Annotated in this window: 26 protein-coding genes (2 of these 26 cut by a window edge); 11 read left to right on the top strand and 15 right to left on the bottom strand. The window is 52.4% G+C overall.

Annotated features, from left to right (window positions below; translation table 11 throughout):
• Nucleotides 1-298, top strand: partial view of a YraN family protein gene (locus tag IPQ00_07645; GenBank protein ID MBL0240430.1) — the 3' portion only. 191 nt of this gene lie to the left of the window's left edge; only the last 298 of its 489 coding nucleotides appear in the window; its start codon lies beyond the left edge, outside the window; it ends in the stop codon at nucleotides 296-298.
• A 54-nt stretch (nucleotides 299-352) separates the two neighbouring features.
• Nucleotides 353-745, top strand: a complete 393-nt coding sequence (locus IPQ00_07650) for a hypothetical protein (protein ID MBL0240431.1) — start codon at nucleotides 353-355, stop codon at nucleotides 743-745.
• 69 nt (nucleotides 746-814) lie between these two features.
• Here IPQ00_07650 and IPQ00_07655 read toward each other — a convergent pair whose 3' ends face one another.
• The 8 genes from IPQ00_07655 to IPQ00_07690 form a co-directional block, all read right to left on the bottom strand.
• The gene (locus tag IPQ00_07655; GenBank protein ID MBL0240432.1) at nucleotides 815-3,154 is read right to left on the bottom strand and encodes a TonB-dependent receptor; all 2,340 of its coding nucleotides are present in this window, start codon (nucleotides 3,152-3,154) and stop codon (nucleotides 815-817) included.
• Nucleotides 3,155-3,419: 265 nt separating this feature from the next.
• Nucleotides 3,420-4,322 (bottom strand): ChaN family lipoprotein, encoded by a 903-nt coding sequence (locus IPQ00_07660; GenBank protein ID MBL0240433.1) that lies wholly within the window; start codon nucleotides 4,320-4,322, stop codon nucleotides 3,420-3,422.
• Between the two features lie 30 nt (nucleotides 4,323-4,352).
• Nucleotides 4,353-5,309 (bottom strand): hypothetical protein, encoded by a 957-nt coding sequence (locus tag IPQ00_07665; protein MBL0240434.1) that lies wholly within the window; start codon nucleotides 5,307-5,309, stop codon nucleotides 4,353-4,355.
• Between the two features lie 148 nt (nucleotides 5,310-5,457).
• Nucleotides 5,458-10,923: a carboxypeptidase regulatory-like domain-containing protein gene (locus IPQ00_07670; protein MBL0240435.1), complete on the bottom strand. Its 5,466-nt coding sequence runs from the start codon at nucleotides 10,921-10,923 to the stop codon at nucleotides 5,458-5,460.
• Nucleotides 10,924-11,710: 787 nt separating this feature from the next.
• Nucleotides 11,711-23,956, bottom strand: a complete 12,246-nt coding sequence (locus tag IPQ00_07675) for a hypothetical protein (protein MBL0240436.1) — start codon at nucleotides 23,954-23,956, stop codon at nucleotides 11,711-11,713.
• Between the two features lie 374 nt (nucleotides 23,957-24,330).
• Nucleotides 24,331-24,732, bottom strand: coding sequence for an ATP synthase F1 subunit epsilon (gene atpC, locus IPQ00_07680; GenBank protein MBL0240437.1), 402 nt, complete (start codon nucleotides 24,730-24,732; stop codon nucleotides 24,331-24,333).
• Between the two features lie 79 nt (nucleotides 24,733-24,811).
• Nucleotides 24,812-26,323 (bottom strand): F0F1 ATP synthase subunit beta, encoded by a 1,512-nt coding sequence (gene atpD / locus IPQ00_07685; GenBank protein MBL0240438.1) that lies wholly within the window; start codon nucleotides 26,321-26,323, stop codon nucleotides 24,812-24,814.
• A gap of 365 nt (nucleotides 26,324-26,688) precedes the next feature.
• The gene (locus tag IPQ00_07690; protein ID MBL0240439.1) at nucleotides 26,689-27,138 is read right to left on the bottom strand and encodes a hypothetical protein; all 450 of its coding nucleotides are present in this window, start codon (nucleotides 27,136-27,138) and stop codon (nucleotides 26,689-26,691) included.
• A 341-nt stretch (nucleotides 27,139-27,479) separates the two neighbouring features.
• Between IPQ00_07690 and IPQ00_07695 the strand changes: the two genes are divergently transcribed.
• Nucleotides 27,480-28,439: a PhoH family protein gene (locus IPQ00_07695; GenBank protein ID MBL0240440.1), complete on the top strand. Its 960-nt coding sequence runs from the start codon at nucleotides 27,480-27,482 to the stop codon at nucleotides 28,437-28,439.
• A 6-nt stretch (nucleotides 28,440-28,445) separates the two neighbouring features.
• Entirely contained in the window at nucleotides 28,446-28,874 is a 429-nt protein-coding gene (gene ybeY / locus IPQ00_07700) for an rRNA maturation RNase YbeY (protein MBL0240441.1), read from the top strand.
• Between the two features lie 62 nt (nucleotides 28,875-28,936).
• Here the strand turns inward: ybeY and IPQ00_07705 are convergent, their stop codons facing one another.
• Complete coding sequence (locus IPQ00_07705) at nucleotides 28,937-38,611, bottom strand: PD40 domain-containing protein (GenBank protein MBL0240442.1); 9,675 nt, start codon at nucleotides 38,609-38,611, stop codon at nucleotides 28,937-28,939.
• A 292-nt stretch (nucleotides 38,612-38,903) separates the two neighbouring features.
• Here IPQ00_07705 and IPQ00_07710 point away from each other — a divergent pair, with 292 nt between their 5' ends.
• The 7 genes from IPQ00_07710 (at nucleotide 38,904) to IPQ00_07740 (ending at nucleotide 46,769) form a co-directional block, all read left to right on the top strand.
• Nucleotides 38,904-39,461, top strand: coding sequence for a sigma-70 family RNA polymerase sigma factor (locus IPQ00_07710; protein MBL0240443.1), 558 nt, complete (start codon nucleotides 38,904-38,906; stop codon nucleotides 39,459-39,461).
• 15 nt (nucleotides 39,462-39,476) lie between these two features.
• Nucleotides 39,477-41,945, top strand: coding sequence for a serine/threonine protein kinase (locus tag IPQ00_07715; protein ID MBL0240444.1), 2,469 nt, complete (start codon nucleotides 39,477-39,479; stop codon nucleotides 41,943-41,945).
• Nucleotides 41,946-42,004: 59 nt separating this feature from the next.
• On the top strand, nucleotides 42,005-43,516 hold the full coding sequence (gene zwf / locus IPQ00_07720; GenBank protein ID MBL0240445.1) for a glucose-6-phosphate dehydrogenase: 1,512 nt from the start codon (nucleotides 42,005-42,007) through the stop codon (nucleotides 43,514-43,516).
• A 63-nt stretch (nucleotides 43,517-43,579) separates the two neighbouring features.
• A complete protein-coding gene (locus IPQ00_07725) occupies nucleotides 43,580-44,512 on the top strand; it encodes a DUF21 domain-containing protein (protein MBL0240446.1) in 933 nt (310 codons plus the stop codon).
• Nucleotides 44,479-44,895, top strand: a complete 417-nt coding sequence (locus tag IPQ00_07730; GenBank protein ID MBL0240447.1) for a hypothetical protein — start codon at nucleotides 44,479-44,481, stop codon at nucleotides 44,893-44,895. Before IPQ00_07725 ends, IPQ00_07730 begins: the two co-directional genes overlap by 34 nt.
• Nucleotides 44,896-45,137: 242 nt before the next feature.
• Nucleotides 45,138-46,268 carry a deoxyhypusine synthase gene (locus tag IPQ00_07735; GenBank protein MBL0240448.1) on the top strand — a complete coding sequence of 377 codons (1,131 nt, stop codon included), beginning with the start codon at nucleotides 45,138-45,140 and terminating at the stop codon, nucleotides 46,266-46,268.
• Entirely contained in the window at nucleotides 46,269-46,769 is a 501-nt protein-coding gene (locus IPQ00_07740; protein MBL0240449.1) for a hypothetical protein, read from the top strand.
• 46 nt (nucleotides 46,770-46,815) lie between these two features.
• Here the strand turns inward: IPQ00_07740 and argH are convergent, their stop codons facing one another.
• From argH to mutL, 6 genes are all read right to left on the bottom strand, one after another.
• On the bottom strand, nucleotides 46,816-48,294 hold the full coding sequence (argH, locus tag IPQ00_07745; GenBank protein ID MBL0240450.1) for an argininosuccinate lyase: 1,479 nt from the start codon (nucleotides 48,292-48,294) through the stop codon (nucleotides 46,816-46,818).
• 86 nt (nucleotides 48,295-48,380) lie between these two features.
• Nucleotides 48,381-51,023, bottom strand: a complete 2,643-nt coding sequence (locus IPQ00_07750) for a PIG-L family deacetylase (protein MBL0240451.1) — start codon at nucleotides 51,021-51,023, stop codon at nucleotides 48,381-48,383.
• A complete protein-coding gene (locus tag IPQ00_07755; GenBank protein ID MBL0240452.1) occupies nucleotides 51,013-52,692 on the bottom strand; it encodes a sodium:solute symporter in 1,680 nt (559 codons plus the stop codon). Before IPQ00_07755 ends, IPQ00_07750 begins: the two co-directional genes overlap by 11 nt.
• Before the next feature lie 213 nt (nucleotides 52,693-52,905).
• Nucleotides 52,906-55,848 (bottom strand): TonB-dependent receptor, encoded by a 2,943-nt coding sequence (locus IPQ00_07760; GenBank protein ID MBL0240453.1) that lies wholly within the window; start codon nucleotides 55,846-55,848, stop codon nucleotides 52,906-52,908.
• A gap of 215 nt (nucleotides 55,849-56,063) precedes the next feature.
• Nucleotides 56,064-57,263 (bottom strand): ROK family transcriptional regulator, encoded by a 1,200-nt coding sequence (locus IPQ00_07765; GenBank protein MBL0240454.1) that lies wholly within the window; start codon nucleotides 57,261-57,263, stop codon nucleotides 56,064-56,066.
• Nucleotides 57,264-57,410: 147 nt separating this feature from the next.
• On the bottom strand, nucleotides 57,411-57,671 hold the 3' portion of the coding sequence (gene mutL, locus IPQ00_07770) for a DNA mismatch repair endonuclease MutL (protein MBL0240455.1). The gene runs 1,695 nt beyond the window's last position; the window shows 261 of its 1,956 coding nt (coding positions 1,696-1,956); the start codon falls outside the window, past its right edge — the gene reads right to left on this strand; it ends in the stop codon at nucleotides 57,411-57,413.

The following is a 57,671-nucleotide window of genomic DNA, read 5'->3' on the forward strand; positions in this document are numbered from 1 at the left end:
TATTATCGCACTTGACGGTGATACGATCTGCTTCGTCGAAGTCAAAACGCGTCGGTCCGACGACTTTGCACCGATAATAGCGGCAGTTGATATTCGCAAACAGCGTCAAATTACGAGAACGGCACGAATGTATCGCCGAATCTTTGACCTTCGGGAAATTGCATTTAGATTCGACGTTGTTACGATATTGATACCAAAAGATTCCGAACCGATCACCAAGATCATCCGTTCATATTGGACGGAAAATAAATTTCGGAAGCAACGGTGGCAACACGACCATTGGCACGATAGCGTGTGAAACCATCATCAAGATTCTTACGTATGAGTTTGGGGAAATAAATCAATTAAAACTATGAGAAGAAACCTAACTGCACTTTCGATACTATTGGCATTTTCACTTTTCTCCGCATATGCGGTGATTGCAACTGATCTATCTGAGGATTCGATCATCTCGGGCAAATGGTCGCTAACAGCCGATGCAGGCGGCCAATCGATCCAGATATTGGTCGACCTCAAGCAAACCGGTTCGGATTTCACAGGGACTACCTCTTCAGATATGGGAGGCGGAATGATAGACGGGGGCAAAGTTACCGGTAAGACTTTCACCGGGATGTTACACGCAGACATCCAGGGGAACACCGTAGACTTTAAGATCGATGGCGTCGTCGATGGTGACAAAATGACCGGGACGTTTACTAATCCTTCGTTTGGCTCGATTCCCTTTGCCGCAACCAAAGAGAAATAGCCTAGAGAATTACAAACGAAAAACGCCCAACCAAATTCGTTGGGCGTTTTTCTGTCTTTAGGGCAGCTATTATTTATCCCGACTCAGATTTAATCTAACCCCAACTCTAAACATTCTGCCTGCATCCGGGCGGATGATCGGCAGTGGCATTCCTGTCGTATCAAAGCGTCCGACATTTGCATCTTGATTGCCAAAAACGTTTTCGACGGTTCCATAGATCTCGACACCCTTTTTAACGGATTTAGATGCAAAGATATCAACCAGTTGGAAAGCAGGCGATAAGATCTCGCCTTGAACGACCCGATTTGACTGCGAAGACGCCTTCCAATTTGAATAGAAACTAGCTCTGATATTCGCCCGAAAGCCTAAGTCCTCGTTATCGTATCCTAGCCGAACAAAACCTTGATGCTTGAATCTTTCAGGCAGATACGATCCGGTCGATTTGTCTCGAGCATCCAGATATGTGTATGCCGAGGCAACCGAAAAGCGGGCAGGCAATTTGAAATCCGCATTCGCCTCGATACCCTGAGTGTAGATCTTCGTAATATTATTATAGACGATCAGCAATCGATACGGCCTGATCGGGTATTCGGCCGGATTTAGGCCAATCGATGAGATATAGGCATACGCTTGCGAAAGGCTCAAGGTGCCGGGCGAAGCGAACGGAAGCACGAATCCAACCGTCAGCGGATCGATCATATTTACAACATCGTTTCGAAACAGATTCAGGCCAAATCTGTAGTTCTTTTTCGTACTGGCATATTCGGCACCGATCTGCCACGAACCCGAGTGTTCGGGCCTGAGATTGGGATTACCGAATACCTGATAGAAATTGGTCGGATTATAGAATTTGTAATATAGCTGACCAAGGTCCGGCGCTCGAAAACCGCGTCCCCACGACGCTCGTACGGCGAGGCGGTCCGTAGCCCTGATACTCAGGCCAATTTTAGGTGACACGGCAGAACCAAAGACTGAATGTTTGTCGTATCGTGCTCCAACTGTGACCGTGATCCAGTTTGCCAAGCTGATCTTGTCCTGTCCCCAAAACGTACTGGTATCAGCTCGCTGTCCACCGGTTCCGGACAGGCGATTTATACCCCGATAGCGGTCGGTGGACCACTCGCCGCCGGCCTGCATAATCTGACGCTCACCCCAGATCTGCAAGATCGACGCATCTACTCGGCCGAATCGCTGAAAGAGATTATCGTCCGGAAATGTCTGTCCATTTGCAAATGATGTCTGGCTATACTCATCATATCGCGAAAAATATCCGCGGGCCTGTATCACCGTCTTTACTGTCGGTGCCCAGTTGGCGGAAAGGCCGTAATTCTGGGTGATATCGCGGGTATTGTCATACTGTTTACCGGATGCATAATTCTGTGTAGGATCGGGCTCACCGATCGAGCGGCCACGTGCGTGGCCCATAAATATGTTGGCCATTCCGGTTATGTAAAACTTTGGCGAAATTTCCCACTTTGGCTTTGCGAACACGTCATAGCGATGAAATCCGGCGCCCGTGGTGTCAAAGGTGGAGGGAGTCAGGTCAAACTCATTCTGTTTGTCTCTATTGAAAGTGAAAAAGCCGCTAACCGACTTTTTCTTCATTCCGACCTCAACGCCCTGGCTAAGTACCCCAAAGTTGCCGCCGGAGATCGTAAATCGAGCCTGTAGAGGCTTAGTGGCTTCGCGGGATATCAGATTGACGACGCCGCCGATCGCGTCGGAGCCGTACAGTGCCGACGCAGCCCCTTGAACGACTTCGACTTGTTCGATCTTCCCGGTTGACTGGCGGTCTAGATTGATCGTGCCGCTCTTGATACCGCGGGCGGCAATTATAGGAAATCCATCGAGCATTACCAGAGCTTGTCTCGAGCCTACACCCTGAATCTGCTCACCTGCGATTCCGCTGACCGTTCCGGTATCAGAACCGAGTCGGGTCTGAACGCCCGGGACTTCCTTGAGCACTTCACCGACTGTTTGGTAGCCTTTGTTATCAATGTCGGCTCTCGTCACGACCGAAACTGCGGTGTTCAGGCTTTCCTGCAATTCGGCCTGACGTGAGCCCGAATATACCGTTACCGATGCCCGCAACTCTTCGGGTTGTAGCGTCAATACCAATGCCGACTGTCCTGATGTCACTATCTCTTTGCGAACCGCAAACCCGCCCGCCCTAACTGAAACTTCGTACTCGGCGTTATTTAGGCCGGAAAATACAAAATGGCCGTCGCCGTCCGTGTTCGTCAGGCGTTCGAGTCCGGTCGATCTATTGCGTAATACAACGATGGCTCCTGCGATCGGAGCCTTTGCGGAGTCCTCGATCCGGCCTTCCAGTGAGGTAGATTGAGCTCTCGCTCCACTTACGATCAGTAAAACGGTAACTATATAAATTAAAATGGATGATCTCTTCATATCAAATACTCCTAGTATTCCCGAATGCCATAAATGCATTACGATAGGCTATGTAGTGGCAATGACCGTGCCGTAGCCCACATACTGGATATATTTGGCGTTCTGCCTGAGAATCGCGTGATAATTCGCGATCATAACTGTCTGAGTGCGAGATTTTTCGAAGTGTTGCCGTGCTTGGCGAAAATTCCCGGCTCTGCTACTGACGCGCAAGAAGGCCGCCCTGGATCGAGCGGCCTTACGGAATATCACGACTGGTAGATCGAGGTCACCGCTTACTTCGCGGTTGCTTTGCGTCGGTCAGGATAACGTAGTCCCCGATGTCTGTATGCTTGGCTTTATCAAAGGTCTTAAAATCGTCCTCATAACGCACGGTAACAACGATCGCTCTTGTTTTTGGCCTATATCGAAGCAAGTGTTCGATAGTGCCAAGTCTGCTCTCCGTGTGAAAAGCACCGACGAGGTGGACGACCAATGCACGCTTGTTTTCCTTCAGATACCGTGCGACCGAATTAGACATCGTTGCATCCCAGAGTGATTGCGAAGCTAGGATCTTGTCGATGCCCATCTGAGCCTCGGGGCTCGGGCCCATCAGGGCCTTAAACTTCGCTCCATATGTCTCCGACGGTTCGCCGTAGGGTAATGGTGCGAGCCATTTCTTTGCTTCTTTTGTAAGGCTATTGATCGAATCACGCCCATTTCGCGACACCATATTTACATAGCGTCGTGGAGCGTTGGCGGCGACGATGTCGAGTTTCTTATCTTTTGCGAGTTCAAACAAAGGCCGATAATCGGTCTTATAATTGCCCCATGGACGCGAGCTCGCCATAAACTGTGCTTCGCTGATCAGTCCACGCCAATATTCGTCCACGATGATCTGCACATCGCGTTCGAACATCTCGAGCGAGAGTGCGACCTTGCGCTCAGGCGAGTATTTCGCGACGATTCGGCGAAAGATCTCGGCCTGGATGGCGTGCCCGACGGCGTCATCGTGCTGCTCGCCGAGAAAGACAGCTTCATTCACACCGGCCGCGGCCACGATCTGATCAATGGTCACCGGATTACCTTTTGCATCGAACGCTCGAAACTGCTCTTCGTCGTATTTGATCTGAGCGGACACAACGTTAGCCAAGACGGCCAATATAAAAATCATCAATAGAATTGCTTTCATCTCAAAAAATAACTCCAAGAAAACCAAACACTATTCGTCACAGACCAACATTGCGGCCAGCAGCGGCAACGTAAGTTCGTGGTGCCCCGTAACGGCGTATCCGCGGCCCGCGCCATTAGCCGTCGGACGTCGGACTACGTTAGTCATAGGGCGATAATGCTGTACGAAATCGAAATTAGCGGTCGTAATGTCGTTGAGGCCGTGGCCGAGATTACGCACGACCGTGATCGCCTTTAGGAATATCTCCGGCATAGTAACGGCCGAGCCAAAGTTGATATACACGCCGCCGCCGTCCATCGCCTGCACAAGCGAGCAAAATAGTCGAAAATCGAGATGTGACGCCGCGCCCAACGCCGCACCGTCGCAACTGCTGTGAAAATGGCCAATATCGGCTCCTATGGTCAGGTGAGCGGTAAATGGCACGCGGGCGGAATATGCGGCACATAGCACAGAGATTTTGGAATTGATCGCATCAAGGGCGTTGAGTTCCCTTCCCATCGCCTCGCCAAGCCCGATGGCGTCATCGGCAGCTTTTTTTGCAGCCCTGTTAAGTATCTCACCGGTCTCGCGTGCGGCTCCAAAGTCACCGCTGCCGAGAGTAGCGTCGACGTCCTCGCTGGTAAATCCCACCAGAGCCATCTCGGTATCGTGGACCAAGACGGATCCATTCGAGGCAAATGCGGTGACAAAACCCCGGTTCATCAGATCGATCAGCACGGGCGAAAGTCCCGTCTTGATCACGTGGCCGCCGATGCCCCAGATGATCGGTTTGCCGAGATCTCTGGCCCGGCGAATGGCCGCTACGACCTCGCGAAGCGATCGGATGGCGAGCACATCGGGCAATTTAGCAAAAAACTCAGCCATCGAATCGCCTCGCGCAGGCGGCCTTGCCAGATCTGCGGCCGAGACCTTGCTCGGACGCGACGCGAGCTCGTAAGTCTTGATCTCGCTCAGATCGATGGGTTTGATGTTGCCGTAAACTGACATATATGGGGCCTGCCGCTATGCAAAAATGATAGCACAATAAGTCGAAAAGCCCTGACCGCTGACGGTGAGGGCTTTTCGACAGTGACTAACGTTCAAGCCTAATAATTGCTAGATGTCGCTCCGGCAAAGTTGGGCTTGAAAGTCGGCGTCACTCCTGAGGCATCGCCAAAAAGTCAGCATCGAGGACGCTGTCACTCAGCGTCACGATGCGGCTCGGTGCCTGGAAGAAGAACCGTTTGGAGTTTACCGTCACAACATAAGTCTCGCCGGCCTCGAGGCCATCAAAACGATAGTAGCCGAATGGCCCTGTCAAAACCCTCATCGGCGTCGGCAGAGTATTTCCGCTGATAACCAACACGGCATTTTTGATTCCGCGTCCATCAGCCGTCAAAACCCGCCCGCCAAGAACCACATCCGCCGCCGTCGGTGCCAAAGGCCCGGAACCGGTCCAACGCGAGAATTCCGTGACGCCGATAACGGGGCCAAGAACGTTGTTTACCGTGTCAACGCAGGTCACAGCACACATCTCGGTGACGACCCCTGCTCCCGTACGCTTATAGACTCGATAATTACTCTCGTTAGCGATCACGTCGCTGTCGTCATACTGGAATGTCAGATCAACCGTCAAGTCACCCGTCTCGGTCAGATTCCAGTTTCTCGACAGATCGGTAAATCCGGTAAGCAACGTGTCATCAGGCGTGACCGTCAAGCTCGACGGGAATGTGCCCGCTGTGACCGTTGCTCCGACCGGCGAGTATTGATTCTGCCCAACAGGATACGAGAAAGCGCCCGTCGCACAGAAATCCTTCTTGACCGCGCCGTCGATGAATGCCAAGCTACTGGCTCCGGTAACAGATGCGTCGCAGCCGAGGGTCAGAACATTACCTCCCAAAACGGTCGTTCCCGTTAGGTACAGCCGTTTCGTGATCGTAACGTCGCCACCGATCGTCTCGCCCGCTCCAAGTGCAGCGTTGTAGAACGTTCCCGACGCAATACTGCCACCGGTCGCCTGTACGATCTCGTCCGCGCCAATGTCCGGTGCTGTCGCCGGTCGCGGGTCACCATCGTAATCTTCGGAGACTGAGCCGATCGCATTGCCGGCACCAAGCAGAGGGCTGGTCGAATCTGACAGATGTAAATCATTATTTGAAATGAGTGAAGGTGAAGTCGTGAATGCTTGCGAAGCGTTGTCATTGGTTCCGGCTGCGTGAAGCGAATTTGAGTACGCTGCCAATGCGGGAAGGCTAGTGTAGAAGTTCGCTCCGCCCGCCGTCGTTCCTCGTTGTCCGGCACCTTGCCGTGCCGAATCCGTTCCGAAGAAATAAGCATTGTTATTCCAGGTGAGATTCATACCGGATGTGCCACCTGAAGGCAGATACGCCGAGACATTGGCAATGGATGTCGTTCCGCCCGTGATGTTATTTGCAAATATATTATTGCGGACGTCCATATCGGTCGAACTAGTGTTAACAATAGCGAACGCGGCGGTTAATAGACTGCTGGTAGCGATTCCAGCCCTTAAGCCGTAAAGATTTATCGAGTTATTGTAAATCTGATGGCCACTTCCATTAGCGACGCGCACACCAAAGACGCCGAACGTAGTTGAGAATGCTGCACCGCCTGTCATATTGCCGGAAACATTGCTAACAAAGTTATTCCTCATAACTACATTGTTTCCCGCCGTGATGTTGATGCCATATGAGCCGTAAGTACTGATGTTGGTATTGATAACGCCCTGCACGATGTTGCGGTCGATCAAAGTGCCGCCACTCGAATTCTCAATCCCATAGACGGTGGCCGTTCCGTTGGTTGAAATACCCGAAACGGCGTTCGCGGTGACCTTATTGCCGGAGGCAATCGCACCGCCGCTGTCGCGAATGCCGAACGCAGTAAAAGCACCCGTTCCGGTATAACCGAGCGTAGTCACCGTATTACTTGAGACTGTTGTGTTAACCGCTCCAGTTGCCAACCAGATTCCAGTATCATTTTCATTATCCGTTGAGTTGAAGTTTCCAACGCTGTTGTTGCTGACAGTCGAACCGTCAGCACCTTGGACATAGATACCGACAAGTCTGATCGCATTTGCTCCCGACGTATCTAGTTTGTTTTGCGTGATCATCAAGTTTGCACCGTTGCCCGCAAGAACGGTTGCATTCGTAAAGATACCGATATATGCCTTTTTTATGTCGTTATTCTGAACGATGATGTTATTGAATGTTCCGGCGCTTCCGGTGTCATCGGTCACCACGATCGCCGAGCTCGTGTTAGCACCATTTATAACAACACAATTCTTCAATGTGTTGGCCGTGATTGGGGTTGCTCCGATCGAGCCAAATCGTACAACCTGCGGTGCCGTGGTTGAGGTGTTCTCAATCGTTAGACTACGGTCGCTACCGCCCGAAAGTGAACCGTCGATCGTGACATTGCTCGCACCACTTAGGCGAATCAAGGCAGTCGCCGCCGCCGCACCCGTAATCGACCGAACGCCGCCGCTCGGCTTGATCAGTACAGCGTGATCGCCGGCGATCTGATTCAGAGAATTTGTTCCCATTTCGCCCGTGAGGTTGCTTGTGATATCGATCGTGATCGGGCCGGCCAGTCCGACCGTATTGATCGTTTCAAAAATGCCGCCGGCATTTGTCAGCGACGGATAATTCCCTCCCGAACCAACCGTATACGTCCCTGTTGCCAGAGGCCCGATAACATTGAGAGTTCCCGTTATTTCATCGTTACTGGTGACGGTATCGGTTGCGAGTTCTGCCGTTGCCTTGATGGTGTAAACACCCGCCGAGAGGCCGGACGGAATATTTGCAAAGGTGACTGTAGTGGTGACGCCCGTCGCTATCGAAGCGATCGATCCGAGATCGTTGTAAACCTCGGTCGTGCAACTGCCGTCATTGCAGATGCGGTAGCGGACGGGAACGCCAATCTGCGTTGCCGTGCCGTTGTTAGTGAACGAAGCCTGCGGGGCGAACGCTGTATTCTCGACTTTTGCTACACCATTTGTCGGGTTAACAAACGCCGTCGCCTGTATATCGTTGGAGGCCGGAGCGATAAACGATCCCTCATCCGCACCGATATCGGGGGTTGAGACGTTTCTAGTGTCGCCGTCGAAGTCGGTCGTGATACCAGCTACCGTAATGCCACCGCTTTCGATCTGAGTAGGCGCCATCATATTAATGTGTAGGAAGTTCGGGCTTGACCCCGTCGTGCTCAAGAACGGAGGATTCTCTGAGATCGAGGCTGAATCGCGCGGGGCGATCGTACCCGAAGTGAATACGCCCGCCTTGTATGCGGCGATCGTTTGAGCCGAACTTATCCCGTCATAATAAATTGGCCTACTGGGACCGGGAGTTCCGGCGTAAAAGAGATTGTTATTCGACGTGCTCGCATAGTTAGCTAAGTTTTGCGATGCTCCACCGCTACGTCGGAACGCAACGGTTTGTCCTGATCCATTTTGAACTGAATTATTGACGATAATATTATTGCGAAGATCTAGCTTTGATGTTGTCGCCGTGGTGCTAATCGTGTGGAAGATTCCCGATGAACCAAACCCGGTCCCTGATGTCGGATTAGAAAGATAGACGGAGTTGTAATAAACGTTAAACGTGGAGGATGTAACAGCGGCTGCGGTAATATCTATTCCTCGAATCGCGTTCAAACCTGTAGCCGATGGCGCGGTGAGATTACCGATCAGATTATTTGAAACGTTTACTGTACTTGAATTATTCGTATTTGCGATTTGAAGACCACTAACGATTGAGGTGGACGCCGTTCCGCTAAGATCATATATCTTGTTTTTTGATAGATTCGCCACAGTCGTCAAACTCGACAAGCCAACGACGGTTGTACCACCCGAACTTACTCCACCAATTGTGTTACCCGAAGCTATCAGAGTTGCACCATTAGATGAACCTAAAAGCAATGCCGTGATCGAATTCCCCGTGGTAATGCCCGTGATAATATTGTTGTTGACGGTCGATCCGGCTGCGCTGTAGTTGACGGATATCGGAATTACGGTTCCTGCTTCCGTTGTGATGTTCGAGATCGTATTTCCGTTGATCGTCTTGGTTGGTGTTCCGCTGTCGGTATCGACAATGCCATTAAATGCAGAAGCTCCCGTCAGAGTGAAATTCGAAAAGTTGTTATTGCTAATGGATTGAGTGGATCCGGCCGCAGACGACGCATTCGAGCTCCATATTGTTGTGGTTCCAACGCCCGTTCTTGTAAATCCGGTTACTGATGAATTGTTATTCATAGTCATCGTGGCGGTGGAAATCAGCGATGGGGCAAACGAGAAGAACGTAATTGTGCCGGTTGTGTTTACAGAAATATTTGTGAACGTGTTGCTATCAAAAGTTTGATTGAGCGGATTGCCGCCTTGGATGATGAATGTGATTGCCGACGTAGCCGCGACAGTATGACCCAAGGTATTGAAATCGTTGTTGTTTATGCTGCAAGTCGTGGTTGCGTTGACACTACCGGACGGCATGTTGATACCGTTAATAAGTAGATTTGCACCGGGACGAAGTGAAATATTGTTGTTATTGATAGTCTGCGTCAGTGTACCGGTTGGTGTAAAACTGGATGCAGGTATTTGAATACCGTTCACCGTTCCTGCTGTAATACCACCGTTTGAACTAGCAATTGTATTACGCGAGATATTGAAATTCTTTGTGTTTCTGACCAAAATACCATTGATAGTTCCCGAAAGATTGGCATAGCCCGAGAGTCCAGTCGTAGTCGTTCCGAAATCCGTTATGCTGTTTCCCGTCGGTGCGGTCGCGCCTCCAATGTCAGCACTTATGTTCTGGTCAGCCGCTGCCGTCGGGCCGATATGGACGATACCCATATTCACGTTTGAAATAATGTTGCCGTAAACTTTTAGGTTTTCATTGCCGCCTGCTGCGGTGGTGGCGGTAGCCGATGCCGTGACCGCCGTAGCACTGTGACTTGAGTTGCTGTAGATCCCGAAGGTGTTTTGATATGTCCTATTTAACGAGATCGTATTGTTCTGGATCGTACAGTTCTGTGAGCCGTTCGTCGTAGAAGCATAAAGCAACGCAACGCCCCACTCCGTCATATTGTTGGTTAACGCCGCTTTCGTCGTATTTGCCGGATTCTCCTGCATAACGAATCCCTGGATCGTAATATAGTCGCCACCGATTATCTTGAAGATCGAGTCGTTAAGTGCTCCCGAGGTCAACGCTCCATTAGCCGTAATCGCGGTTCCACCGCTATTGCCATCGATGGTGATCGTATTAGCCGCCGTTCCCGTCGCGGTTATTGAGTAACCACCCGCCGGGGCCGTTTCGGTACCGGACACCGTAATGACGACCGGACTGGTAATCGTCGCCGCATTCAATGCCGTAATTGCTGTAGCGAGGTCGCCGTACGAGAACGCGAGGCCGGAACCGCCGTTTGTCGTTACGGTTGTCGCAAACATCGGAACGGCCGAGGTGGCGTTTTCGGCCGATGTTGAAAACGGTTCATTTGCCGTCAGACCAAAGAAATTCAACGCGTCTGTCCACGGCGAGGCGAAGGTGACGGCTGAGATCGTGATGATGATGAGTGATACGACGATGGTGCGGACGGTACGGATACGGTTGAACATAGTTGCTGAACCCAGGGCGGCATAACCGCGCGTGGGGAAACTCCTTTCTGCTTTTTACTAATATTTGGTTCGAGTAAACACCTAAAACCTTAGGATGTTCGGTAAAAATGGCTGAGCAAGCCAATCTTTCGCAGGTTCGAAGCAAAACAACGAAAATCTATATTATCGAAATTTTCCTGTAATTATAGATATTTGCAGTCTAAAGTCAAGTGACTTTCACCCAAACGGGTGAGGCCGTGAGCAAAGGGGCTTTCATTCTTGCCAGACATCTTTCGCAACCAACAAATGTGTCAATCGCCAAAGCATTAAAGCCTTTGGATCCGCCCCGTCGCGTCGCCATATCGATCCTCTGAACTCGTGCCATAAATCGCGCCATATTGCTCGTTGAGCAATTTGCAACGCCCTTGTCCCAACGATACTTAAATTGGGACAAAAGGTGGGACAAGTTAACTGTTGCATCTATTGATATAACTGCATCTTGTCCCACTGTCCCACGTTATTTGCGTTTTGTGCATTTTGTGTCGACTATGTTGTGTGTCGTCCTGACCAACGCTTTCTCATATACTTTAATCGCTTTTCCAATAAGCTCACAGACCAAGGCTCCGAATAACGCAAATCAGAGATCCATTTCGGGGTCAAACATAATTATCGCACATTTGTTGCATACTGCACAACATCTTATCGATGATACGCAACAAACGTTAAAATTGCCGGCCCGCGAAGTGTCTCGCGAGCCGGCAAGTCTTAAAGAAAATGCGGACGCACGTTACGGCGTCCGGCTAAAGGGTTACGGCAGCGGATCGGCGACGAAGTCGAAGTCCGTTATATCGGCATAGCCGCCAACGGATTGAAAGTTCGGCGTGAACGTGAATCGCTTGGACGACACTGCTACCGTGTAGACCACGTTGCTCGGTTGTCCCGTGAACGAGTAGTAACCGAACGCTCCGGTGAGCGTAGTGCGTTTCGGTCCCATACCGCTATCGGTAAGCGTAACGATGGCGTTCTTGATGCCCTGGCCATCGGATGTCAGGACGCGTCCCGAGATCGAGATGGTCGCGACCCATTCGTCGGCACCGATGTCATTGGCCGCTCCGATAGGACGGGTCTGGCCGTCGAAATCGGTTGTGACCGTGGGAATCGTTACCGCCGCATCGATCATCGGGCTACCGGCACTGATGTGCAGATTGGTCGGAGCGAGGAATAGCGGATCGACCGCCTGCGAATTGGCATCCTGCGTCGTCGCCGTCTGCCAGTCGCCAAGGGTCACCCTCGCCGAACCACCGACGAAGCCAACATTTGCCGCAAAGTAATCATTGTAATTGATCGGGCTAAAGACGCTCGCCGGGGACGTGCTGTACACGGCGTAACGGGTCGCACCCGATGTCTGAGTATTTGCGAAAATGTTGTTTTGGGCATCGATGGCACCGGCCGTGGACACGGCAGCAACTTGCAATGCAGCAGTTGTTCCCGACGATTGGTTCGCATTCATATTGACCGAGTTATGGTAGAGCTTATAGCCCGACGCACCGGCCGCATTGAAGTTGATACCAAATCCGTTGCTCAAAACCGTCGCCGAACCCAGTGCCGCGATGTCGGACACAGAGTTGTTGGCAATGGTCACATTGGCCGCCGCCGATGTCGATGTCATATTGATTCCGTAGGCACCCGTTCCACTCGCACTATTGTTGCGAATGTCGCGGATGACGTTATTCGCGATCGTACCGCCATTGATGGCAAACGCGAGCTGGATACCGCTCATCGCGGCAGTCGTCGTCGGAGCCGAAGAGATGCCCGAGATCGTGTTGCCGTTGATGACAAAGTTCTGAACGTTACCGATCAGCATACCTCGGAACGAGTTCTTGTCGGCCGCGACGGTCGATCCGAACGTATTGCCCGTGATATTCCAGTTTTGGTCAAAGGCGACCGCACCCTGACTGTATATTGCGTTCTGTACGCGATATATCCAGTTGTTTTCGATCGTCGTATTAGAGTTTGGCGACTCTGCCGGCCCACCAAGTGTCACGCCACTGCCCGAGAGGATACCGGAAATGATGGTCGTGCCCGTATTCCCCGAGATGTTTGTGTTCTTGATGGTCGTGCCGAGAGCACCATTCGCCGCACTTGCCGCCTGGATCCAGATGACCGTACCGCCGGTGTTGCCGTAGGTGATGGTCAGACTGCGATCCGTGCCGCCCGAGAGCGAACCGTCGATCGTGACATTATCAGCTCCATAGAGTTTGATAAGCGCGAGTGACGCTCCATTGCCCGAGATGGTACGCGGTGCACCGCTCGGTTTGATCGTCAGGCCAAATCCGCCCGGCAACTGGTTGAGCTGGATAGCTCCCGTCTCAGCCGTCAGGTCGGTTGTGATGTCAGCCGTCACGTTGCTGCCCGCACCGAGCAGATTGAGCTGCTCGAACAGGCCGCCCGGATTGGTCAGCGATGCAAAGTTACCGCCGCCGCCAACCGTATATGTGCCGCCAAGTGGTGCCGCCGCGTTAAATCCGCCGTTGACCACGTCGTTAGCAGCATTGCTGTCCGCCGTCGTAACCGCCGCGGACATCGTGTAGGCACCCGGAGTCGTGATCGTCGGAGCCGCCGAAAATGTGACGGTTACCGACTGGAACGGTGCGATCGTCGCGATGACCTGCGGATCGGTGTAGCTATAGCCGCCCGGTCCGCTGATGGTAAAGGAAACACCGACACCTGTCTGCGTTGCCGAACCCACATTGGTGAACGTCGCCTGCGGCGTCGGCGCGGTGCCGGTAGACACAGTGCTGGCATTGACCGGAACCAAGATGGTTGCGGCCGCGATGTCGTTAGCCGGCGGCGGCGTTCCGACGAATTCGTCAGCACCGAGATCCGGAGCCGAACCGTTCGGGCGAGTCTCGCCGTCGATATCCGTCAACACACCGACCGTTGCACCGGCCGACTCGAGCGGCGTCGCCGTCGCATTCGGAATGTGCAGATTGGTGGCGGACGTAAATGGAGCGAGTGCCGTCGAGGCAAACGCCAAATTATCGTTAGTTCCGGCCGCTGAAAGGGTGCTGGTGTAGGACCTGAAGTTGCTGGCCGGCACCGTTGCCGTCGGGTCAAACGCCGCTACTGTGTATTCGCCGGTACCGAACGTCGTGCCCACCTGTGCGAGACGGTTGTTCGGATCGGTTCCGACAAAGTACGCGTTGTTATTGTCCGTCAGATTCATCGCTGCCGTGGCTGCCGACGGCAAGAATACAGCGACATTACGGGTCCCGGCCGGATTACCGCCCGAGATCGTATTGGCGAAGACGTTATTTCTAACATCGATACCCGTCAACGTTGTCGACGTAACACCAAACGACGCAGTCAGGAGTGAACTCGTCACGCCGCCCATCGGACCGTAAAGATTTACCGAGTTGTGGTAGATCTTATGGCCGGTGCCCGACGCAACACGGATACCGAATGCTCCGAATGAGGTACTGAACGCTCCCGTGCCGGCAGTCTGATCGTTGATCACGCCGGACACGAAATTGTTCTGGACGATGTGGTTGCTACCGCCGCCGAGATTGATGCCGAATGCACTCCAGGAACCGCTGTTGCTGTTGCGTGTGCGATTAACCTTGTTGCTGTCGATGGTGAACGTTCCGATCGCACTGTTGACGCCGACGTTGATGCCATGCGTTGCAGTACTCGATGCGACGTAGCCCTCGACCCAGACCGTGTTGCCGGAAATTACGCCGTTGGCAGAGCCCTGAGCCGTAATACCGATCGATGTTACCTGGTCGGCAGCTCCGGCGGTCTGGTTACCAATCTCATTGTTGTTGATCAGCAAGCCCGGGAACACCGTTGTCGCCGAACCGTTGACCGTTACGCCGCGGGCGACCGTGGCGATCGAGTTGTTTGTGATCGTCAGATTGGTAGCAGTTGCACCGGCACCGACCGAGGTCGAAACCGATGTAATGGCCGACGGTGCCGTCGTCGCCGATGCTGTCGAAGCACCCGGTCCGGCATAGATGCCGAATACCGTGTTCTCAGAGCCGGTCGTCGAAGTCGCCGTCGAGATGTTTCTACCGGTTGCATTACCGATGACGTGGACGTTCTTGATGGTGTCGCCGTCGGCCGAAGTGACCACCGTTGCCGCCACCGCGATACGTATCACCGAAGTGAATGCCACGGTGTTCGCCGCCGTATTCGTGAACGTCAGGTTGCGATTTGTACCTGCCGTGTTCGGATTGTCGCCGTCGATGGTGACGTTATCTGCACCATTGAGTTCGACCAGGCCGCGTCCCGCTACAGTGGCACCCGAAACGGTGACTCCGTCATTGACCGGACGTACAAGAACGGAAGTGTAGGCCGCAGTACCGGCACCATTGCTGTTAAGAACAGCCGGTGCGGTTTCGGTAGTGTTGGAAACGACGCTGACAGTTACCGCACCCTGATGAGTGCCGGCGTTGATGGCGTCAAACGCATCCTTCAACGTCGGGTAGTCGATCGGGCCCGGCGTTCCGGCGGTCGCCGTAACGGAGACCGGTCCGGTGGCGGCCGTAACGATGTTCCACGTATAGGTAGCAGGTGACGGGTCGACGTTGCCGGCCGAGTCCTTGGCTCGGACGTCGAAGGTATGCGAGCCGTCCGCAAGACCGGTATAAGTCTTCGGCGAACTACATGCCGAATAACCACCGCCATCGATCTGACACTCAAAACTCAAAGCCGGTATTCCCAAGAGGGTATCCGTTCCGGTAAACGTAAACGTCGCGGAAGAGCTGTTGCTCGGGTTGGTCGGATTTGTCAGGATCGTCGTATCCGGTCCGGTTAAGTCAACGGTCCACAAATAGGTCGCCGGTGTGGGGTCAACATTACCCGCTCCGTCTTTTGCACGGACCTGGAAGTTATGCATACCGTCACTAAGGCCCATATATGAAGCCGGTGAAGTACAGGCGGCAAAACCGCTGCCGTCCAACTGACACTCAAAACTCGCGACCGCCGACATCGCCGAATCCGTTCCACTAAAGGTGAACGTCGCATTAGCACTCGAGGTCGGGTTTGCCGGCCCAGTCAGGATCTGAGTATCCGGTGCAGTCACATCGACCTCGTCCGCCCCGATAGCAGGCGTTGCCGGTCGGGTGTCACCGTCAAAGTCGACCGTGATGCCGCCTGCTGCTGATCCAGCATTGGTCATCGGGCTCGCCGCCGGAATATGCAGATCTGACATCGGGTCGACGAACATCGGATCGAGCTCCAGCGAATTAGCATCCTTCAAAGTCAAGGTCTGCCATGCCGCCAAACTCACCGAATCGGTCCCCGAAGTTCCAATACCGCCGGTTCTGAAGCCGCCTGCGTTTGCTCCGGTCGAAACGAAATTGTTGTAATTCGAATCAAGATTCGCAAAGGCCGTTGTCACCATTCCGAGGGCATAACTCTTGGCATTTGCACCGCCACCCGAAGTCTGCGTTGTGTAGAAGATGTTGTCCTTCAGCTCAACTGCCGGATCCACACCTGTAATGGCAACCGCATAGCTGCCGATCTGGCCCGATACAACACCGCGGTCACCGGTCATCGAAACCGAGTTGAAGTACAACTTGGTATTCGAACCCGCTGCACCGGCAATGTAGATGCCGGCGGTGATGTCAGGTGATGTTGACGGAGCCATCACACCCGAGACCATATTGTTCGCGACGATATTCGCACCCGTCGTGCCGCCCGAGATGCCGATACCCGCGATCGAATAGCCTACTGTATTGGTGCTCGCGACTCCGTTCACCTTATTGCGTGAAATGAGCGAATTCGTGATCGCACCGCTTAGCACCGTGGTTGCATCATAAGCTTGAATTCCGACGCCGATCCCGTAGCTATCTCCGGACTCGTCGTTGGCAATACCGCCGACGCTGTTCATCGAAACCTGCAAGCTGTCTTGGTTAAAGAACAACATACCCGCACGACGCAGCTTGTTAGCTCCGGTCGCGGACAGGTCATTCATCGTCACAACGTTGCCACTATTCTGAGCCGCCGCACTCGCACCGGCATCATAAATACCGATGATCGATTTTTGGAAGCTACAGTTTTCAATACGGGCATTATTGTTCGGGCCGCCGGCACTTCCGACGGTTGCCCCGCCGATGTGGACTCCGATCAGGGTCTGGGTTGCATCCTGACCCGAAATATTGACGTTCTTGATCGTGTTGTTCTGAGCACCGTTCGAGACAGAACTCATTACGATAACAGCTCCGCCGGTTGCAGTGGTGCTGGTATTTTGGATCGTCAAATTACGAAGAGCAGCGTCGCCGCCGACAGCGTTTGCCGTACCGCCGGACAGTGAACCGTCGATCGTCACGCGGTCAGCATCCGCGAACCTTATTATCCAGGTCGTACTGCTTCCGGTTATTACACGCGGTGCTCCGGTCGGTTTGATAGTGATGGTGTAGTTGCCCGCACCTTCCTCGGTCGTTTGGTTGAGCGATACCGCTCCGGTTTCGCCAGCCATATCGCTGACGATCTCGATCGTTATATTACCTGTAACGACACCACTGTTTATAGCCTCAAAGATACCACCCGCGTTCGTCAGCGAAGGATATGTACCACCCGAACCGACCGTATACATTCCCGTGAACGGTGCAGATATCATATACGCATTCGGCGTTGTGGGCGGAGTTGTGACGGTATTGACGTCAGTACCTGTAAAGCCCACGCTCGGGTTCGAACTGAGGTTGCCCACCAAATCCTGAGCAACGACAAAGTACTGCACGGTGTCACCCGTGACAACCGCTCCGCCACCGACAAGCGAGTAATCGATCACGCAGTTATATGTGCCGTTTTGCGGCGTTCCGCTGGCGAACGAGCAGGCCGTCGAAGCGTATGTAGCGTCGGCCAACTTCTTGAAGTAGACTCTCGGTGCATTTCCGCCGCCCGCAACACCGGTACCGTCCGTGATGTTTACTGAAAGCGTACGATTTGTCGTCGAGGTCACACTGCTAAGTGCCGAATATGTGATGATCGGTGCTGAACCATCCAGGTATACTCCGTCAAACTCGTCGGCGCCGATGTCAGGAGCGATCGCTCCGCCGTTGACGGAACCTGTCGGTCCCGGACGGGTCTGGCCGTCGATGTCGGTCGTAATACCGGCAATGGCAACGCCGCCGGATTCGATCGAGGTCGGCGTCACGCCCATATTTAAGTGGAGATCACTTACGTTATTCACAAAAGTGACCGGGATATTCGAATAGCTCAACGAATCGCCGCTTGAGGCCAATTTCCAGCCGGCAAAGGTCTGATCCGTCGTCCAATAACCGATTGTCGACGCGTTTGCGTTCAGAACGTTGTTATTGACCGTGGACCATCCGGTCGCATTCGAACTTGCTCCGCCGATGTGGTTGGCGATCGCATAGTGCTTGCCGGTTCCGCCTGAGCGAGAGTTAACAAATATGTTGTTTCGAACGTCAACGGCCGGGTTCTTGTTCGTCGCCGTCAGGTCTCCACGGTGGAATCCTGCACTTGGTGCGGCACCGGATGCGACCGTGCCCTCGATGTTGACGGTGTTGAAGTACACCTTATCAAGCGGATCCGGGGTCGAACCGTGGTTACCCCAGATACCGAAGACGTAAGAATTGGTCGCCTGACCATTGCCAACCGAGATCATATTGTTCTGAACCGTAACAGCAGTCGTGCCTGAACGTATAACGATACCCGAAATAACATTAGGTAGCGTCAGTGATGTCGCCGTACTGGCATTGCTGAGTCCCCAGATTCTATTGTTCGAGATCACGGTATTGGTTCCGGATGCGTGTACGATACCTGCGACTACCGTTCCGACAACTCCGGCATTAACATTCGAAATGTTAGAGATCGAATTGCCGGAGACCGTCGAATTGACGCCCGCCATAAACTGGATCCCCTGTGCGGACGAGTTTCCATTCGATTGTCCGGAAAGGGCACCGCTCGTTGTCAGATTGGTGATCGTGTTGTTATTTATTGTTCCGGTTGCAGTCGCACTTGATGTAGTTCCGGTCTGAATACCGCGTACATAACCGCCGGTACCCGTGCCGTAAGCCGAGATATTCTGAATAGTGTTATTCGAATAATTGAAAACGCTCGGGACCGCGGTCTGGATTATGCCGCCGGCGATCGAACTGCCGGTCGTTGTACCCAAAACTCCGGCCCGGATATTCTCAGCGGTCGCGTTTCCAAACGTGTTACCCGTGATAGATATCGATGCTGCAGCTCCCGAGACGTTTATGCCGAACGCCGCGCCGGGGTTTGTCGCCGCCGGCCCAGCCGACGTAAACGAACCAAACGTATTGTTACTGATAACTACGTCACCGGTCGACGCGCTATTAACGCCGACGATAGCGGCCGCGACCGTTGTCGTCGGGGTCGCCGTGAGCGAACCTGTACCCGATGTCGCACCGAAGGTGTTCGGCGTGATATCACCGACATTTACATTACCGGAGGCTATATTGACGCCCGCAAGCGACCCGTTACCGGAATTGATACCGATACCCGCGATCGAGATCGAGGCTACCGTGTTGCCCTGAACCGACGTTGTTGCGGCCGTGCCGACGGCGAGATTGATCGCGACAAAGCGAGTCAAAACCGTGCCGGTCATCGTGTAAATGCCTGTTCCATTAGCGGCCGCGTAGCCGATCGTGTTGCCGGTTACCGTGTAACCCGAACCCGATGTGACAAACACACCGTTGTGAGTCGCAGCGGTCAGGTATGTTCGGGTTCCGGTCTGGAATATCTTGTTGTTTGAGACGGTCCAGCCTGAGTTGCCCGAGTTGACGTTGACGGCGCTCGATGCACTGTTGGTGTTAAAGAAGTTGGAAATATTATTTCCACTGATCGTTATGCTGCTATTGTCGGTCGCGGCGGTAAGGTTCTGAGAGAAAATACCGTTTATCGGCAGATTGCTGCCGGCGGCCGTGATGTTGTTGTTACTGATCGTGTTGTTGTCATTACCCGTCACCGTTGCGGCTCCGAAGTATATGACGCCGAATCCTGAGCTCAACGCTGCTCCTGTCGAACCGGATACCGTCGAGTTGGTGACCGTGTTGCCCGTAGCGTCATTGTTGAAGCGAATGGTGCTCGCCGTTGTCTGTTGCGAGACATTCGAGATCGTAAGGCTGTTTCCGCCCGTGTTCAAACCGTCTATTGTGACGTTGTCGGCACCATTGAGGTCAACGAGATGTCCGGCGATATCACCCGAGATCGTTCGTGCAGCACCGCCGGTCGGCTTGATGCTGATTGCCGAATATGACGCCGAACCCGATCCGCTCTCATTAAGAACAGCAGATGCGGTCTCGGTGGTGTCGCCGAGGATCGAAACCGTGATGACACCCTGATGCGTGCCGGCATTAACCGCATCAAACGCTGCCTTGAGCGTCGCGTAATCGGTCGGGCCGGGCGTTCCCGCCGTGGCGGTTACACTCACAGGTCCGAGCGGGGCCGTACTGATCGTCCACGTGTAGCTTGCCGGTGATGCATCCACATTTCCGGCAGTATCGATGGCACGCACGTTAAAGGTATGCGAACCGTCGCTCAGACCCGTGTAGGTCTTCGGCGATGTGCAGGCCGTGTAGCCGCCGCCGTCGATCTGACATTCAAAGCTCGCAACCGATGCGATCGCCGAATCGGTGCCGGTAAAGTCAAACGTTGCGTCCGCACTTGGGCTCGGATCTGTCGGATTCGATGTGATCGTTGTATCCGGAGCGATCGTATCAGATGCTCCATTTTCCGCACCGGTCCACGATGAGAAATCCGTAACGCCGACGACCGGGCCGAGCGTATTGGTGGCCGAATTTACACACGGGCCGCTGATACATAGATTTGTGTTGACACCGGCTTCACGTTTGAAGACTCGGTAGTCCGCTTCGCTGCCATTCACATCCGCAGCGTCGATATCATATGTGAACGAAAGATTGGCAGTAATATCGCCGGTTTCGGTCAAATTCCAATAACGTGACAAGCTCTGCCCCGGAAGGAAGCCGGCCAGAGTCGAGTCGACCGCCTGCACCTTGAGACTCGTCGGACTTCCAACCGCCGTCGCACTCACGCTAACAGGTGAAAATCCGTTATCACCTACGAAGTAAGTGTACGCAGAAGCCGCGGTATAGTCGCGGGCTAACTGTCCACCGACATAACCTGTCGTTCGGCTCGCAGTTCCATTGTGAATCAGAGTATTGGCTCCCGTTACGATCACACCGTTCGTCAACGTCATCGTTCCGGTCACCGTCAAATCACCGCCCGCAACCGCTAAATTATGAGTTATGTCATTGTCGTCAAAGGTCAGATTGGTGATCGATCTCGTGGCCGGAATTTCTCCACCTGTAACTCTTGAAGCGGTTGTTCTCAAATAAGAGACGGTAATTCCACCAGAGCCGGGATTGAAAGTCATCTGCGAATCAAAAGTTCCCGCTGCGGTCGGTGTCGTCGTATTTCCGATTTGAACAGTCGAAGTTGTTGTGCCGCCGTTGCCAACCGTCAACTTGCTTGAATTGATGACGTTGCCAGCAAATAATCTCACGGCATTCGCCGGAATATTCGATGATGCGGGATCGATCGTAAATCCTAAGGTAGATTGAATTCCCAAAGCTGATAAAGGAGCAGTTACCGATCCGCTTCCTGTATATGTTACTGGTGCATTGTCGGTAAATAACACCGTATTTGAACTTGCTCCGTTATGAGTCAAAGTTCCGTTATTGGTCAGAGTCGTTCCGTTGAAAAGGAAAACGACGTTACCCAAATTCAAAGTACTTCCCGTGTTTATGGTGATATTACGTGAAATATTATTGTAATTCGCCAGGGTTGTACTGTATGTCCCAGTATGACCCGCACTCGTATTATCAACCACGAGATTCGGAACGACACCGCGAATGTTAAACGATTTAGCCGCACCCGAATTGGCATTACCTAATTGCAGTGTTCCGCCCGTTACGCCCACAATGCCGGTTCCGGCTTGGTTACGATAGTCGATCGTCGTCGCCTGAAGTTGGGTGACGATCGTTCCTCCGGACATTGTAATAGTCGAGGCTAAACCTGTTCCTAGGTCGAAGCTGCCAAGCGTACCCGAAGTATTACCGACGGTGCACACAGTAATGATTCCGCCTGTTTGCGTATAGGTGATCGCATTTCCCGCCGCACTCACAGCAAATCTACCAGCCACATTAACCGCCCCGCCTTCGACGATGATCGTACTGCCCGTTGCAAACGCCATCGAATTGCCCGCGCCTGTACCGACGTTTAACGTACCGTTTGATATTCTCAGCAATCCGGTTGTTGTCGGTGATCCGTTTTGACCGGCGACCGTGAAATTCGGATTGTTGATCCAGAATCCACCTAACGTAGGAATTGAATACGCCGGCGCAGTGAATACTCTGTTGGTTGCGGCGAACGAACCCGAAATTTTGAATGTACCGCTGGTTATCGTTAAGAATCCCGCGGTATCGGTGTTGGCACCCTGAACCGTAAAGTTTGTCGGGCTTAATTCAACGACCGTCGCGCGTGCGCCTTTTGCGATTGCGATCGCTCTGACATCCGTTGTTGCTCCGGTTCCGTTAAATACAACGTCATTGACACCCGCCCCAAACGTCAAGATCGCACCCGACGTATCGCCGTTGGTGCTGAAATCAAGCGTTCCGTTATTGGTTACGTTATTGCTGACCGTCAGATTATTGGTAGTAGTCGCTCCCGTTGCAGGCGATTGGAGAGTGCCACCACTATTAACCGTTACGTTGTACGCAACAGCGGTCGTGATATCAACCTCGACTGTGCATCCCGTGCCGATCGTTACGTTGTCCGTAGCGGTCGGAACCGATCCATCCGTCCAGGTTCCAGCCGAACTCCACACACCGCCCGCGCCGTTACAGGTATCGTTGCCGGGTGCGCTTGTCGCCTGACTTCCGAATAATACCGTGCTTAACGCGCCTTCGGAAACTGCGTAAACTTGGTAAAAATAATTCGTGGAAGGAGCAAGTCCTGTATCGTTGAATGTCGTTGCGTCTTCCGCCGCCGATCCGACATAACTGTAATTTATACCGTCAGTCGAACGGTAGATCGCAAACAGATCTTCGTTAACCGCATTATCCGTCCAATTAAGTGTTTGAGCGATCGGCGTAATCGCCGTAAAGCTCAGGCCCGTTGGCCCAGCGGGAACAGGTGGCGTAAAAGCAAATGTCCGACGTGAACCATCCGCTGCCGAATCTAAAACCGTGATCGCTCCCGCGACATATAGATTATCAACCGGTATTGCCGTTGCTCCGTCAAATGTCGGGGCGGGTGCTCCGCTCTGCGCTGCAGTTATCGAACCGACATTTCCCGTGGTATTGCTTGACGAAAATCCAAACTGCGGACTGTTTGAGTTAGCGTCTGCCGCCCCAGCCGTGCTCATAGCCATCGGACCGTACACAAATTCGATGACGCCCGTCGTTTCGCTCAAGCGAACTTGATAAGTCAGATCAGCCGTGCCGCCCGTACTGAAATTCGCCTGCATATTCAGGAATTCAATAACGACCACGCGACTTCCAGCCGTGCCTGTGACCTTAAAGTGAACTTTACCGGTTGTGTGCGTTCTCTGATCGGCGCCATAAGCCGTAATAATTGAAGAGCTTGCTAAGCCGAGCGGGTTGTATGCCGTGCCCGAAGTTGCCACTGAACCAAGACGGACCGAACCGTTTGAGTTAACCGAGAATTGCGAATACCGAACTCCCTGAAAATAAAAGTCGAAACCAATGTTTGTGACTGCCGAGGCCGTATCATCGGCGTTCGCCGCGACTAGTTGCGTGGTGCCGGCAGACATATCTGTCAACGAACCGGAGGTGGTCGTCGCAAACAGATAGGTGCCTGCGTCGGCAATATCCGTATTCCATATAACCGCACTATTTCTAATTCCATCGGACGCATAAGGGAACATACTTTCTATTACGTTCTCTGCGGACTTCCCTTTAGTGCTTTTTAATTCCGCGGTCGCGGGTTCAGCAAGGTCCTGGGCAATTAGCGCCGTCGCAAGAAATGTGAATATCACGAAACTTAGGGCTATACGAATCGACACTTTACGGTTAAACATAACTTAAGAATTCTCCGGTGTAATTTTCCTATTATATCTCGCAGAACGAAGCGTGAGCTTCAGCTTAAAGCTGGATCTCACGACCGCCGGGCAATGGACTAATTTCTAGTTGAAACAAACGGATTATAAACCACTTTGACTCTATGTCAAGCTAAACCGATATGTTTGAAACTAGCTGAGGATCTGGTCAGCTATTGCTGATGGGAGAGCAAAGCCAGTTGGCAGCCCTTTATTTATGGAATTAATGCGACAACTTATTGACTGCTCGCACCGAACAAAATAATCGACAAGTGCCGGTATTTTAAGGATGTTGCGAACCAAACAAGGCTCCGGAGCAAACGCTTCGGAGCCTCGAAAATTTTAGTGAAATTTATCTATTTGCCTGACGCCACCTGCAACTTGAATTGTGCCAATTCGAGGCGTTCACGCAGAGGGGCGGTTTCTTCAACCGGTGATTGTGAGGCAGCAGCTAAGGCTTTCTCGGCGGCATCGCGTTCCGCTTTGGTAGCGACTACGTCGATCTCATCAGCACCCTCGGCATTGTCAGCCAAAACCGAAACCCGGTCCGAACTTACCTCTACGAATCCGCCTGAGATCGCAAATTTATCAGAAGTGCCCTTGGCCGTATATGATACGACGCCGGGCTTTAGAGCCGACACGAGCGGAGCGTGATTGGGCAGGATCCCGGCATCGCCGGTCGCGGTCGGCACGGTGACCGAATCGACTTCGGCGTCAAATACCTTTCGTTCAGGTGTAACTATCTCAAGCTTCAACATAAGTGATGATTTTCTACCGATAGTGGAAATTGGAGATACTTCGTTCTCCAATTTCCACTATCACTATTCCGTGATCGAGTTAGGCGGACGCTGCCATCTTCTTGGCCTTTTCGCGTGCCTGCTCGATGGTTCCCACCATATAGAACGACTGCTCGGGCATATCGTCGCACTTGCCTTCAAGGATCTCCTTAAAGCCCTTGATGGTGTCGTCGATCTTGACGTACTCGCCCTTAAGGCCCGTAAACTGTTCACCGACGAAGAACGGCTGCGAGAAGAATCGCTGGATCTTACGAGCACGGGCAACCGTCTGTTTGTCGTCCTCCGAAAGCTCGTCCAAACCGAGAATGGCGATGATGTCCTGCAGGTCCTTGTAACGCTGAAGGATCTTCTTGACCGATTGGGCAGTGTCGTAGTGATCGTCGCCGACGATCTGCGGGTCGAGAATACGCGAGTTCGACGCGAGCGGATCGACGGCCGGATAGATACCAAGCTCCACGATCTGACGCGACAGAGCAGTAACCGCGTCGAGGTGAGCAAATGTCGTCGCCGGCGCCGGATCTGTGTAATCGTCGGCGGGCACGTAAACGGCCTGGATCGACGTGATAGCTCCGGTCTTGGTCGATGTGATGCGTTCTTGCATCTCGCCCATTTCGGTGGCGAGGGTCGGCTGATATCCCACGGCCGACGGCATACGGCCCAAGAGTGCCGACACTTCTGATCCCGCCTGTGTAAAGCGGAAGATGTTGTCGACGAAGAACAGCACGTCGTTACCCTGATCGCGGAAGTACTCAGCAACCGTCAAACCGGACAGAGCAACGCGTAGACGTGCTCCGGGAGGTTCGGTCATCTGCCCGTAAACGAGTGACACCTTAGAATCTTTGATCTGGCTCTTGTCGACCAGTGAAAGGTCAAATTCGCCGGTCTTTTCCATGTTCTCATTGAACTTGTCGCCGTAGCGGATAACCTTTGACTCGACCATTTCGCGGAGAAGATCGTTGCCTTCGCGGGTGCGTTCGCCCACGCCCGCAAAAACCGAATAACCGTCCGAACCGATAGCGACGTTATTGATCAACTCCATGATCAAGACCGTCTTGCCCACGCCGGCACCGCCAAACAAGCCGATCTTACCGCCTCGCAGAAAGGGCTGGATAAGGTCGATGACCTTGATACCCGTTTCAAACATTTCGAGACGTGTGGATTGCTCGTCAAAGCTCGGGGCGTGACGATGGATCGACGATCGCACTTCGGAGTCCACCGGCCCGAGTTCATCCACCGGGTCGCCGATGACATTCATCACACGGCCTAGCGTCGCACCGCCCACCGGAACCTGGATCGGCCCGCCGAGGTCAATGACCTTCATACCGCGAACCATACCGTCAGTCGGCAACATCGACACCGCACGAACGCGGCCCTCGCCAAGGTGCTGCTGCACCTCAGCAACGACGTCGATAGTTTCGCCGTCAAAGCCCTCGCTGGTGATCCGGAGCGCCTGGTAGATAGGCGGTAAATAATTGTCTGAAAATTCTACGTCGACGACCGGTCCGATGATCTGAACAACTGACCCGACCTGCACCTTACCTTCATTAGCCATTATGAATAAAATTCTCCTCTATGTAGGACAAGAAAACGCTCGATTTACAAAGGAGTAAGAATATCATATCAGCGAAACAGGGTGCAAAAGTGGCCAGCGAGAAAATTAGATCTCACTGGCCTGGCGTCAGGTTGGGTTGGGGGGCGCTGATATCCCGTATTGCCAGATTCAAGCGCCGTGAACTTCGGCAAATGTTGGTCACGATGGGTGAGCTATGCCGGACTTAGTGGCTTGAACGAGCCCTTTTCGTTTTGTGCTTCCCGTACGTTTGACCCGTGTTAGTCTCTCCCCAACTGAAATTCGAAGTCTTTCTTTTCGACTTGTGCGGTTTCCTGCCGGAGATCATGGTGTTAACGAGAACGATCTTAGTGCCTTCTCACTTTTCTCGGTTTCCTTTTGCTACTACTACTTTCGCCTTCTATCCCATCGAATTTAATGCCAGATCGTCGCTTCACCGTCAACTTCGGTTTTACGACCGTCGCATCCACGACCTTTGAAGTTCGGTTTTTACTTCCATCATAGTCGCCGGGCCCCTCCCATTTCCCCCCATGACCGTTTCGTTTTCTAGCTGTATTGGTATTGGTATTGGTATTCTTCGCTTTCACAGTCGGGAGGTCAATTTTAGAAACAAACCCCGGATGTCCTTTTGGCTTGATCTTCGTCTTTACGATGTGGTTCGGCGTTGCCGATGGCACAACTCCGTTAGAGCTTGCCGTGGCGTTTGTTGGTTGAATCGCGAACATTCCAATAACGAATGTTGCAATGATCGCTGCGATGATCGTTAGATTTAGTCTTTTCATAGTTTTTTTCTTCATAGTTTTTTTCTCCTCAGTCTATGACGGGACTGCCGTTGACCGCCGCTCGACTGCTTTTATTACGGCCCTTCCCCGACCAACAAAAAAGTTTGAAGCACGAACATATCGTATTAGACGCAAGTTTGGTAGTAATTGTCGAAAATCATAGTATTATTTTGATCTAGCGGCAGTGAAAAAACTCGGATGGGGCATTTGGAACTCGTTCTAGCTTTTTTTCCTTTCGCGTTCTCTACGCTACCCGGACACCTGGTGCAGATCGGAATACGCTGTCGAGGGCTTTTTACGAACATTGCTTTGCGTTAGACTTGTATTTAGCATTTTTCGTACAAAAGAGGTTTTATTTGCAAAAGCTCGAACTACCACCACAGGGCCTAAATACGCTATTCGGCGTTCAGGATCAGAACATCAAGTATCTCGAGACATTGCTCGACGTCAGTATCGGTGCCCGCGGTAACGAATTGCTGATCGACGGCGACGAACGTGATATTAAGACGGTCGAGCAGATATTGCGTGATTTTACGGAACTATTTGACGAGGGCAGCACGTTTACTGATAAGGAACTGCGTGACGCCTTTAAGCAGATCGCCGAGGACCGTGCGTACAGCCTGAAAGATCATTTCCTCAGATCGCGGTTTAATCCGACCGGCAAGAAACAGGTCGCACCAAAGACTGCGAATCAACGCAAATATCTCGATGCGATCGCCGCGAACGATCTCGTTTTTGGAATCGGCGTCGCCGGAACCGGCAAGAGCTATCTCGCAGTTGCGATGGCCGTCGATGCACTGTTTAAGAAACAGGTCAGCCGAATTATTCTGACGCGTCCGGCGGTCGAGGCCGGCGAACGGCTCGGATTTTTGCCCGGCGACCTCCAGGAAAAGGTTGATCCGTATCTGAGGCCTCTTTACGACGCTCTGTTTGATCTAGTGGACGGCGAAAAGGTGACCAAGATGCTCGAGAAACGCATCATCGAGATCGCGCCGCTCGCATTTATGCGCGGTCGCACGTTGTCGGACGCTTTCATCATCCTTGACGAAGCCCAAAATACTACCAGCGAACAAATGAAGATGTTTTTGACCCGCATCGGATTCGGCTCAAAGGCCGTCGTCACCGGCGATCGGACCCAGATCGATCTGCCCCGCGGCCAAAAAAGCGGCATCAATGAGGCCGAGACCATCCTAGCCGGTCTCGAAGGCATCGAATTTGTTTATTTTACTGATAAAGACGTAGTTCGGCATAAGCTGGTGCAGATGATCGTCAAGGCGTACGAAGAACACTCGGAAAATGACGGGACGATCCGATAATCTCAAATGATAGATGTTGTCAATCTTCAGCGAAAAATTACAATCGATGTCGCCGCCATCCGCTCGTATACGCAATTACTTGCTGAAGAGGTCTCAGAGGCAAACGGCCGCCGATTTTCTGTTGCTTTCATTTCGGATGGCCGAATGAAACAGCTCAATGCGATGTTTCGCAGCAAGGCTACAACCACTGACGTCCTTTCATTTCCACACGAACCGGACGAATTCGATCCGGACAAAGACAATCTCGGCGATATTGTCATTTCGGTGGAACAGGCACAGAAACAGGCAGCCGAAAACGGCCTGACGCTTGAGGGCGAGATCAAACAGCTCATACTTCACGGCCTGCTCCACCTTTGCGGCTACGATCACGAAACTGACGATGGCGAGATGAACGAACTCGAACTCGTGCTTCGTGTACAGCTTGCGATCCAATAAGAAACCATAAAAAGAGGCCGCCCACACGGACGGCCTCGATATAGTTTGAAATGCGTCAATGCCTACGGGTCCGGTGTAAAATCAAGGTCGGTGATGTCGCTTTTGACAGTCACGACACGAGACGTGAATGCAAACGTTTTGTGCTTGAGAGCGACCACGTACGTATTGCCCGCTTCCAGGCCGTCGACCTCGAAATACCCGAATGCATTTGTCAACGCGTAGCGAGCCGAGCCCGACGTGTCTGTCACCGAAATACGGACATTCCGAATAGGCTGACCCGATGCACTCTCGATATGTCCGCCGATCCTGACTCCGGCCGCAGTCGGCCCGAGCAACGGAACGGAAGCATCGGTGAATGAGGTCGACAGAACGTCAGCCAGTCCGCTCACGACTTCGTCAACGACCGGCGTGTCACCAAATGTTATATCGGTTGATGCCGGAGCCCCGGGAGCAACATCGAATTCGATCGTTACTAACATCATTGGCCCGGCCGCAAACGGCTGATCCGGAGCCTTGTCAAGCACTATGCCAACGCGTCCTGATGGTGCTTCACTTGTATTGGCCGTCAGATCGGCTCCCGTTGCAACGCTTCCGAGCGTTATATTTGCCGGATTTGAGAGATGGGCGGTGTTAAAGTTAAGCGTAAGTCCGACGCCCGCCTCATCACCCTGAGCCTCCATCACCAAACCCAATTTCACCTTGTTTCCGGTACGGCTGATAAAGACCGGCTCTACGGAGCGCGGAGACAAATTCGCCTCACCGGCCTTCTTGGCCTTGCCAATGGCCTTTCCGGTTTTGGCAATATCAGATGATTTAGCCTTTTCTACAAGTGAACCCGCGGCATTCGGCCCGGCCGCTTCAGCGGTGGTATCCAGCGAGAGTTCAAACCGCCTCGCCTGCACTATGTCAGCAACTGAAAGGATGCCATCACCGCCAACAGCCAGCGGTGCCGTGTCGGCTCGCTGAAATTCGTTGTACTGCATCACCGTATCCAGTTTGGCGATAAAGCGCCTCAATTGTGCCGTATCGTCTCCGTCAACCGTTCCATTATTGTTGCCGTTCGGTCGGGGGCTGACGTCGCCCTCAAATGCTCCTCCAAGTACCGTGGTAGTTGCATCAGGATCATCCGGGATCGGTTCGCGATTTTCGGCGTTATCCTCAGCGATCGAATAAAATCGATACGATTTTCCCCACTTCCCTGCAAACAGTGTGCTGCTCAACGGAGTGTCCGAGATCCGTCGTGTATAGGCACCCCCATTTTCCGATACAAAAATGTCAAAGCTCTTAAGTCCGGCACCATTGGACAGGTCGCTTCCACTCCAGTTCAAATTGAACGAGGCAGATGACTGCGTGCTGTCCAGTGCGGTCATCTGACTCGTCGGGATGTCCGCATCGAGCAGGTTCGATGTCGTATTGGTGTCTATCGGTTCGTTCTGGTCAAAAAATATGGTTGCCTTGTCGTCCAGGGCCGTCCGCGTCGGTTTGTCAGACTCTGGCTGAATAAGGAAAGTTACGTATCCCTCTCCGTCGTGTTCAGCGTTGTTGGGTGGCAGCAATCCAAGTAACGGACTTATAGGCTGCTCATTCGTTGCTGGGTCGATCGCGGTTAGCGACCAGATAACCCGACCGTTTGTTATGTCGACCCCTGCGAAAATGTCCGCCTTTAAGTTATCTAGATCCGCCCCGAGCTGTACGCGGCCTTGATAAAATGCCTGATTCGGCGGCACCTCGATCCGGGTTTGCTTAAATCCGATCTCAACCAGGCGCACGGTCCGGATGTCAAAGCCCGGCGGCAACTGATCCAACACTCGTATCTGCTGCGCGGGGGCAGTCGCGGTGGAAAGATTTTCGAAGTTGATCCGATAAAGCAATGGTTTTTGGATGCCCACAAACTTCTCCGGCCCGAAGCCCGCCGGACCTATAATTTCGTTTGGGTCGAAAGACTGCGGGACATAGGTGGTCTTGACGTAATCGATTGTCAAAATAATACATTCGATGCCTTGTTTCGCGATTTGATAGACATCGTAGAGGATCGATGCCACCTTTAACCACGGCAAATACCTCAACGCGTCCTTCAGGCAATGCGCCGACGATTTTGCGATCTTTGTCATAAAGGATGAAAAGGCTTCATATCCGTCAAACGACCCCGTCCGAATATATCCAAGTGCGTCCTCAGCGAGCCCGGTTATTGAAAGTGCAATCTCTAGGGCACATTCTTCCGGAAAGATCTCGCCGAGGATCGTAAGGATCGTTTTAAGCACCAGATGCGTCCAGCAATTTACAACTTGTTGACCGCCCGCGGTCGGGGCTAAAGCGAGTCCGGGAGCATCGGGGTACATACCGGTATTGAATAAAGGATTAAAGGCATTCGCCGTTATCGTTCCACCGAATGGGAAGGTCACGTCGATGCCGATATCGACTTTTGAATTGCCTCGTATTACCGGCACAAAAAGCGCAATTACCCTAATTCCATCTCTGTCGGCATGGAATGCGTTCGTGGGTAGCGGATCGTCGGCAGGATCTGCGGACGGTAAATAGTTTGATGTGGACAAATGATATTCGTATGGCCCTGACAACAGGATGACTACCGGCACTGAGATCGCGTCGTTTCCTCCGTCATTTGCGACCGAAACCACAAAGCGGTTGCGACTGTTTGGCCCTATCGCACTCGGCCCAATGATCTCGGCTCTAGTTTGCGGTCCGCCGCCTCCATTTTTTATATGGAAATTGCCGGACCAGGCAGCCGTCTGGGCATTCGGATTCGTGGCAACAACCTGGTAATTTCCTGCCGCCTTTCCGTTAAGATCGAAGAGGGCCGCGATCTTCGCCTGACTGTAGAAATAGTTGTAGATCGGCGCTGACTCAACACCAGTCGGTCCGACGAGTTTGATGGTCGCACCCGTCTGGAATTTTGCCCCTTCGAGCGAGACGATCGTGTATCCCTGATTGCCCGCCTCGGCTGGCTCGACTTTCCTGACACTGAACGGAAGAATCTCTGCCTTTACGATTACACTCTCGGCGGTTGGGGAACTCGGCTTTTCGCTCGCTTTCGCCGGCTGTTTTAGCTGACCTGCAAAGGATCCCGGCACGTAGTCGCCGCGGATCATCGAATAGTAAGTGCCGGCGGTTGTGTTGGCGACGACGTTTTCCTGATCTGCCTCGCCCTGACGATTTCCCTGCACTTCATAATTTGCCCGATTGACCATCGCTCCGTATTTTGTGTAAAGCTCATTGGACGAACCTGCCTGACCGAGCAGCGTAACGAGAAGGGTCTCGTCCGCGGGAGTATTATATTTGTAAAAGCGTTCGCGATTGGTGGTCAGCGTGGTGTTGAAAGGAACGCCGAGTGCCAGCTCTTGGACAGCCACATTTACAGACATCACGGACGTTGTGAGGTTATTTATCTCGTTTGATTCGCGCACGTTATTGCGGGCATCGGTACGCACGATCACGTAGTATGTGCCCGTCTCGACCGGCGGCACGGGCGTCGTGATCGTGGTTGTGTACGTCTCGCTGATGCCGACCGGACCGGTGTGCGGTTGCTGAGTTACTATCGCGTCACCGACGTCCCAAGTTGTGTCCGTTGACAGATATACCGTGTCCAGCCAAGTGCCCATCGACGCATTTGTGCCCGAGTTTTGCACGGTCCAGGTAAACGTCGCATCTTCGCCGGGTGCCGCCGATCCCGGAACTGTGATGTTTGTGATATTCAGATCGGAAGGTAGAGGAAACTGCAGATTTACCTGGAACGGAGCGCTTATGTTATTGGCATTGTCCGCCTCGATCACTACATTGTTGCGGTCGGTGACCACAAATATGTTGTAATCGCCGGTCAATCCCGCCGGGATGTTGCACGGCATTGTTTCGCTGTAGCTGGCACCGCCCGCCAGGGCACCGACGTGCTGTTTATAGCAGAGCAGATTGTCCGTCTGGTCATAGGCCGCATCGCGGGACAAAATGACATAGTCAGTCCATTCCGACACAAGCGTCTCAACGGTGCCCGTATTTGTGACCGTCCACGAAATATTGGACTGGAGGCCGGAGTAAACCGGCGTCGGAACTGATACGTTTGTCGCTTGCAGATCTATGCCCGGCACTGTCAGCGTGATCGGAACCGCGAACCAATTGTTGTTTTCCATCGGACTCAGCGGCGAACCCTCAGTGACTGTGCCGCTAGCGTCTGCATAGACGATCAGAAAGTAATTTCCCGGCAGAAGGTTTGGGATATTAGCGGTGATCTGACCGGCATACGTCTCGCCCGCACCGACCGGAGCGGTTCGGAGTGATGCACCGATCGGCTTGTCATTGCCGTCCCATATGTTGTTGGTCGACAGATAAGCACCGTCCGACCAGGTCGCCGGTGTCATAGCGGCGGCATTATTTACACCTGTATAGTCAACGGTTATCGTAGTTCCCAAGACCGCCGATGCCTGCGGTGCGATCGCTGACACGCGGAGATCCGGCAGTGAATTTGGGACATTAAATAACGGACTCGCCGTATAGTTATTGCCCTCCAGACTACATTCCGGCACATAGCCGTCCGCGTCGGTCTGGACATACATCTGATAGTTGCCCTGCAGATACCCCGGCAGAGTGACGACTTGATTCTGTGTATAGGTAGCATTGGGCGCCAGAGCTCCGCTGTGGACGAAAGTACCTAAATTGATCGGCGGCTGGCCGGTCTCGGCAAAGATCAGAACGCGATCGGTCCAATACGATTGGTTTGTCGCTCCGCCAAAATTCTTGACCGTCCACTGCACGTTTATCGCCTGTCCGGCATTTCCTACGGGCGGTGTCTGAACACTCGTCACCTGGAGGTCGATGGCGTTATTGGTTATCTGGATCTGCCGGGCTTCGCTCTCGTTGTTGCCCTCTGCGTTAATAATCGGGTCGTACTCAAATATCTGGTTATTCAAATCGGTTTTTGCGATCAGATAGTAAGTACCGTCAAGGCACGATGGCAGCGTCGCGCCAAACGAAACAGCGTACTGACCTCCGGCCGCGAGAAAGTCATGTCGGGCAGAGTATCCGATCAGCTGGTCATTTGCGCTCAACGTAGTGTCCGTCGATAAGTACAGCCCCTCATACCATCCGTCATTGCCGGCGGCATTAAATGCACCATTATTCTTCACCGTGAACGACACCGCGATACCGGAGCCTGCATTGCCGGTCGCCGGAGCAGTAAACGGATTGAGAATGACAAGGTCGGGCGGGGCGGCACTGGTGTTCATCGGCGAACCGTCGGTTATACGATCGTAGTCGCTATTGTTGCTTTCGGACGTAAATTCATAGACCTGATTTGAATAGTCGGCGACAACAAAAACATAATACGCACCCATTGCGTCAACCGGCATATCCACCGAAAATCCATTCGCCGTATACGAACCATTTTGAGGGATCGCCCCATTATGCGTCCTGTATCCTATGAAACGATCGCTGCCGTCAAGCACCGTGTCCCTGGAAAGGTATATCCCGTCGTAAGATGTATTTTCACCCGGCAAAGTGCTGCCAGTACCACTGTTTGTCACCGTCCAACTAACGGCGATCGGTTGTCCCGCAAATGCGAACGGTGGGGCTTGCACGTTTGAAACGCGCAGATCGGGAACCGGTGGAGTGGCGATGGTAATCGGACTTGAAGAAACGTTGTTTGCTTCACTCTCCTCGTTAACCTGATTATTATTATCCGTTTTTACCACGACGTAATACGACCCGCTAGAGCCTCGCGGAATGTGAAAATTTGCGGTAGCAATATAGCTCTCGCCGACATTAAGGTAGTTGATATTTGTCGCGTAGATGCTAGCTCCACCCGGGTTTGTTGTCGTGCTTAGATATACGCTGTCGTACCACTGATTGCTGTTGGTCGCGCCGGGCCCGTTGTTTGTCACCGTCCATTGAACTTGAATATTCTGGTCGAAGAATGCCGTTGCCGGAGCAGTTATATTTGTGACTTGCAGATCCGGACGCAAAAAGCGACGCACGTGGATCGGCTGAAAGCGGATGTTGTTATTTTCATTCGCTCCCTCGTCAATGTTTCCGTCCGAGTCAGTTTTGACATAGACGTAGTAATCCCCCGTTTCCGTTATGGCACCCGTCGGGATCGTGACATTTTGAATGCGATCAACGGAGCTGTTCGCCGCGACACCTTGATCGAGCCAGAACCATCCGATCTCCGTATCGCCGCCTATCACCATATCCTTTGAGAAATAGATTCGCTCGTAGAACGCTCCCGCCGCGCGATTTCCGGTGTTTTGCGTCGTCCATTGCAGCGGATAGGGCGTATCGGTTTCAGCCTCAAATGGCGGTGTGATCGACTGCACCTGAAGGTCAGGGACGCGATATTCGAATCGGACAGGCTGAGCGATATGATTGTTCGTCTCGCCGATCTGGGTCGGAGTGCCCTCGTAAATTTGGCCGAAATAATCGACCTCCAGATAAAAGAACGAATCGGACGACGGACGCTCCGGAAGCGTCGGAAAATGCATCGAATAGAACGTCGTGTGGGCGTCACCGACCGCAAGTGCCGGTATCGTCCCCACAGCCATTAGTACGTCATCATCATTGCCGCGAACATCATCGACCGAAAAATACATTCGGTCGTAAGACGTCGATCCGCCCGGCGCGGTGCCGACATTTCGCGTCGTCCAACCGAAGTTGAAATCGACACCGGGTTCCACAGTCGTCGGGAGGATGATAGTTTCGGCTTGATATTCCGGTAGATGTCTCAGGACGTGGATCGGTCGACTGACGAAATTGTTTACGTAATACTGTTCGCGCTCGTTGACCGCAAAGTTGCTATTGGTAAAGACAAAGATGTAATAATCTCCGTCCGCCGGAATTGCAGAGCCGGGAATTTGAATGTTGTTGACCGTAATATTTTCGGTTCCATTCACAGCCAATGGTGCGTAGTGATAGCCATAGGTAAGGACCGTATTGTTGTTATCGCTATAGTTATCGTCCGGCGAAATATACACGGTATCGAGCCAATACTCACTATTGGCAATGGCTTGCCCTACGTTCTGAACTGTCCACGAGAGCGAGATATTCTGCCCTACGTCAGCATTTGCCGGAGCAGCGAGATTTAAGACCGTTAGGTCCGCAACCGCAGGATAGATCGATGCCGTTGCCCGACCGGTAATAGTTTGGTAGCTTGCGACAATATCGACGCTCTTGTGAAGATCCGTTATCGCCGTATCGATCGTAAAATCAACGTGATCCGAACCTTCGGGAACCGTGACCGTAGTCGGAATGGTGATCGCACCGGCCTCGCCGACCGTCGATAGATCGATCGTTGCATCGCCGGCAGGGGCGACGTCCGGTAAAGTCAAGGTTACTTGAGTTGTTCGGCCCGCCGCGATCGGATTTGGGTATTGGATCTTCAACTTGATCTGCGGTGCAGGCGGTTGACACGCAGGCTCGTCATTATTTACATTCGCGAGATCACTTATCTCCTGCTCCGAAATGGCACGGTTGTAAAGATTAACCTCATCGATCGCTGCATCCGTCAGATCGCCGCCGCAGCCAATGTCGCGGTTTCCGATAGAGAACGGAAGGTCGTTGTTACCCATCTCGTATGGGAAATTCTCGGTATCCTCTACCACACCGTCAACCCATATCGTGTGCTGTGCTCCCTGTCTTCTGAGGACAAGATGGTGCCAGATGTTGAGCGAAATGGGCTGCGCCGTTGCAAAGTTGAGATATTGGCTGTTATCGATATTCGCGACGTCTCCAGTGACCCTGTTTAGATCATCGACAGAGAGTCGCCAACGCGACGCCGTGCCTCCGCATTCGGATTTTCCCGCGATAAAATGAATGTTCGAGGAATGCAGATTTACCCATGCCGTCAAAGTGTAATCGCCGGTCTGGACATCGAGCGAATTGTTATCGGGGACGCGTATGTAGCTACCGTTGGCCGCAAAATTAAACGCCTGACCGACGTGCCCGGGGGCATAGGTCGGATCGTCTATAGCCTCACCGTTATTCGCCCCGATCGAGTCTTCGGCATTATTCTCGCCTTTCCACGACGAGACCAACCCGACCGGAACCGAGTCGTTATAGATCTTCGAAATTTCGCTGTCGGTGATCGCACGGTTGAAAAGATAAATTTCATCGACAAGGCCATCGGTCGAGAAAACCGGTGATGTCGCCCCATCGCCTTTACCGATCGTAAACGGAGCGGTGTTACCGGCAAATGTGTAGGTGGTGGTCTGAGTATCTTTTAGTACATTGTCAACATAAAGTTTGAATTCCTGACCTTGCTTTCGCATCACGATGTGATGCCATTCATCGAGAGTGATCGCATCCGGACTACGACCCGTTTGTCCGGATGAACCGTCTTCGTTCCAAAACTCAAGGAACGGCTGATCGTTTTCATCAACACCGATGTAGTACGACGACGCGTAGTCACCTTGGGCTCCCTTTCCGGCGATATAGCTCAAATTAGGATTTGTCGCTCGGAGATTTACCCAAGCTGCGAGCGTAAAATCGCCCGTCTGCAGATCGAGTGAGTCATCTGTGTCAGGGACTTCGACGATGTCCTCCGTTCCGTCAAAATCGAATGCCTGGCCGATCTTTCCCAGCGAATAGTGAGTGTCATACGACTCGCTTCCGTCATTATTGCCAACCGAGTCAAGTGCGTTTCCCTCGGCACGCCATTTTGCGATCAGATTCGGCACTTCAGTTGGAGAATTACTCGCACAGGTCGGCTGCCACGAAGGACTCGTAAAGGAGTTGTCAGGGTCTGAGGCCAGTTCGGTCTCATTTGTCCCGTCTGCATTGACGACAAAGATCTTGAAGTCGTTATCGCGATATGTTACAAAAACGATCTTTGTGCCGTCCGGTGACCACGCCGGTTGCTCGTCGAGCCCGACAGCCGTCGAACTCACTGCGGTCGCGTTCGTACCATTGGCATCGGCTGTGTATATATCGTTGTTCGACGCATAGACGATCTTCTGACCATTTGGCGAATAGGACGGCGATTCGATCTGCTGGGAATTGCTTAGTACGAGAGTTTGATTCCCTCCCTCCGTGTCCGAGGTGTAGATTACGGTTCCATCCGAAAATATAAGATGGGTACCGTCACGCGACCAGTCGACGCTAGAATCGTAGAAGTATTCCGGATATTGGATAGCGGTGGTAGTAACTGACAGATCGCCGATATTCAATATCTTTATTCGTCCGCTGCCCCCCCCAGTTTGCTCTCTCGAGGCGAAAACAACCTTCGTGCCGTCAGGCGAGAATTTTGGTTTTTGGTTAAGCACATTGTCGGCGGAAAAGGTCATTCGACGTTGATTGGTACCGTCGGCGTTCATCAGATAGATCTCTTGCAAATACGTCAGATTATCCGGACGATCGCGGCCCGATGTGAATACGATCTTTGACCCGTCGCGTGACCAATCCGGGTCTTTGTCGCTGCTGCTGTCCGTCAAGACAGTTTCGTTCTGCGGCTCACCCAAACTCCGCAGTATTATCTGCCCGAAGCTGCCGTAGCCACGTCCAAACAACAGGCCACCGGTGCCGGCCGTCTGAGGCGATAAATTATTGCGTTTGATCGGCTTCTTTTTTTGGTTCTTTGCGGACTTGCGCGGCGTCGGAGCGGCTGATGGCAAACCCGGACCCGTGATCTCAATATTTCGTAATTTTGCAACGGTCTGCCAGCCGAAGAGAACCGTCGCGGCGATCGATAAAAGTACAGTAACCCGAAGTACGCGGCCGAATCTCGAACTCAGAGAAATCTTCATAGTTAAACACTCCTGACAAATTGCAAAAAATTGATTTCGCCCTACAAAGCGTAAAAGCAGTGACAATCGGCTCAAAAAAAATGAAGAATGTTTCAAACGCTATTAGATACCGCGTAGATTCGGCGAAAATCACTCAAATGTATGTTAATGACCGGCTGAAGCTAGAGGATTTAAGAAGCACGAAATAGTGTATGTCGCAGATCGCGGTTACCGATTGGGCGATCCACGCAAAAAACTTTCAAAATAGGACAATTGGACGTATAATCCGTGACATATTTGTCATTTGACGGCTATGTCGGATTCGCTCGAGGTAACAAATTTGCTAAATAGAGTCGGGGCGGGTGATGCTTCGGCTCCCGACGAGTTGCTGCCGCTCGTTTACGGCGAACTGCGCAAACTAGCTCAGGGCTATCTCAAAAATGAGCGGGAGGGCCACACCCTACAGGCAACTGCTCTCGTCCACGAAGCATATATACGGCTGGTGGATTGGGAAAATGTATCCTGGCAGAACCGCGCTCATTTCTTTTCGGTGGCGGCAAATGTGATGCGAAGGATACTGGTCGATCACGCTCGCGCAAGACGTGCGGAAAAACGCGGTTTCGGACAGACACTTGCGTTAGACGAGGCGATAAGTTTCTCGAGTCAGCGTGAAGTGGATCTGGTCAGGCTCGACGATGCTCTTGAGTCGTTGGCGGCGATCGACCCGGTTCAGGAGAAGATAGTCGAATTGCGCTTTTTCGGAGGCCTTACGATCGACGAGACCGCACACGCCCTGCAAGTCTCACCCTCGACTGTCAAACGTGAATGGACGGTCGCAAAGGCTTGGCTCTTCCGCGAGATCAGCCGTTGACGATCTATCTAAGTAATGAGCGACATCGACTGGCAAAACGTAAAGGATATTTTCATCGCCGCACTCGAACTCGACGAGTCGCAACGCTCGGAGTTTCTGTCCGAACGCTGCAATGGTGAGACCGATATGCGGTCCGAGGTCGAGTCGCTGCTTAGATCACATTTCGAGAGCGAGGATTTTATCGAAAATCCCGCGATCGAGGTAAGTGAGATATTCGGCAACAAAGATGTCCGGATCGACCAGCAATTCGGCCACTACACGATTGAGCGGGAAATCGGCCACGGTGGTATGGGCGCTGTATTCCTGGCACGACGTAATGACGGCGAATTTGACCAAAAGGTCGCGCTCAAGATAGTCCGCCAATCGATCGCTGAGCACCACATAATCGAGCGATTTAAGAATGAACGCCAGATACTCGCGTCACTTAGCCATCCCAATATCGCACGACTGCTCGATGGCGGCGTCGCCGACAGCGGCGAACCGTTTATCGCGATGGAGTACATCGAAGGCGTGCCGATCGACGAATTTGCGACGAGCCACAATTTCTCGATAAACCAGAAACTTCGATTATTTATAAAGGTCTGTTCCGCAGTCGCTTACGCCCATCGAAACCTGATTATCCATCGCGATATCAAGCCAGGCAACATCCTCGTCGGTACCGACGGCGAACCAAAATTGCTTGATTTTGGATTAGCAAAACTGACTGACGAGCGGCTTTTGGCGGACCCATCTCAAACCCAAACCGCATTTCGTGCACTGACACCGGCATACGCTAGCCCCGAGCAATTGAAAGACGATGTGATCACAACCTCGTCGGACGTTTACAGCCTCGGCATTCTGCTTTTTGAATTGCTGACCGGCGAGCGGCCGTTTCGATTCGAAGGCAAAATGCTCGACGAGATCATCCGGACGGTCGCAGGAACGGCACCCGCTCTTCCATCAAAGATTGCGATGTCAGCAAGCCACGATCCGCAATTATTAAAGGGCGATCTCGACAACATTATTCTGTGCGCCCTTCGAAATGAACCGGAACGCCGCTATCACTCGGTCGAGGCATTGGCCGAAGATATCGAAAGGCATTTGAACGGATTGCCGGTGTCTGCTCGGCCGAACACATTCAGTTACCGGACCGGAACATTTATCAAACGCAATAAGATCGCGGTTGCAACCGCGTCTTTGGTCCTGATCAGCATCTTCGTCGGCCTCGGAGCAACTCTCTGGCAATCGCGTGTCGCTGCAAAGGAGCGGGATCAGGCTCTGCACGAACAGAAGAAATCGGAACAACTAAGCAATTTTCTCCAGACGATCCTCTCGTCCGCCTCACCCGAAGAAAGTGGGAAAGACACAAAGGTGATCGAAATGCTCGATAACTCCGCCGGCCGAATAGATGAGGAATTTGCGGACCAACCCGAACTTAGAGCACAAGCTTTGTTAACGATCGGAAAGACCTACACTCAACTCAGCCTGCTTGATAAGGCGGGCACCGTGCTCCGTAAAGCGTTAGATCTGAGTACAGATATCTACGGAACCGAAAACAAAACCACATCTACTTGTATGATGTATTTGGGAACGGTGAATATGGGCATCGGTAAGTTCGATGAGGCGGAAAAGCTTCTCACCGAAGGCACCGAGATCGACCGAAGGCTTTCACCTAAGGGCAGCAATGAGTTGGCTTACGGTTTGAATGCATTGGGGGAATTCTACGTAAGAAAGGCTGAATATGAACGGTCAAAGCCCATTTTGCAAGAATCGATCTCGATCTATGACGATCTATTTGGAGCAAATAATAAGGATTCGGCATTTGTAATGATCTCAGTCGGACGTGCTCAGGCGTTTGCGGGAGACAAGGATGGTGCCGAGACCACGTTTCGGCAGGCTCTGGCGATCTATGAGCAATTGCCCATTCGGTACGAACTGCGGATCGCCTTTATCAAGATAAATCTCGGTAATCTACTGGCAAACAGAGGCAACTACGATGAGGGAATCGCTTTGATGCTCGATGCTGAGGCTACATTTGCAAAGAAGCAGGGCGATTCGTTCAATACATTCAACTCGAAGGTATTTCTTTGTCGGGCATATTTTCTTAAAGGTGCCTACGATCAAGCAGCGACGAACGGCACTATCGGGATCGAAATGGCCCGAAAACTAAATCTTAAAAATAACCCGAGTTATGTTGAAATGCTGCTTTTTACGGGTTTATCACTATCGCGGGGCGGGACGCCGCAAAAGGGCGAAGAGCTATTGCGTGAGGGACTAAAAGTCGCCGAAAATGGTTTTCCCGGTGAAGTTGCCGATGCCAAAGGATGCCTTGGCGAAAATCTCGCAGCCCAGAAGCGCTTTGTAGAGGCTCAAACGTTACTTTCTGAATCATATGAAAGCCTGAAAGCGTCGGTTGGCGAACAAAGTCCGCGCACCGTGCAGGTAAAGAATTTGCTGGATTCAATTTCTCAAACCAAAAAGAATACGGTGCCGAAGACGAAATAGAACGCAATTTATTACTGATGTTTTCAGCATCGTCTTGCATACTGTAGTTTATTAAATATATGACAGATACACGAAAAATTGCCGACCCGTGCGTGATGGTAATATTCGGAGCGACCGGAGACCTTACCAAACGCAAGCTCTTCCCGGCACTTTACAATCTTGCCAAGGGCGATTTTCTGCCGCACACGTTTGCGATCATCGGCGTCGGGCGTCAGGAAATGACGACTGAGGAATTTCGCAAGGAAATAATCGCAAATCTGCACGAATTTATCCCGAACGATAAGGATGAAAAGATCATAGATTGGTTCGCTGAACGCACGTATTATACCGGCGGTGATTTCGACGATGACAAAAAGTTATTTGGCGACATCAAGAAATTGATCGGCGAGGTGACGGTCAAACACCAGATACCGAACAATTTTTTCTACTACCTGGCAACGCCACCCTCATTGTTTGCCAATGTCACGCACAAGATCGTCAACAACGGGCTGGGCAAGGAAGAGAATGGCAACTGGCGCCGATTTATCTACGAAAAACCGTTCGGCCACGACCTCGACTCGGCAAAGCAGTTAAACGCGGATCTGCTGAAAACTATTAAAGAAGATCAGATCTACCGCATCGACCATTATCTGGGCAAAGAAACCGTGCAGAATATTTTGGTCTTTCGCTTTGGCAACAGTATCTTTGAACCGATCTGGAATCGCAATTTCATCGACCACGTGCAGATCACGGTTGCCGAATCACTTGGTGTCGAGCAGCGAGGCGGTTATTACGATTCGGCAGGCGCCTTGAGGGATATGATCCCGAACCATATCTTTCAGCTTGTGACACTGACTGCGATGGAACCGCCGGTGTCGTTTGAGGCAAATGCCGTGCGCGATGAGCAGGCGAAGATCCTCCACGCCATCCAACCGTTTTCGCCGTCTGACGTTTTGCACTGCGCCGCTCGCGGTCAATACGGTGATGGGACGATCAACGACACCGCCGTTCCGGCTTACCGCACGGAGGAAAAGATCGCACCATTCTCAAATACCGAGACCTTTGCCGCTCTAAAGCTTTCGATCGACAATTGGCGTTGGGCGGGAGTTCCATTTTATCTGCGGACCGGCAAGCGAATGCCCGCCAAGCACTCGAGCATCGTCATTCAATTCAAGGCAGCCCCGTTCGTCCTTTTTCGCGACACCTCAGTCGAAAAGCTCACGACCAACCGCATCGTCATTCACATCCAACCGGATGAGGGCATCACTCTGCATTTCGGCGCCAAGGTGCCGGGTCCGATCGTCAGTATGGGCGCGGTGGATATGGATTTCAATTACGTAGACTATTTTGGTGAGCAGGTTGCCACGGGTTACGAGCGTCTGTTATTTGATTGTATGATCGGAGATGCGACACTGTTTCAGCGAGCCGATATGGTCGAGGCCGGCTGGAGTATAGTCACACCGATACTGGACGTGTGGAATGCTCTGCCGGCGAGGGACTTTCCGAATTACGCGTCCGGGACGTGGGGCCCGGCAGAATCAGAAAAGCTGCTCGAGCGTGACGGGCGAGCCTGGAAAAACCTCGTTGACTAAGAATGTGTCATACCACTCGTCACTGAACGAATGTATGAGGATACCGCTTTAACTTATCTAGATATGGAATTGGAGTTGATCGCCGCCGTTGCCATTCTTGCCGGACTATTGTTCTTGGCAACGATCGATATGGCATTTGCTAATATGTCGGACGTTAGCCTGCGCCGACTGGCAGCCGACGCCGATGCCGAACGGAAACTTGGTGCGGCGGCCTTTCTGCGCGAGATCCTCGAAAATCGTCCGCGATTTAGATTTGTGATGTCGTCGACGATCCAGGTACTGCTGATCACTTTCGCCGTGCTTCTGACACTCGTCATCGTTCGTTTTACGCAAGACGAGATGTCGATGCGACTATATGCACTCTCGATCGCTCTGATCGCGACCGTACTCGCACGACAGGTACTGCCGCGGCTTTTTGTACGCACCAATACCGAAGCCAAACTTCTGTTTCTACTGCCCGCCGTCCGTCCGCTGTATGCGGTCGCCTCCGCGATCGCCAACCCGTTCGCTTCCAAACGCCAAAGCAAGGAAGAACAGCGCTTGGAACAAAGTTTCACCCCGGATTATGCGGACGAGAGATCAGACGACTCTGACGACGACTTTCACGCATTAATGGAGGTCGGTGAGGCTGAGGGAATTATCGAGGGCCGTGAGCGTGAAATGATCGAAACGATGGTCGAGTTTTCTGACACGCGTGCCGGCGAGATCATGACCCCGCGAACCGAGATCTGCGCGCTATCTTCGAGTGCGACGATAAAGGACGCCCGCGAACTGATCATCGAAGAGAAATATTCGCGTATCCCGGTCTATACTGACTCCATCGATAATATCGTCGGGATGGTCTACGTCCGCGATCTGATGCAGGTTTGGGCCGAAGGCAAAGAGGCCGATCCGGTCGAAACCATTGTGCGTGAACCGCTTTTTGTGCCCGAAACGATCCCAGCCGCGGAGTTGCTCAAAAGATGCAGATCGACCGTATTCAGATCGCCGTCGTGATCGATGAATACGGCGGCGTCGCCGGACTTATCACTGTCGAAGACATCATTGAGGAAATCGTCGGCGAGATCGAAGATGAAGACACCGAGCAGGACGAGATTGTCGAGATCATCGAGGGCGACGGTGAGTATTGGGACGTGATCGGCTCGACCGAGATCGACAAGATCGAACGACTTTTTGATCTGGAACTCGAGGACGAAGACTACAACACCATCGCCGGCCTAGTCACCAGCGAAGCCGGATACGTCCCGAAGGTAGGCGACGAGCTTCGGCTACGCGGATTGCATATAGAGATAATTAGAGCCGACGAAAAGCGGCTTCAACTCCTCCGGCTACGCAGAGAGGGCGACGCAGAAACAGTTTCGCCCGACGAATCGCTGTAACGGGGCGATCGCCTCGTGTGCAGAATATGCCGCGGCCTTGGGATCAAAGGCCCACATTTGTGAAGTCCGTCAACCCGACGTTACCGTTGCAGCCCGCGGTGCAATCCGTCGGCTTTGTGTCCATAGAAGCCGAACGGTCATAAACGGTGGCATATCACATCCTTAATTATGTCGCCGATGCATTGCCAGCGGTTCTTTGGTAAAATTGCGTTTCGATCAGAGTATCGCTCTGCCTATACACAATGGCCAAAAAAATAAGCAAGTTTCTTAGTGGCAAACGGATAGATCCGAAGCCCATATCGTCCGACACCAGCCTCGCCGATCTGATCGACGAGTCGTTTATGGCATATAACGGCGCAAGGCTTCGGGAAGCGTGCCGACTGTTTACGACAAAGATGTTGGAGGACGATGTGACCATCGGAGTCACGCTGACCGGTGCGTTGACGCCTGCGGGGCTCGGGATCTCGGCGTTGATACCGCTGATCAAGGCCGGATTTATCGATTGGATCATCTCGACCGGTGCAAATCTATATCACGACACCCATTTCGGTATAGGGCTTTCGCTTCATCAGGGCAACGCCAGCCTAGACGACAGGATTCTGCGTGAAGAAGAGGTCGTGCGTATATACGATATTTTCTTTGATTACAGCGTACTGCTCGACACCGATTCGTTCTTTCGGCGACTGATCGAACACGAAGAATTTCAAAGGCCTATGAGTAGTGCCGAATTTCACTATCTCTGCGGCAAGTACATACGGGCACGCGAGGAAAAGCTCGGTATCAAGGAAAAATCATTATTGGCTGCCGCTTACGAATACGGCGTTCCGATCTATACTTCAAGCCCAGGCGATTCGTCGATCGGAATGAATATCGCGGCCAAGGAACTACAGGGCGGCAAACTCATCCTTAACCCTAATCTCGACGTTAACGAGACCGCCTCGATCGTACTCGCCGCCAAACGCGGCGTCGTGCATACCGGTAAGCAGACAAAGAAGGGCGGAAAATCGGCCATCTTCATCCTCGGAGGCGGCAGCCCGAAGAATTTCGCATTGCAAACTGAGCCTCAAATTCAGGAGGTTCTGGGGATCGACGAGAAAGGCCACGACTATTTCTTGCAAGTCACTGACGCACGCCCCGACACCGGCGGCCTCAGCGGAGCAACCCCCGCCGAAGCGGTTAGCTGGGGCAAGGTCGATCCGGAGAAATTGCCCGATGCGGTCGTGTGTTATGTCGACTCGACCGTTGCACTACCATTGATCACCGCCTACGCGCTTGCCCGCCACGAGCCGCGAAAAGCACGCAGACTATACGATCGGAGAGACGAATTTATGACGTTGCTCAAAGAGGAATACGAGCTCTCAACCAGGAGATAGATGAAACTGAAAGCTGAGATCGGCGGCGAGGCCCGCGAAGTGGAGATCGTCAGAGACGGCGATCGTTTGAGCGCGGTCGTGGACGGCCGCACCTACGACCTTGAACTCGGCGAACCTCTGCCGGGTGTCTATCTTTTTAAGAATGAAGGAAAAGTCACCGAGGCGTCGGTGCTGGTTTCGTCCGGCGACAACACTAACGTACGGATCGGGTCGAATGAGTTTGAGGTTAAGATCGTTGATCCAAAACGACTTCGCGGGTCGGTTCATACCGCCGATTCCGGCGAGGGATCGTCGCAGATCAAGACTGCAATGCCCGGCAAGGTCGTCCGTATTTTGGTGGAGATCGGTGCCGAGGTGAAGATCGGTGACGGCATCATCGTGGTCGAGGCGATGAAGATGCAGAACGAGCTAAAAGCTCACCGCGACGGCATCATCAGAGAGATCAGGGCCGCCGAGGGCGAAAACGTAAATGGCGGCGACGTGCTGGTCATAATAGAATAGGCCGCTCAGCAGCAGTCGGCCCTTTCCCCAATTCATCACCTAAGTCCTAACAGCGTTCGGCGACGGTGATCTCCAACGCGTCCGCCGCACGCTCGAGAGCCACGGTCCTTTCGGAAAACCACTTTTCATCCTCGGTCTCAAATCCCCTTTCAACAGCCAACGCACGGCGCGTTTCCGACGGTGCGGTACCGCCATAGATCGTGCGGACGGCCACAAAATTCTCAGGCGAAACTGCCGCCGCGAGCTGGTCCGGCGACATTTGCAGATCACGCCCGATGATATCCCTCGAAACGGATTGCAGAATCTCGTAGGTCACATCGGAACCGGCTTCGATCGCTTTTCGAACGCACGCTCCAACTATCTTATGCGAGATACGGAACGGTAGCCCTTCCTGGCGAACGATCGAATCGGCGAGTTCTGTGACCGCGATAAAATTCTCGCCGGCCCGCTTCTTGAGCACGTCAAAATTGAAAGTCGCAGACTTTAGCGTACTACCAAGCAGCGACACCGCCCGGTTGGCATCGCGTATGCCGGAATAGATCATCGGCTGCAGATCGTCTTCGACGTCATTGATGTCACCGAAAGGCGTGTTGTGGATACTCGTCATCACACCGAGGCATTGACCCAGAGCCTTGCTGCCGATCGCACGCACGTGTTCGAGAGCCACCGGATTTCGCTTCTGCGGCATTATCGACGAACCCTGCACGTAACCGTCAGAAAGGCGGATCACGTTAAACTCCATCATCGCCATCAATAGGAATTCTTGTGCAAATTTGCCGACGTTGACGAGCATCGCCGATGTTGCTCCGAGCATTTCCGTGAAATAGTCGACCGACGCTATCGACGCGTAGGAATTTACGGTCGGCGCCGTAAAACCAAGTAGGTCAGAAACACGGTGTCTGTCGATCGGAAATCCCGTGGTCGTTATCGCACCGGAACCGAGCGGGCAGTAGTTCATATTTTCATATGCCCTCTGCAGTCGCTTAATATCCCGGCCGCAATTCTCTGCCATCGCGAGCAGAAAGTGCGCCATCGTCGAAGGTTGTGCCGGTTGTGTGTGTGTGTACGCCGGAATGAGCGTTTCGTGATGTTCTGCCGCCAGATCCAGAAAAACTCGCCGCAGGCCCATCGCCGAATTTAATAGCGTTAAGCAAGATTGCCGCAGATACAGACGATATATTGTCACGTCGATATCATTCCGGCTGCGGGCGGTGTGCAGCTTTCCGGCAATGTCGGGATCACAACCTTTGGCGATCTCCTGTTGCAGCAAATAAAAGAGATCCTCAAAGCTACCGTCGTATTCCCTGCTGCGAATTGCATTGAAATCCAGAGCCATCAATGCCTGTAATATCGCCGTAAGTTCGTCCTTGGTAATTATTCCCTGCTCCTCTAGCATAATCGCGTGAGCCAGATCGACGCGGTAATACGCATCGAGGAAATACTCTTTGGCGTCCGCGAAGCAGTCCGAAAGGACGTTGTCCTTGTAATTCTGTGCAGGAAATTTTTCTTGGATTTCTAACGACATTTTAGGTAATTGAAGTTACGGTTATCAAAATTGAAATTGGGCACAGATATCAATGATCGCTCAAAGATACCTGTGCCCGGGATTGCCTATTTTGCTGGTGACTTAGGCAAACTTAGCATATTAGCGAACAGTCGATACGCTCCAGGGTTCCCGACCGGCAATTGGCGGAACCACGAATACGAAGAGTATAGGAATCGCCCCTTTCCGACCTGGGCATACAACATACCTCCGTTGCTTTCCTTTTCGCCCTCATCGTGAGACTCGAGCAGCGGCACGTATTTTGTCGCGTCAAAGTCAGTGACGCAATAAAGGTCTCGCTCTTGTACCCAGTTTAACCAGTCTGCATCACCGATCTTGTTCGGAAAATTGAAGACCGGATGATCGCCTTTAAGTATTTTGACCGGTGCGTTTTCATCGACGACGCGGATATTGCCTTCCATTTTAGCCGGATAAGGCATCAGGTTGAGTCGAGCGAATTCCTGCTGCTGATACTGTACGATCAACGTTCCGCCGTTATTCATAAACTCGGTCAGCCTGCCATTGTTGGCAATGTAATCGGTACGCACCTGCGATGCTCTAATGCCGACGACGATGGTGTCAAATTGCGAAAGATCGCCCGTCGAGAGATCCTTTTCGCTCAACATTTTGACATCGAGCCCGAGCCGCCTGATCGCTTGCGGCACTTTATCCCCGCTACCCATAATATAGCCGACCCGGACCGGGGCAACTTTGAGGTCCAACACTTGTGCGGTAATTTCGGCCTCAGTGTAAATGCGGTGGGTTTGGATATGCGGGTACAAGGTCTCCTGCACCTGAAGGTCATAAGAATTGCCATCCATATTGGCGACCGCCCGCAATGGATATTTGTTTGGCTTCGCATTGGCCGGAATGGTCAGGTCAAACGTCAGTGCAGTCTTATCGCCTTTTTTCTTAAGTTCGAAGTCAGCGGTTTTTGGCGACAGGGCCCAACCGGATGGCAAGCCAAATCCGGCCGAGCCTTTTGCCGTTCCCGACTTGTGATTCGTAACAGTCATTACGAGGCGATAGGTCGCGGATTTGGATGATGTCGGAGCGATAAGCAAATTCGAGTCCATACCGATAGTGACGGCCGGCACTACATTTAATTCGCGGCGAATCTCGCCACGAATATCATCCGCGTAACGATATTCAACTTCCTTTTCGATCTTGACCGAGTTACCACCAAAATCGAACGTCACCTCAGCGATCGCGAGCGGTTTCTGAAACGGAAGGCTCTGACTCTCACCGGCACCTGACCAGTCAAAAGTAGAGTTGGTCCGGGGTTTCGTCAACCAGTATGGCTGCGTCGGTTCGGATGTCGAAGAGGTCGTTAATTTGAAGAACGAAGCCGAGCGGGCATTCTCGCGAATGTTCCGAAATCCGGTCGATGGCGGTGCCGGCGGTTCGGCAATCGAATCTGATTTCCAGTCTTGCGGCACCTTGACCTCGGCCTTTACGACCTTGATCTCTGTCGCGTCGGGGGCAAATACGCGAACTGCGACGTTGGTCGAATCACCAGCGACGATCGTTTCCGTATCGGCGAGAGCGTCTACCACCGTGCCCGAGGCTAACATCAATGCGTTCGCAAATTCCTCACGTTTCACGTGTACGAGCGACTTCGAATAAGGATTTCGGGTTGCCGATTCGGCGTCCGCCGCTTCCCGGTAACCGCGTGCCAGCATCGGCACCAATTTTCCCGGTGCGTAGGGATCATAACTCTTTAGTGCTTCCACCGCAGTTGCCTGCAATACTTTTAGCTTTTCGATAAATGGTGCAGAAGTGTCATTTGAGTTTGCCGCGATCCCCGTAATTGAAGTGTCGATACCGTCAAACACGCTCGACTCCTTGTCAACGGCCTTAGCAGTGGACTCAAGCAGTCGTACACCGGACGTTTGCTTTCCACGCAGTTCCAACGTCCCCATTTCCTGCGATTTGTGTTGGCTACGGCCCTCCATCGCGATCTCAAAATATGATCGACCCAAGAGCGAGTCGTACTCACCCGTGTTCACGGTGAGCGAAGGCACATTCTGCGGATTCGGCACAAAACTCTGCGAGACATATAGCTTTTTCGCTTGCCACGGCAAAATGTCGCCCGTCAACTGTTCGGGAAACTCCTTTGGGTCGGCTGCGGCCTTAAAAGCGATCGGCGTCAAATATCCGACCAACTGGTGCTGTCCGTGTCCATCAGCCGGAGTTCCGGCAAATCGTGAAATGATCACCATCGGCTTGAAGATCCTGATGGCACGAACCATATCACCCAGAACTTCGCGTTCTCCCCAGATCCGTGCGGCCTCTTCCCGTTTTTTCGAAAACCCATAGTCCATCACGCGGGTAAAAAACTGACTACCGCCATCAAGCCTGCGGGCTTGCAGCAATTCTTCCGTGCGGATAGTCCCCAAGGATTCAAAAAGTTCTTCCCCGATCACGTTTTGGCCACCATCTCCGCGATTAAGAGCGAGGTATGACGTTCGAGCCTGTTCTTTTCGTGCGAGATACGCAAGCAAACCGGAATCTTCGTCATCCGGATGGGCTCCGGTATGCATCACACGCGCCGTTGTCTGCAGGCGCTTGAGTGCTTGGACAAGCCCTGCCGAGCCTCGGTCATAAATAGGCCGAACCTGGGCACGAGCCGGTATCGCGATCATCAAAACACTGACTAGGGCCAGGACGTCTAGCCCGATAATTGCACATTTATGAATTCTAGTTTTCATTTGCGACCACTTTCTCCTCGTTTCTAACGGTAAGACTTATTAAATAGCCGGCGATGACCGTAACGAGACAGCCGACCACGTTAAACCACAAAAACTCGATATTTGTATAATGACTGGCAACCCAAACCGACGATATGCCGAACAGCAACCCAAAGAACGCACCGCGAGAGCGTGCGCGCTTTACGCCGATCGCGAGAACAAATACGCCCAACAATGAGCCGTAGAAGAACGAGCCGAACTTATTGACCACCTCGATCAATGAACCGAGATTGGTTGCGTATATTGCGACGACACACGCAAACAATCCCCAAACAAATGTGGCCAGGCGGCCAAATGCCACATAATGCTTATCTGTAGCTTCTTTGCGAAAATGCCTCCGATAAAAATCGATCGTCGAGGCAGTCGCGAGTGCATTGAGTTCGGCCGAGATCGAGGACATTGCTGCCGCAAAGATCGCTGCGATGATCAGGCCGACCACACCCATTGGCATATTTGCGACAACGAACGCCGGAAAAACGTAATTGACGTCATTAAAACTCGAGTTGCCGGTCGAAGTCTTTACAAAGTCAATTGCGTTTTTCCGTGCGTCGTTGAAGCCCTTGTCGGCGGCGACGTACGCCTGCCGAGTTGAGTCGTTGCGATCCGCCACGAATGCGAGGGCGGCATCCTTTCGCGTGTCGTGAGCGTGCTGAAAGTCGCTCTGCAGAGCCGAATATTCCGTCGTCTGCGATATCTTGTTTGCCTCGACAGCATTAAACACCATCGGCGGCATTGCAAACTGGTAAAAGACAAATACGAGTACGCCCACAAGCAGTATCAGAAACTGCATCGGAATCTTGAGGAACGCACTCATCAATAATGATGTACGGCTCTCGCTAACCGATTTTGCGGTCAAAAATCGCTGAACCTGACTCTGGTCACACCCGAAATATGACAGAAACAGAAATAGTGCCGCGATCATACCGGACCAGATCGTGTACTTTTGGGTTAGGTCAAAGCTAGTGTCGATAGTTTGGAGTTTACCCAGCGTTCCTGCCAAAAATAGACCGTCGGTTAACGATACTTGAGCCGGAAACTGTGATACCACGACAAATAAGACAACAAACAGTCCGAAGAAGATCACGACCATCTGCTTGACATCTGTCCAAGTGACCGCCTGCACGCCGCCGACCATCGTGTAAAACGTGGTAGACATACCGATCAAGAAGATCGTGGCTATCTCACTCCAACCAAGCACGATCGACAGAATTACTGACGGTGCAGCAATCACCACGCCGACACCGAGGCCACGTGAGATAAGGAAAAGAAAGCTCGTTAAACTGCGGGTTTTCGCGTCAAATCGCCGTTCGAGATATTCGTATGCTGTGTAGACCTTTGCCCTGTAAAAGAACGGCACGACCGTGATGCAAAGTATCACCATCGCGAGAGGCAATCCATAGTAGAACTGGATAAACCTCATACCGTCGGTGTACGCCTGGCCCGTAGTACCGACCAGTGTGATGGCAGAGAGCTGGGTCGCCATTACCGACAAACCGACCGCCCACCAAGGAAGGCTTCGATTTGCGAGGAAATAGCCCTCAATGTCTCCGCTATGCTTGGTCATACGTATCCCGTCCCAGATAACGTATGCAAGATAGGCGACAACAATTGCCCAGTCTAGAAATCTCATTTTTGATCAACTAGAGAAGTAATTTGAAAACGACCAAAGTGCAAAAAGCACAATGATAAGGGTTATGATCACACCCAAGTAAACGCGATACCACCAGGAATCAGGCAACTCCTCAGGGGGATCAACGTCAGGTGCGATTCCGTGATGTGCCATAGGTAAGTTTGTCGGGTGAAGGCCGAGTTACGTCGGCCTTCACCCGGAAGTCAGCTCGGATTAAAATATGAATTTGAATCCGATCTGGAACTGTCGGCTGTCGAGAGAGGTGATCTGATTGCTCGCCTTTCTCAGTGCCGGTGTCGGTATCGGACCGGTCGGATTTCCTGCCGCATCGGTCGTCACGGTCAAGGAATTCAACTGGTAGATACTGTTGATGTTAAAGAGATTCAGGAATTCACCGAAAGCTTCGAGTTTGTAGCGTTCGGTAAAGTTAAAGAATCGCGAATAGCGAAAATCGATATTGAACTGCTTTGGCGTTACACCCGAGTTACGGCTGATCCCGACCGGGTTATCCGAACCGGTATAGCCATCAAGGTTGATATCGGTCGCGGCGATCACATTAAATCGCTCTCCGCTATTGGCAGTCGTGATGATTCCGAACTGATTGTTGTTGACGAGATACTTGAGGGTCTTGTTCTCAAAATTAAATTGAGGGCGTCCAACAAAGGTCATCACAAACGTGTGACGCTGATCAGCAAGCGAAGGACCGATATCGCGGTTGCGATTGGTCGGGTCCTGCGTGACCAAATTGCCGACCTGCGTTGCAACTAGATTCTGCTCGGGTGAATTATCCTCTGCCTTAGACAGCGTGTAATTCATACTGAACTGATAGCCCTTCGAGAATCTCTTGTTAAGCTGCAGTGTAAGCGCATCGTACTTCGAATTACCGACCGACTCAGCATACAGAATGTTGTTGAATCGCGGATCCATACGGGTAGCAGCACTGACCGTATTGCTATAGACAGGACGACCGTCAGCTAACGCTCCCGTCGGATTGATGCGATTGATGTTTCTGTAAAGCGGCAAATGGCGGCCACTCGAGTGAATAAACCCGGCGGTCACAGACAGATCGTTCGTCAGAGCCTGTTCGATCTGGACATTTGCATGCGTGGCATACATATTCTGAAAGTCCGGAGCGATCGTCTCTATACTCTGGACCGGAAGAACGGTTCCGGGAGGCAGACTTCCGAGTGTTGTCGGAAACGCCGGTGAACCTACAGTCGCCGGAGCGAAGGTAAAGTTAAAATAAGTCGGATTGCCGTTATTCTGTAATGCACGCAGATAGAAATCGAGATATACCGTGTCGTAATACATACCGACACTGGCTCGGACCACAGTCGGGCGATTACCTTCGCGTAATCCGTAAACGATTCCCAGACGCGGTGCAAAGTTGTTCTTGTCGACCTTAAATTTTCGCGAAGCAGCAAACGGTGATGTTGCGTCTGCAGTCGGAATATTATACAAATCGTAGCGAACGCCGTAGTTAAACTTCAATCTACGAGTAACTTTCCAATCGTCCTGTGCAAAGAAATTGTAGAACGTCGATTTGTACTGGATATCCGGATTACCGAAAGCCTCAACGTAATTCGTGTAGCTTCGGACGTTTACGCCATTTTTAGCGTCGAGATAAGCTTGGATCGACGGGAATGTAAACCTAGCAAAGACGTTTGAACGACGCGTATCATCGATCCTGTTGACGCCGCCGCCAAACTTGATCCCGTGGTCGCCCACCTGCCACGAAAGGTTATCCTGAAACTGAGTCATCGTCTCAAGCGGTGAGATCGTGTCGTCATTCTCCGGTGCACCAAAATTGGCAATGCCTGTGATAACGATGCTGGGTCCGGTGCCCGAGTTGGCGTTAGCAAGGTTTTGTGAATTGCGCTTGGCGTACTGGAAACGAAATTCGTTCAGGATCGTCGGGCGAATGATCGACGCAAGCTGAATGCCCAATGAATAAGATTTATCGTCAAAGTCAATACTTCTCTGAAGTGTGTTGACGCCACCACCGATATTGTCCGGCGAGAGGTTTTTGAAATAATTGAAGCGAGTGCTCAATCGATTTGCATCATTGATCTGAGCGTCAGAGCGAATGATGAAAAAATTCACCTTCTGAGCAGTCGGGATCGCCGTCGGGAAAGCCCCGGCGGGGACACCTGCCGCGATCAGAGCTGCCTTATTGGCGTCCGAGATCGTGATCGTACGTTGCGGTTCGCCGCCGAGGTCACGCTGCACCCACTCGTATCCGGCGTAGAAGTGCCAGCGATCCTTGATGATCGGGCCTCCGATCGCGCCGGTAATGTTATCCACCTTTGTTTCAGGCTTGATCGCACTCGGAGCAAGGTTAAACGGCTTCGACGACATCGGTGTCCGTCTAAAACGATAGCTTCCCGATCCGTGCAGGCCATTCGTACCGGACGGGGTCACTGCGTTCATAATGAGACCCGGCGTTCCGCCGAATTCTGCCGCAAAACCATTTGTGACAAGTTGAACCTCACTAATAAACGTATCAGAAATAGGCATCAGGCGAATTCCGCCTCGATCGGCCTGCGTATTGTTGTTACCGTCAAGCTGATAATTCGTTCGACGAGTATATCCGTTGGCATTGATCCTGGGCACGCCAAATTCAATATTCGGACGGCCCGTCACGTTTGCCTGAAGCAGAGCATAGTTATAAGGGTTTCGCGAAACAAGCGGCAGGCTCTGGGTCTCGCGAGTATTCATTACTCGTCCCAGATCGATCTTACCGGCATCTGCGATCGGCGAATCGAGGTTAACGGTAACCGTTTCGGATACTCCACCAGTTTCCATCGTCACGTTGATCGTGGCGATCTGACCGGTCGTTAGCGTAACTCCCTCACGAACCAGGCGCTTAAAGGTAGCAGCTTCGACGCTGACTCGGTATGAGCCAAGCGGAAGCAGCGGAAACCTGAAAAGGCCACTCGAGTCCGTCGACATCGTGCGTTCGGATCCTGACTCGATATTGCGAACCGTAACAGTTGCACCCGCAACCGACGCTCCGGCACTGTCAGAAACGATACCTTCGATCTGTCCGTTGATGGCCTGGGACTGTGCTCTAACTGAAATGATTCCGACGGCAACAACGGCCGTCAACATAAAAAACGAAACTATACGTTTCGTTAACGCCAACGATTTACCCATAACTGATCTCCTTATCCTAATTCCTAATATTTCCGAACAATTACTTATTCTACACCATCGATGACCGGAATTTAGCGATCATACTGATTAACCCGTTAGGCTAAACTGATCACGTTAACGTGATCGCGGCTAAAATGTTTGTCGGTTCTACCAACAAAGTTTTAATACAGCCGTAACATTAAGTCAAGGTAGCCCGCACAATCAGGGCAAAAAACTTAGTTGGCGGACGCAAATTTTCGTGCTAAAACGAGACCGATCGCTCCGATCAAGGTCGGCGAATCGCCGAGCGATGATGGCATAAGTTCGGTTGGCGGCAGTCCCGCTAGGATACTTCGCTCCGAGATCCGGGCTAACTCGTCCTCAAATAAATGCCACGCCTGAGTGATCTTGCCACTCACCACAACGATCTGCGGGCTGAGTCCAACGGTCAGATTCGAGATCCCGTTGGCCAAATATCTTGCGGTCTGCTTCAATGCTAAAAGTGCGTGTTTCTCGCCATTTATCGCCAGATCTATGAGGTTGCCGATGTCCATATCCGCCTGCTTCATATCGTCCATTTTCAGAAGCCGGCGATAGCGTTGGATCATAGCTTTTTCCGACGCGTGAGCCTCCCAACACTCTCGACTGCCGCACGAACATTCGATCGGGGCGTCATCACCTGCGATCATATGCCCAAATTCGCCGCCCGCACCTTTTTCTCCGCGATAGACCTGACCGTCAAATATGATGCCCGTGCCGATGCCCTCGCCTACCAAAACCATCACAAATGTGTCGATCTTCCTTATCTTTTCGTGCCCAAACCACAATTCTGCCAGAGCTGTTGCGTTTGCGTCATTCTCGATGGTGACTCGCAAACCGAGTTCTTTCTCAATTCGCTGACAGATATCCCAATCGCGCCAGTCAAAATACGGCACGTGAAAGACTTTACCAAGTTTCTGATCCACCAGGCCCGGTACGCTCATTCCGACGTCGAGCGTGAAAGATGCGTATCTCAAAGTGAGTCGGCGAAGGCGTTCCACGATCTGACCGGAGATAAACTCGACGTCTGCGGAGGTTGGCATCGTCTCACTTTCGATAATATTCCCGGCCAGGTCGGCAACCGCGATAGTGGTCGTTCGCGGCGTAACGTCAATGCCGATGGCGACCGGAACATCGGTTTTAAGCTTAAACATCGTGGGCTTTCGTCCACCAGACGACGTCCCCTCACCGATCTCCATAATCAACTCGGCCGATACCAGATCGTCGACGATCACCGACACGGTCGACCGGTGCAAGGCAGTCTGTCGGGCGATCTCAGCCCGTGATATGGGCGAGCGATCCCGGACATAGTTCAGTACGATCTGGCGATTGATATCGCGGATCGTATTTGGCCTTGCGATCTGGGATTTTGCCTTTTGAAGGTTAATTCGCTTCATTGAATAGGTGCGAAACAGTCGGACTTACGTGTTGATTAGATGTTGTACCATAGCCGACGGTGCAAAATCAAATACTTAGTTGGTAGTCCCGACAAACTTTTGGCCGTAAAATCTTTGCTCATCGTACTATCGGTGAGCTCGTCGTGTTTATGATCGGTGGAATCCGCGCTCGATGTCGCGCATCGATAGACGCAAAATCACGGGCCTGCCGTGTGGGCAGGTGGTCGGCGAGGTGGTAACAAGCAAGCGATCTATCAGCCACTGCATCTTTTCCGGCGACAGCTTCATATTGATCTTGACCGCCGCTTTGCAGGCAAGACTCGCAGCAATATCGTCACGCAGGGTCGATTTGGGTGAGCCCTTCTTCTCGGCATCGATCGTATCGAGTATTTCCGCAAATAGATTACG

Source organism: Chloracidobacterium sp., from assembly GCA_016720705.1.
Classification (GTDB): Bacteria; Acidobacteriota; Blastocatellia; order Pyrinomonadales; family Pyrinomonadaceae; genus OLB17.

Excerpts from the sequence above, each read along its gene's own strand:
- IPQ00_07705 (MBL0240442.1), bottom strand. The coding sequence starts at position 38,611 with ATGAAGATTTCTCTGAGTTCGAGATTCGGCCGCGTACTTCGGGTTACT.
- IPQ00_07690 (MBL0240439.1), bottom strand. The coding sequence starts at position 27,138 with ATGAAGAAAAAAACTATGAAAAGACTAAATCTAACGATCATCGCAGCG.
- IPQ00_07725 (MBL0240446.1), top strand. The coding sequence starts at position 43,580 with ATGGAATTGGAGTTGATCGCCGCCGTTGCCATTCTTGCCGGACTATTG.
- IPQ00_07750 (MBL0240451.1), bottom strand. The coding sequence starts at position 51,023 with ATGAAAACTAGAATTCATAAATGTGCAATTATCGGGCTAGACGTCCTG.
- IPQ00_07675 (MBL0240436.1), bottom strand. The coding sequence starts at position 23,956 with ATGTTTAACCGTAAAGTGTCGATTCGTATAGCCCTAAGTTTCGTGATA.
- zwf (MBL0240445.1), top strand. The coding sequence starts at position 42,005 with ATGACAGATACACGAAAAATTGCCGACCCGTGCGTGATGGTAATATTC.
- argH (MBL0240450.1), bottom strand. The coding sequence starts at position 48,294 with ATGTCGTTAGAAATCCAAGAAAAATTTCCTGCACAGAATTACAAGGAC.
- IPQ00_07755 (MBL0240452.1), bottom strand. The coding sequence starts at position 52,692 with ATGAGATTTCTAGACTGGGCAATTGTTGTCGCCTATCTTGCATACGTT.
- IPQ00_07735 (MBL0240448.1), top strand. The coding sequence starts at position 45,138 with ATGGCCAAAAAAATAAGCAAGTTTCTTAGTGGCAAACGGATAGATCCG.
- IPQ00_07765 (MBL0240454.1), bottom strand. The coding sequence starts at position 57,263 with ATGAAGCGAATTAACCTTCAAAAGGCAAAATCCCAGATCGCAAGGCCA.
- IPQ00_07715 (MBL0240444.1), top strand. The coding sequence starts at position 39,477 with ATGAGCGACATCGACTGGCAAAACGTAAAGGATATTTTCATCGCCGCA.
- IPQ00_07660 (MBL0240433.1), bottom strand. The coding sequence starts at position 4,322 with ATGAAAGCAATTCTATTGATGATTTTTATATTGGCCGTCTTGGCTAAC.
- IPQ00_07655 (MBL0240432.1), bottom strand. The coding sequence starts at position 3,154 with ATGAAGAGATCATCCATTTTAATTTATATAGTTACCGTTTTACTGATC.
- atpD (MBL0240438.1), bottom strand. The coding sequence starts at position 26,323 with ATGGCTAATGAAGGTAAGGTGCAGGTCGGGTCAGTTGTTCAGATCATC.
- IPQ00_07650 (MBL0240431.1), top strand. The coding sequence starts at position 353 with ATGAGAAGAAACCTAACTGCACTTTCGATACTATTGGCATTTTCACTT.
- IPQ00_07760 (MBL0240453.1), bottom strand. The coding sequence starts at position 55,848 with ATGGGTAAATCGTTGGCGTTAACGAAACGTATAGTTTCGTTTTTTATG.
- IPQ00_07740 (MBL0240449.1), top strand. The coding sequence starts at position 46,269 with ATGAAACTGAAAGCTGAGATCGGCGGCGAGGCCCGCGAAGTGGAGATC.
- IPQ00_07730 (MBL0240447.1), top strand. The coding sequence starts at position 44,479 with ATGCAGATCGACCGTATTCAGATCGCCGTCGTGATCGATGAATACGGC.
- atpC (MBL0240437.1), bottom strand. The coding sequence starts at position 24,732 with ATGTTGAAGCTTGAGATAGTTACACCTGAACGAAAGGTATTTGACGCC.
- IPQ00_07670 (MBL0240435.1), bottom strand. The coding sequence starts at position 10,923 with ATGTTCAACCGTATCCGTACCGTCCGCACCATCGTCGTATCACTCATC.
- ybeY (MBL0240441.1), top strand. The coding sequence starts at position 28,446 with ATGATAGATGTTGTCAATCTTCAGCGAAAAATTACAATCGATGTCGCC.
- IPQ00_07710 (MBL0240443.1), top strand. The coding sequence starts at position 38,904 with ATGTCGGATTCGCTCGAGGTAACAAATTTGCTAAATAGAGTCGGGGCG.
- IPQ00_07665 (MBL0240434.1), bottom strand. The coding sequence starts at position 5,309 with ATGTCAGTTTACGGCAACATCAAACCCATCGATCTGAGCGAGATCAAG.